We start from the raw sequence: 57,427 nt of genomic DNA, 5'->3' as shown, positions 1-57,427 counted from the left end.
ACCTTTACTGCCTTTTATATTATAGACAGTGCCATAACGTGTGAATAGACGAATGCGCCAACCACCTACGAAACCATAGTCGATCACTCTGGCAGAAGTTATTTCTCGCCAGCTGTGGTCTTTCTTTACGAAAGGAAAAAAGCGATAGTGGACCCCGCTATCATCCACCCTGGTGATGAGTCTCATGGACAAAAAGAGCAGGCTAATTGCTACGAGAATAATGGGTCCTAAATTGGCCTGTATGTAAAAAAGGATCACACCGGCGACAAGCAACGACAGCCATAACCACCACTGCGTAAACTTCTGGACTTCTTTGAAATAGGCCTGGCTCATCAGCTAAAGCTATAAAAAACATTTCCAAATGAAGCTTTTTTACCTCCGCGACTTAATATTTCTTTCGGTTAGCATAGTTGACCAGCGACAACATTACCGGAACCTCTACCAGAACACCTACCACACATACCAGCGCTGCCGGACTTTGCAGGCCGAAAAGACCTATTGCTACCGCGACAGAAAGTTCGAAAAAATTACTAGCGCCTATCATAGCTGCAGGAGCACAGACCTGATGTTGCAGGTTCAGCTTTTTTCCTGAGAACCAGGTGATAAAAAATATAAAATACGTCTGGATAATGAGCGGAATCGCTATAAGAACAATTATAAAAGGATTGTTGAGGATATTTTCTCCCTGGAATGCAAAGAGTAGGATGAGAGTAAGAAGTAAAGCAATTATACTAACCGGCTTGAACTTGGGTAGAAATTCTCCTGTGAACCATTCGCTCCCTCTTGACCTAACAAGAAGTTTACTGGTGAGAATCCCGGCAACCAAAGGAATAACAACATAAATAAGTATGCTGAGGATTAGCGTTTCGTAAGGCACTACAACATCTGTAATTCCCAGCAGCAGCCCTACGATAGGAACAAAGGCAAAAAGGATGATGAGGTCGTTCACCGAGACCTGCATAAGGGTATAATTTGGATCACCATCTGTGAGATAGGACCATACAAAGACCATTGCAGTACAGGGCGCAGCACCAAGAATAATGGCTCCTGCAATATACTCCCCGGCCATGGAAGGATCGATGAAGGCGGCAAATATCTTGGTGAAAAAGATCCATGCAAAAAACGCCATGGTAAAAGGTTTTACCAGCCAGTTCATGACCACGGTGAGGACAATTCCTTTCGGCCTGCGGCCAATTTTCTTTATACTCGTATAATCTATCTGCAGCATCATGGGATAGATCATCATCCAGATGAGGACAGCAATTGGAATGTTGACCTTGTAGATCTCCCAGCTACTCACTATTTGAATAGCATCTCCGGCAAGATTTCCAATTAAAATTCCGGCGGCTATACATAGAATAACCCAAAGACTCAGGTATTTTTCAAAAAACGCGATTCGTTTCTGTTCGGGCATGAGAACTAGTTTTAAATTTCAATTACTTTCCGCTTCGGAGGTTAGCGGCGTAGGCATTGGGCAGCCGACTCTCCTCTACAGCTTTTGCAGCTTTTTCAATGTCGTATTCAAATCGGATAAATTCAGTATGGATTCCGTTTTTATCTCCCATTGTGGATGTCTTATTTATTTCCAGGATCACATAACACCCTCGCGGATCACCGTCCTTAGGCTTTCCTATAGAACCAAGATTAATTGCGTGCCGGTAATGAGGCTCCTGTTCAGTTCCTGAATTCAGGATGCGGTGATAAGGTTTATGAGTATGCCCAAAGCACAAGATATCGGCATCGGCATCTTCCAATATTCGTAGCAGGCTTTTTTCCGCCCTATCTTCAAATAGATATTCATTGACCCTTCGGGGACTACCGTGGACCATCAGGAGATTGATTTTCTCATCATTAAGCTGAAGATCTACTTTGAAATGTGCCGGAAGATTTCTGAGATAGGCGCGATTGTCTTCGGAAATAAGATCATTGGTGAGGGAGATAGAAACTGCACCATTGGCTTTTTCTTCTTCAGTTTTATAAGCGCAGCCACATTCGTTGCTGTTTCTTCCAATCCCGAAGTCATAATTGCCGGCAATGGTAGGGATTCTTCTTTTCCTGATCTGTTCTACGACCTCATTAGGCCAGATATTATAACCTACCAGGTCTCCAAGGCAGTAAACTGCATCTACTTCTCTGCTATCCAGATCTTCAAAAAAGGCTTCCAGCGCAGGTAAGTTGGAGTGTATATCACTGAAAAGAGCTATGGTCATGATAAATTGTATAGCATTAGCAACATTCTGACTTCAACTCAATATCCTGATCGAGAAAAGAGATCAAAAGTTTCTTTAAGGAGGCCCATTTCTTCTGGTCAATACAATAGCACACACTGGTTCCTTCCACATTACCTTTTATAAGCCCGATGCTTTTTAGCTCTTTAAGGTGCTGAGATATGGTGGGTTGTGCCAATCCTATTTTATCGACCAGGTCTCCACAAATACAAGTTTGACTGTCAATTATGTGCTGTAGAATAGAAATCCTGGCAGGATGTCCCAGCACCTTGGCCAAAGCCGCTATGCTGTTCTCTTTTTCAGAAAAGATCTCTGATTTTGTAATTCCCATAAAGTTGCTATTTATTCAATGCAATATTACAATAAAAGGTGTGGCTGGTCAAGTGTTTTATTGAAGGAGGAGGGTATTAATTTTTTCTTAGAAAATTTTCTTTTTTTGGCTTTAGTAGTACCTTCAGCTACTTAACCAACTTTATTATGGAAATTTTTCTTGAAGTAGATACCTGGGTCGCGCTGCTTACCTTAACCTTCATGGAGATCGTGCTGGGGATCGACAACATTATCTTCATCTCTATTGTAGCAGGTAAACTCCCTAAAGAACAACAAAACAAGGCCCGTCTTGGGGGACTTGGTCTTGCACTAATCATGAGGATTGCACTGTTGTTCAGTATTACCTGGCTCATTGGACTTACCGAACCTGTTTTTTCTATGTTTGGGTTTGACTTTAGCTGGAGAGATATTATTCTGGCAGCCGGAGGGATTTTTCTTCTCTTGAAGTCCATAATGGAGATCCACTCCAAAGTAGAAGGGGACGAGCATGAACACGAGCTTAAGAAAATAACCTCTTTTGGATATGCTATTTTTCAAATAGTGATGCTGGATATCATCTTCTCCTTTGATTCTATACTTACAGCAATAGGATTAACTGACGAACTTTTACTTATGATCATAGCCGTAATAGTTTCGATTATAGTCATGATGATCTTTGCTAAAGCCATTGGTGAGTTTGTGAATAAATATCCAACTATTCAAATATTGGCACTATCCTTCCTTATCCTTATCGGTTTTATGTTGGTGATGGAAGCTCTGCAATACCACGTTCCTAAAGGGTATATTTATTTTGCTGTTTTCTTCTCCTTGAGTATTGAAATGCTAAACATAAGGTTTAGAAGCAAGCAGAAAAAAGTAGGCGTTTAAGCCATTAATCGGACGCCATTGTTTTTTATCGATTTTATAGTTGGATATGCTTTAAACCTTTGTTAACTTGGATCTTGAAATAAAATGTAATTTTTACATTCATACCTGGAAAAGTCACCCCCTACAAATGAAGTTTAGAATTAATAAAGCTGTAGTTTTCGCAGTGTTACTTTTTGTATTGATTGCTGTAGTTTACCTGAACTATCTACTCTCAAGTCTATAATTCGATTTTTAAGTGTTAATAATGAGAAGTCCGGAATAATTTCCGGATTTTTCTGTTTTGCTTAGGCTGTTCTTTAGTGCCAGAAAAATTTTCTACTCCAGTATTTCGTAATGTATGGGCTTAAAACTGCCATTATTACTGTCTTCTGCAGAGCAGGCGGTGAGGGCAATAATAAGGTCCATTTCGGCTTCAAAAAGCACATAATCCCCTGCCTTACTCAGCGGCGGATCTACACTTAATTTTCCCTCTTCATCAAATTGCACATTCATAAATATGTTGAAGGCGGTGGGAACGTCATCGGGTTCAATTCCAAAGGGAGCTAAATTGGTGTAGAGATTCTCAAAGCAGCTGGGGTGATAGTCCGGATTGTTATACATAATTCTGAAAGTTTCGGGGCTGCAGGGGGCAAGAAGGAAATCATTCCTTCCATTGGTATCTTCCAGGATCTTCATCATCTTATTGCTGCGGTTGCTCCACAACCAGTCGCCTTTGGTAATGAGGATGCTTTCTTCAAAGTCCAAAGTTTTTCCCGAAGAGATCTTTTCCCGGGGATCTTCGGCATTGAATAAGACCATGTCACTTACCTGTTCTCCCTGCGGATCAATGACCTTTAATTTTTGCCCTTTTTGAAGCCTGAACGCAGCTCCTGTTTGTCTTTCAATGATCTGTACCATGTTCTCTTTTAATATTTTTGCTGAGCTCTGAAGATAACGGATCTTCTCTTTGCTCCAAATGTGAAGTTACCGAACGAATATCATGCTGCTCAAAACCCTGGTGGAGCTTAGCTATAGCCTGTACTTTTAAAGGTTCACACCAAAACCCCGTAATAAGTGGGAGATGATCTTCTACCATATCCTTCGGAAGATCTTTATAATGTACGGGACATTTCTGATCTTTTTCAAATCTCGAGATCAACTTTTGAAGGCTATCCTCCAGTTCTTTTCTCGTCTGAAGTTTCAGTTTTACATTGACATGTACTGCCGAATAATCCCAGGTGCTAATGTTGATGTCTTTGTACCAGGAAGAGGAGACGTAACCGTGAGCCCCGTGGAAAATTAAGAGAGCTTCAAGTCCGTCCTTAAGGAATTTATACTGTTCGTTGGCTTCAGCTATATGCCCGTATAGCTGAAATCTCTCTGGTGTGCCTTCAATGAGAATAGGGATATGCGAAGCCAAAAGCTCCTCACCCTGCAGCACGAAGGTGGCGAAGGGATGATTCTCTATAAAATCATAAATGTACTGGGGATCCTTTTTGAGATATTTTTTCTGCCGAAACATGATTACTTTTTGTGGTTAAGAAAAGGACATTTCCATTCTTCTCCAACATTTCTACCACTATATTGTCTTGCTTCGCTGCGCTCTCCAAAATCCTCAAGCATTGGATTAATACCTCCTTGTAGAGCAATATCTCTATCACGAATTTTATTTCGCACTGTATGGTAGGTATTCATCTCTCTTAACTTTTCAAACTGCCAGTGGAGGTTGAATGCTATGGCAGGATAGGGTGCCTGCCGTGCTTTTCGGGAACTATTTGGATGCAGCCCCACAATATAGAAGGCTTTGCCACCCAGGCTAAAACTAAAATTCTTATGCTCGGGATCTGCGTTAACAGCTTCATCCCAGGGAGTGTCATCTACTTCGTGCAAATGCTGTAGTTGATCCCAAAGCGTACTTTCAAATTCCTCTTCGGTATACTGCTGTTTTCCTTTAAAGGCAGCTAAAAAAGTAAGAAACTCATTAGATTCAAAATCATAGGCCGCAATGTATTTCTTCAAGTCAGCCAAAATTGCTCTGGCAGTTTCCCTGCTTCCGAAGTCTTCATATTCATGAAAATCAACTTTATCCATGCTAAAAACGGTTTGTGCCATAAGACATGGATGGTCTTTAGCAATAATGAAATCTTTAAATTCAGCTTTGGAGGAGGAAGTATCCACCTGGGACATTGGAATACGCGACATAAATTGAGTTTGCATAAAAATAATAGCTGAAGCCTTTATCCTCAAGAGGTTTAAGATTCTCTTAGTGGAGTTTTAAGTAAGATTAACAGCCAGGCAAATACTTCTATTTTTCGCGGTACCTGAAAATAAGGAAGATCATAAAGCTGTTCAGTAAAAAAGCCAGCCCATTGGTTGCCATAATGGGAATATCCTTTTGAATTACTCCATAAATGATCCACAACCCCAATCCTGTAATGAGAACAAAGAACATCCCGGGGGAGACATCGTCCACCTCTTTGGTTCTCCAGGCCTTCCAAATTTGGGGCACAACTGCAGCAGTTGTAAAGGCACCAGCTGCAAGACCAAGGATTTCTGTCCAGCCCAGCATTAGCGTAATACATCTTTAAGGAGCCAGTCTTCCAGAACCTCCTGCTCATCATTGCTGTGAAGTACAGAAATATCACCCGTAGTTTCAAAAACGACCGCGCGCACCTGTGATAAATTCAGCACATTGGCTTCTCTTAATTTAGATCGTAGATCACCTTCGGTCACTCTAGCTTTTATTAAATTTTCCTTCAGGATAATTTCACCGTCCATGAGCATGAGTGGAGAATTATCCACTATTTTGGTCACTGCCTTGTATTTCCTGAGCGTGGCGACAGCAATTTGTAATCCATAGATAAGTGCCAGTCCTATAACTCCGGTTACAAGACCAACAGATCCAGACAGGATTGTCGATGCGATAATGGACCCTATGGCGACAGTCATGGCAAAATCGAAGCTCGACATTTTTGAAAAACTGCGTTTTCCCGTGAGCCTGGTAAAGATTATAATGGCCAGGTAGATCCCAATGGCATTCACAGATAAAACAATAACAGACTCCCAGCTTATGCTAAACCATTCTTTCATAATTTTTGAATTAATGCGGTGAGAGACAAGTTAAGAAGAACGGTGTTATCAAGCACCTACTACTTCACCGCCATTCACATGGATGACCTGCCCGGTAACGTAACTGGCATCTTGACTAGCTAAAAAAACATAAGCCGGCCCTACCTCGCTAGGCTGTCCTGCTCTTCCCAGAGGCACCTTTTTTCCGAATTCAGCTACATGTTCGGCATCAAAAGAGGCAGGGATAAGCGGAGTCCAGATAGGTCCCGGTGCCACTCCATTCACCCGAATATTACTTTCGGCCAGCATTTTGGAGAGGGATCGGGTATAGGCGGTGATCGCTCCTTTGGTGCTCGAATAATCCAGCAGGTGTTCGCTGCCACGGTATGCGGTAACCGATGTGGTGTTGATGATACTATCGCCATCCTTAAGGTGCTTAAGCGCCTCATTTACGGTGAAGAAATAAGGATAAATATTGGTCTCAAAGGTCTTTCTTACCTGTGCCGAACCGACGTCCTCTGGTTTTTCCTCAGGAAATTGCATAGCTGCATTATTCACCAGAATATTGAGTCCGCCGAATTTATCTACCGTCTTTTGAACAACTTCCCTGCAAAATTTTTCTTCCGTGAGATCTCCTTTTAAAGCCAGGCCCTCAGAACCTGCTTTCTCGATCATTTTTACAGTTTCTTCGGCGTCTTTATCTTCAGAAAGGTAGACAATGGCCACTTTTGCACCTTCTTTGGCAAAATGAACCGCCACGCTCTGTCCAATTCCGCTGTCGCCACCTGTGATCAGAGCGACCTTACCCTTCAGTTTTTCACTGCCTTTGTAGTCTTTGCGAATTACTTCCGGCTCGGGATGCATTTTTTGCTGTTCTCCGGGCTGCTTGTCCTGCTCTTGCTTCGGAAGGTCTTTAGGTTTGCTCATTTTTCTAACATTTTGAGATTTAAAGTTATAGAACCGCGGGGCAGGTTGCCGAAGGTTTAAGAAAGATTTAGCGCAGGCTTTAACAAAGAATAACGTCTATCAAAAATAGATACCTTTGTGGCTGAAAAATAACATTTTTGGAACCTCTTTCTTTTGATATTGTAATTATTGGTGGCGGGGCTGCCGGATTTTTCACCGCGATCAATGCTGCTGAAATGGCTCCGGAAGCAAGGATCTGTATTCTCGAGCGGGGAAAAGATGTGCTGAACAAGGTGCGCATCTCGGGCGGCGGAAGGTGCAACGTAACTCACGCCGAATTCCTTCCGACGGAACTTACGCGGAATTACCCCAGAGGAGAAAAGGAACTCCGCGGGCCCTTCCATAACTTCATGACGGGTGATACTATTGAGTGGTTCGAAAAGAGAGGCGTACGGCTGAAAATAGAGGAGGACGGCAGAATGTTTCCTGAATCCAACACTTCTGAAACCATTATTGATCTTTTTCTTGAGGAGTCAAAAAGGTTAAAAATCGAGCTTCTTAACAAAAGGGCAGTGCAGCAACTGCAGCAGAAAAATGGACTTTGGGAAATATCAACTTCACAGGAGAATTTTACTGCTAAAAAAGTACTGGTAGCCACCGGAAGCAATCCAAAAATGTGGAATTTGCTTCAGGATCTTGGCCATACAATCGTACCTGGGGTTCCTTCTCTGTTCACTTTCAATATTACTGATAAGCGCATCAAAGATCTCCCCGGAGTAGCTACAAATGCCGTGGTGAAGCTCAAGAAAGATAAACTGCAAACTTCAGGACCCTTGTTGATCACCCACTGGGGCATGAGCGGACCGGCTATTCTGAAGCTTTCGGCCTGGGGTGCAAGAGAACTCAGCGATATAAAGAATTTTGAGATCGAAGTGAATTGGCTTCCTGAAGTTTTTTCTGAAGATGTGGAAGAAGAACTAAGGCTTCAAAAAGGGGAAAAAGCTAAGCAATTTGTCCACAAGCGAGCCCTTTTTGAACTTCCGAAGCGTTTATGGCAAAGTCTGCTGCAGGCATCGGGCATTGAACCTGAAGTTCGCTGGGCCGATCTCAACAGGCAGCAGCTGGAATCTCTTACGGAGGAACTCACCTGTGGCACTTTTCAGGTGCACGGAAAGAGCACCTTTAAGGAAGAATTCGTCACAGCAGGAGGCGTGGAGCTTAAAGAAGTGAACTTCAAGACCTTTGAAAGCAAGATCTGCAAAAATCTTTTCCTGGCGGGGGAAGTGCTGAATATTGATGCCATCACCGGTGGCTTCAATTTCCAAAATGCCTGGACCGGCGGATTCCTGGCGGCACAGGCTATGACTTCCGCTTCTGCTGTTTAAATAAAATCTTATTGAACCAGGAGGTGGGCAGGATCTTTCTTGCCAGCAGTACTGCGCTTGCACCTTTTCCGGTGGGATAGCGAAGTTTTTTACTAGCGTCAGTCGCTGCCTTGAAAACAGTTTCTGCAACCACTTCGGGCCCGGGTGCCTTGTTATTCCTGCTCCGCATTCCGCTAAGAATTGCTTTCTCCATCTTTTCATAACCTTTGACCGATTCATTGTCAAATACTTTTAGAGACCTTCCGTGGAAATCGGTTTTGATGGCTGCAGGTTCTATCAATTTCACCTTAATGTTGAACTGGCGGAGCTCAAATTGTAAAGCTTCAGTAAAACCTTCGAGCGCCCATTTGCTGGAGCAATAAAGGCTGTAAAGCGGAATCGTAAATCGACCAACCACAGATGAGGTGTTAATGATCATTCCTTCTCCTTTCATTCGGAAGTAAGGAATAAATTCCCGACAAAGATCCATCACTCCAAAAACATTGACCTGAAATTGCTGCAGCACATCCTCTTCCGAAGATTTTTCAAATGCGCCCACTGCGCCATAGCCGGCATTGTTGAACAAGACGTCGATCAAAGGAAAATCGGCTTCCACTTCAGGAATGATCTTTTGCAGGTGTTCTTTTTTAGTTACGTCCAGCTCATAAAATTTAAGATTGGGAAGTTCCTTCAACTCTGATTCTTCTTGGGGAGAGCGCATGGTGGCGGCAACATTCCAGCCTTTTTCAGCAAAAAGTTTAGCTGTTGCCCTGCCAATTCCGCTGGAGGCGCCGGTGATAAGAATGGTCTTGCGCATAGATCTGATTTTTATTTCCTGCCTAAAATAGCTTTTTTGGATGGCTTTGGCTTTAACAGGAAAATCTATCTTTGCGTTATGACCGAAAAAGATTTTATTCCAAATCCATATTCCGCAACAGTGGAGCAGGGGGAAGTTACCTGGCAAAGTCCCAGCAACATTGCCCTGGTGAAATACTGGGGGAAACTGGAGCATCAAATTCCGGCAAATCCTTCCATAAGTTTTACGCTGGATTCCTGTAGAACGACCACTACTTTGAAATTCAGAAAAAAGGAACAGATCTCAGATGATTTTGATTTTGAACTAGAATTTGAGGGGGAGAAGAAAGATTCATTCCGGCCAAAAATTCAGAAGTTCCTGGAAAGAGTAGAGCAGTATTTGCCATTTTTGAAGGATTATAAATTTAGCATTGATACTTCCAATTCTTTCCCACACAGCAGCGGAATAGCATCTTCAGCCAGCGGGATGAGCGCGCTTGCACTTTGCCTTATGAGCCTGGAAAAGCAACTGAATCCTGAAATGAGTGAGAAATATTTCACCCGAAAAAGCTCATTTTTGGCAAGACTGGGATCGGGTAGTGCCTGTCGCAGTATTGAAGGTGGACTGGTTGTTTGGGGGCTACAGAATAATATTTACCAAAGCAGTGATCTTTACGGAGTGAGATTTAGAGATGAGGTACATGAAAATTTCAGGAATTACAGAGATACGATTTTGCTGGTCGATAAAGGAGAAAAGCAGGTGAGCAGTACTGTTGGTCACGAATTGATGAATGGTCATCCTTATGCCGAAAGACGTTTCAAACAGGCTCACGATAATCTCGATCGACTTAAAAAGATCTTCCGCAGCGGGGATCTTTCAGAATTTATAAAAGTGGTAGAGAGTGAAGCCCTAACGCTTCATGCAATGATGATGACCAGCGAGCCTTTTTTCCTACTCATGAAGCCAAATACACTTGCGATCATCAATAAGATTTTCGAGTTCAGGGAAGAGACCGGGCTGCATCTTTGTTTTACCCTGGATGCCGGTGCGAACGTGCATTTACTTTATCCGGAAAAGGAGGAAGAACTAACGCTGGAATTTATAGAAGTAGAGCTGAAGCAATACTGCCAGAATGGTCAATATATCAACGATAGAGTGGGAAGCGGAGCTAAAAAATTGGCCTGAAAATTGACCTCTATCATAAACTGTAAGAGATTACTTCTCAGTTAAATGTATATCTTTGCAGGGCTAAAGAAGTTAAATGCCAACTGTACATCTTGAAAAAGGCTTCAGGTTCTTTTTTTATTCAAACGAACATTTGCCGAAGCATATTCATGTTGCAGGTAAAGGAGGTGAATTAAAAGTTGATTTGGAATCACTAACTTTGATGTACAGTTATAATGTTAAGAAACAGGATTTGAATGCGATACTAGAAATAGTAGAACAAAATCGCTTTTATTTTCTTCGGAAATGGGATGAATTTCACGTGAATGAAAACAGTTAAGACTGACATAAAAATTAAAGAGGTTCTCTTCAGAGATGAGAAAGTTTTCTTTTCTTTAGAGGATGGTCGTGAAATTGGTGCTCCCTTGAAATGGTATCCCAAACTTGATAATGCTACTGAGGAAGAATTATTGGATTACACAATTTCCCCCGGAGGTTATGGAGTTCACTGGAACAGGGTAGACGAAGATCTTTCTGCCTACGGCATGTTAACTCTTGACCAGAAAACAAATACGCAGTCACTATGAAAGGACCTTTATTTTATTCAAAGATTCTCCTTTTTGGAGAGTATGGGATCATCAAAGATTCCAAAGGTTTATCTATTCCCTATAATTTTTACAACGGGGCGCTAAAGGTGGACGAGGATCCTTCGGAAGCTGCTCAAAAATCAAATCTGAGTCTTAAGAGATTTGCCGATTATCTTGAGAACCTTCAGCAGGAGAAGCCTGAACTTGTTCAGTTCAACCTGAAGGAGCTAAAAGAAGATATTGAAAAAGGAATGTATTTCGATTCCAGTATTCCACAGGGATATGGAGTAGGAAGTAGCGGTGCCTTAGTAGCTGCTATTTACGATGAATATGCCGTTGACAAAATTACTGTTCTTGAAAACCTGACTCGTGAAAAGCTTTTAAAGCTGAAAAAGATCTTTGGAGAAATGGAATCCTTTTTCCACGGAAAATCTTCGGGTCTTGATCCATTGAACTCTTATTTGAGCATTCCAATCCTTATCAATTCCAAAGATAATATCGAGCCTGCCGGCATTCCGTCACAGACAGTGAATGGAAAAGGTGCTGTTTTCCTTTTGGACAGTGGTTCTGTTGGGGAAACTGCTCCCATGGTGAATATTTTCATGGAGAATATGAAGCAGGAGCCTTTCAGAAAAATGCTGAAAGATCAGTTCGTAAAACATACCGATGCCTGTGTGGATGATTTCCTGAACGGAGATGTAAAATCCCTTTTTGGAAACATTAAAAAATTATCTCACGTCGTTTTGGACAACTTCAAACCTATGATCCCTGCACAATTCCACAAGCTTTGGAAGCACGGGATTGAGACAAACGACTATTACCTGAAGCTTTGTGGCTCTGGTGGTGGGGGTTATATTCTCGGGTTTACAGAAGATATTGAAAAGGCAAGAAAAGCGTTGAAGGATTATCGTTTGGAAGTGGTCTACAACTTCTAAACCAGATCGATGCTTTCCATCTCCAAAAAGCGGCTTCTTCTTAAGATTCTCAGCTTTATTTCGGTCGTTAGAGGCTACAATATTCTGGTGCTCGTCATTGCGCAGTACCTGACCTCAATGTTCATACTCGCGCCCGACCTACCTCTCAGAAATGTCCTTTTTGATGACAATTTATTTTTTATAGTTCTCGCTACAGCTTCTATAGTGGCAGCTGGATATATCATTAATAATTTTTACGACAGCGAAAAAGATCTTATAAATCGGCCGCAAAAAACGATGCTCGATAGATTTGTGAGTCAGCGGACAAAGCTATCGGTTTATTTTCTGCTCAACCTTGCCGGGATCTTCTTTGCCAGTTATGTTTCCTTTAGAGCGGTAGTATTTTTCTCGATCTACACTTTTGCTATCTGGTTCTACTCTCACCGGCTTAAAAAGATCCTGTTTTTGAACAATTTGATCGCTTCGGTCATCACTATCACTCCATTCTTCGCAATTTTCCTGTATTACAAAAATTTTGATCTGGTGATCCTGGTGCATGCCGCCTTTCTGTACCTCATTATACTAATGCGGGAAATGGTCAAGGATCTGGAAAACATGAAAGGAGACTTGGTGCAGGGTTATCGTACCATTCCTATTGTATATGGAGAAAGTCTAAGTAAGGTGCTATTGACCGTCCTTGCTTTATTGACGCTCATCCCTATGTACTTCCTTATTTTTAGGTTTGAAATAGGAAAAATGGACTACTTCTTTTATGGAGCAGCGGCTTTACTTTTTCTGTTCCTGCTTATTCTTTATTTCAGCCGGGCTAAATGGCAATATTTACTACTGCACAACCTTTTAAAGTTCATCATTGTCGCGGGGGTATTCAGTATTCTTTTGATAGATATCGACGCCTTGTTGAGCAGAGTTTTTTAGATTTCATATTGAATATTTGATATTTTATATTAGGTTTTGATCCTGAAATTAAACACTCTTTAGTCTTGGGTCCAGGCTCTTGGTTCTTGACTCTTCTTTTGAGTTATTGTTAAACAATCCAGTATCTTTGTGCAAAATTATTTATCATGAGTAGAAATGAAAGGCCGTCGGGCAGCAGGGGAGATCGCTCTTCGGGCAAATCCAGTAGCGGAAGACAAGGTGGTGCGGGAAGAAGTAAATCCCATTCCCGCGGAAATGCCCCGATAGGCCGAGATGAAAAGGATCCAAAAAATATGTCACGGGGCAATGCGCCGGTGAAAAGAAAAGAGGGAGGTGCAGATCTTATGCGTCTCAACAAATATGTTGCAAATTCGGGCGTTTGCTCGCGAAGGGATGCCGATATTTACATAGCGGCAGGAAACGTGACTGTAAACGGAAAGGTAGTAACCGAAATGGGCTATAAGGTGAAAGTTACCGATGAGGTGAAATTCGACGGCCGTCGCATCAATCCCGAAAAACCGGAATATGTTCTCCTGAATAAACCTAAAGGGTTCTATGTGACCGGAAGTCTGGAGAAAAAGAACCGGACTGTCCAGGATCTTATAGCGAATGCTTCCAAATCAAAACTGGATCCTGTGGGGAAATTGGACACGCAGGCTTCAGGCTTGATTCTATTTACCAATGATGGTGCTCTTGCAAAAAAGCTGAATAATTCCAGGAACGGAATAAGGCAGATCTACCACGTGGAGCTGGATAAGGATCTTGATTATGAAGATCTTCAGAAAATAAAAGAAGGAATTACTTTGGAGGATGGGGTAGCCAATGTAACTGAAATAAGTTATGTTGAGAATAAACCTAAGCGGGAAATTGGCCTCGAGATCAAAAGCACTAAACCACACATTGTGCAGCGTATCTTTAAAAGCCAGGGCTATGAGATAGTAAAACTCGACAGAGTCGTTTTTGGCGGCCTCACGAAAAAAGATCTGGGAAGAGGACACTGGAGAGTGCTTACAAAACAGGAAATCATCAATTTGACAAATAGCTAACTCCTCTCAAGTTGAGCAATAAATTTGAGCCGGAAAGAAGTCTTGGGAGAATTTTAAAAAAATCCCGCAGCTTTCCGGCTTTTTAATACATTTGCTTTTTATAAGCACAACAATGAAAGAATTGCCGCGGACTTTTTCCGTTTGGTTTTCATACTCTTCCACCTTAGGCTGCTGCAGCCTTAACAAAGATTTATCACCTTATTTTTTCAGCATTGGCTTATAATTTCTACTTTTTAACTTTAATCCTTATTACGTAAAAATTGAATACGAAGTACAGCGATCTCATCGACCAAACTTACTATTTCCCCCAGGAAGAATTTACAGTAGAAGGTAGTGAACTGCATTTTCATGGAATTGATCTCATGGAACTGGTAAAAGAGTATGGAGCTCCCTTAAAGTTCACTTATCTCCCCAAGATCTCAGAAAATATAAATAAAGCCAAGACCTGGTTTGCCGATGCTCTTAAAAAGCATGATTATCCCGGTACTTATAACTATTGTTACTGCACAAAAAGTTCTCATTTTGAGCATGTGCTTAATGAGGCTTTAAAGAATGACATCCATATTGAGACTTCTGCTTCGGTAGACATCAATATTGTCGAGAACCTGAAGAAAAAAGGAAAGATCAATAATGATACTTATGTGATCTGTAACGGCTTTAAGAGGAATGGTTATATCAGCAATATTGCGAATCTTATTAACAACGGCCATTATAACTGCATTCCCATCATCGACAATTATGAAGAGATCGATCTGCTTTCAGAAGCAATAGATGGCAAATACAAGATTGGGATAAGGATAGCTTCAGAAGAGGAGCCTAAATTCGAATTCTATACTTCCAGATTGGGAATAGGATATAAGAACATAGTTCCTTTTTTTAATAAACAAATCAAGGATAACGACCAGGTGGAGCTTAAGATGCTGCACTTCTTTATTAATACAGGAATTAGAGATACTGCCTATTACTGGAACGAATTACTGAAATGTCTCAAGGTATACATTAATTTGAAGCGCATTTGTCCAAGTCTTGATAGCCTGAACATCGGTGGAGGATTTCCGGTGAAGAACTCCCTTCATTTTGAATATGACTATAAGTATATGGTGGAGGAAATCGTTAACCAGATTAAGATCGCCTGTGACGAAGCCGAAGTTGAACCACCTCATATTTTCACTGAATTTGGTTCTTTTACAGTAGGTGAAAGTGGCGGGGCTATTTATGAGATCCTTTACCAGAAACAGCAGAACGACAGGGAAAAATGGAATATGATAAATTCATCTTTCATTACCACCTTGCCAGATACCTGGGCAATAAGTAAAAAGTTCGTAATGCTGGCGGTGAACCGCTGGAACGATGAATATGAACGGGTATTACTCGGCGGACTGACCTGTGATAGCGATGACTATTACAATTCCGAGCAGAATACCAACGCAATTTATCTACCCAAGTACAAGAAAGAAAAACCACTTTATATTGGCTTTTTTAATACAGGAGCCTATCAGGATACCATAGGTGGTTTTGGCGGATTACAGCACTGTCTCATTCCACAGCCAAAACAGATCCTTATCAATAAAGACAAAGACGGAAATTTGGAGACCAGGTTATTTAGCGAGCAGCAGGAGCCTCAGGATTTTCTCAAAATTCTCGGATACGAGAAATAGTAGCGAATTTTTTATTTTTAATTATATATAATTGAAGCAATTAGAACACAACAATCGCTAACAAAATGAATAAAAAGAATTACGCCGGCATTCCGGACAAGTATGCACGTTTAGATGACGCAAAAGTAGTTTTGATCCCGGTTCCCTATGATGGAACGAGTACCTGGGGTAAGGGTGCCGATAAAGGCCCCGATGCTTTTCTGGAAGCTTCAGAAAATATGGAGCTGTTCGATATCGAAACCCGTACAGAAGTCTACAAAAAAGGAGTCTATCTTGCTCCGCCGGTGACCGAAAATTCCTCGCCAGAGAAAATGGTAGAAGCGGTACATAAAACCGTCAAAAATTATATAAAGCAGGAGAAATTCGTTACGATTTTTGGAGGCGAACATTCTATTTCTATTGGAACGATCAGGGCTTTCAATGAAAGCTTTGAAGATCTTACCGTAGTGCAAATCGATGCCCACGCCGATCTTCGCCCGGAATATGATGGCACTACCTGCAATCACGCCTGTGCAGTGCACGAAGCGAGTAAGAAGACTAACCTTATTCAGGTTGGGATTCGTTCTATGGATGTTTCAGAACTAGATCATATGGATGAGAATCAGGTTTACTGGGCTCATGATCTATATGAGGACTGGATGGACGATGCTATTGGCCAAATGACACCAAACGTGTTCATCACGATCGATCTTGATGCATTTGATCCTTCTATCCTGCCATCTACAGGTACCCCGGAGCCGGGAGGAATGTTCTGGTATGAAACTCTGGAATTCCTGAAGTTGATGTTCAAAAAGAAAAACGTAGTAGGATTTGATATTGTAGAGCTTAATCCAAATGAGAATGAAAGGTCATCAGACTTTTTAGCCGCTAAGCTTTATTATAAGATGTTGAGCTACAAATTCAAATATTTAAATAATACTGAAGACGAAGACGATGAGTAAAGGAGCAATTACAGAATTCCTCGAAAGACATTTTAAACATTTTAATGCTGCAGCCCTTGTGGATGCTGCAAAAGGATACCGGGAGCAGCTGGACAAGGGAAACAAGATGATGGTTACCATGGCCGGCGCTATGAGTACTGCAGAGATCGGGAAGATCTTCGCAGAGATGATTCGGCAGGATAAAGTGCAATTCATCTCCTGTACCGGTGCCAATCTCGAAGAGGATATCATGAATCTTGTTGCTCATACTCATTACGAACGCGTGCCTCACTACCGGGATCTAACACCTCAGGACGAGTGGGACCTACTGGAGCGCGGACTCAACCGGGTGACTGATACCTGTATTCCTGAAGAAGAGGCTTTCCGAAGAATTCAGAAGCACATTGTGAAGATCTGGAAGGATGCTGAAGCTGCAGGGGAAAGATATTTTCCGCATGAATACATGTACAAGCTGTTGCTTAGCGGAGTGATGGAAGAATATTACGAGATCGACCTGAAGGATTCGTGGATGTATGCCGCAGCCGAAAAGAACCTGCCAATGGTAGTGCCCGGATGGGAAGACAGTACCATGGGTAACATCTTTGCCTCTTATGTGATGAAAGGAGAGCTGAAGGCGAGTACCATGAAATCCGGTATTGAATATATGGGCTTTATTGCCGACTGGTATATGAAGAACACAGATAATGGAGTTGGTTTCTTCCAGATTGGTGGAGGTATAGCCGGCGATTTTCCAATTTGTGTGGTGCCTATGTTGTACCAGGATATGGAGATGCATGATATTCCATTCTGGAGCTATTTCTGCCAGATCTCTGATTCCACAACTAGCTATGGATCTTATTCAGGGGCTGTGCCAAATGAAAAGATCACCTGGGGAAAACTAGATAAAGACACTCCAAAATTTGTGATAGAAAGTGATGCGACAATTGTGGCGCCATTGATCTTTGCTCACATTCTGGATATGTAAAGAAATTTCTGAAACGATTTATCAGAATCCCGGAGGCACAGCCTCTGGGATTTTTGCTTTTTTGGGACCTCTTGTCCCTCAAGCTTTCCAACTTACTATTTATTCTTAAATTGTGACTAAAATAGTTCTCGTGGCTCGTAAAGTCACTATTTATGCGGAAATGACATACAGGTGACACTTAAATGTCACCCAAAAAACAGCCTTTTTGAGGTAGTTTTGTTTCAAACATTAAATGATATGGACGATAAAAACAAACTTGCTGAAAATCTCGTTTATCAGAGAAAATTAAAAGGGCTGACTCAAAAAGACCTTTCAGATAGAACCAATGTAACAGTACGCACAATTCAAAGAATCGAAAAAGGAGAAACCGATCCGCACCTACAAACCATTAAGTTAATAGCTGCTGCTTTAGAAGTGGAAGTAGATGAGCTTATCGTCCTTGAAGATCCAAAGGAGGAGAGCATTCAGAAGAAATGGTTACTGCTAATGCACGCAACTCCCTTTATAGGTTTTGTGGTGCCTTTAGCTAATATATTTATTCCGCTGTTCTTGTGGATACATAAGCGCGAGGATAGCAAGATCTATGATGAACACGGAAGAAAAGTGGTGAATTTTCATCTTTCAATGGTCAGCCTATTTCTGCTGTTGGCTTTAATTGGGATACTTATTAGTCGGATATTTGTCAACTGGGGTTCTCTACTAACCCTCATGTTATTAATTATTCCTTACGCTGTAGTAGTAATGCTCGTCAATATCTTTACGGCCTTGAATAACATGAAAAGTTATTACCCACTCTCGATTCCTTTTTTAAGGAAGAAGAGGAAAAGCAAAGCTTCTAATAAAGCCGCAGCCGCTGCGATTATTTTCTTCTTTTGCTTTTCGGGATCCGGTTTTGCACAGGAGATAGAAAGACTGGATGGTTCAACAATATCTGCTGACTCTCTCACAAAACATGTGAAGTATCTTATGGAAGAAGCCAATGTTCCCGGACTGGCACTATCTGTTTATAACGAAAATCAGCCGGCGTATTCAGAAGTTTTTGGATACGCGAATAATAACGACGGCAGGAAGCTTCACAGGACGACCAATATGTATGGAGCTTCTTTGAGTAAGGCTGTATTCGCGGTTATTGCGATGAAGTTAGTAGAGGATGGCGTGATTGATCTCGACACCCCTTTGGAGTCTTACCTTCCGAAGAAAATTTATGACTACGAGCCTAAAGCTGACTGGCATGATGATTATTCTGATCTTAAACATGATTCTCTGTATCACAAGATCACGGCCCGAATGGCCCTGGCGCATACTTCCGGTTTTCCAAACTGGCGATTTTTTGAACCTGACAAGAAACTGCGGGTAAAACAGGAGCCGGGGAGTGGATACATATATTCGGGTGAAGGAATGGTTTACCTGCAGGTAGTCCTGGAAAAGATCACCGGAAAACCTTTCGAGGAACTGGCTCAGAAACTTGTTTTCAAACCTTTAGGTATGGAAAACTCCAGCTACGAGTGGCAACCGGAGTTTGAACAGGATTACGCCCACGGTCATAATAAAAAAAGCCAGGCCTATAAAAAGGATAAGGATAATGAACCTCGTTCGCCCAGTACGATGGAAACCACATTTGAAGATTATAATACTTTCTTAATAGCTGTTTTAAATCGGGAGCTTCTCAGTAATGAATCATGGAATGAGATCTTTAGTCCGCAGATAAGAATTCGCACTTTGAGGCAATTTGGGCCTTTGGCTCAGGAAGAAGGCGACCTCAATGATGATATAGAATTATCCTGTGGCCTTGGTTCCGAAGTATTCAAAACCCCTTATGGATGGGGAGTATCCAAAGGTGGTCACGGCAGCGGCTTTCAACATTATTCCGTGGTCTTTCCTGAAGCCGGAAAAGGAATTCTCATTATGACCAATAGCGAGAACGGGGAAAGTATCTACAAAGAACTCCTGGACGTAGCTCTCAAAGATATTTACACTCCCTGGAAATGGAAGAATCATATACCTTATGATCAGGAGGGGATTGTAGCGAAGGAATAGATAAATCCATTTCTCTAGTCTTTATCAGCCACTGATGCACGGATAAATCAGTGATAAGTTAAGATTCCTTCCCCCTGTCCATTTTTCTTAGTGGTCTTCTTTGACCTTATTTTGCTTCGTGTGAAATCTTCAGATCCTTCTTTGCGTCCTCTGCAGAAAACCTTTGCGGTCTTTGCGAAAAAATTTCGAAGAACATTACTCCCAACACAATAACATACTCCATGGCAACGAGCCACAAATTCTCAGCATAATCCGGTTGAGAATAAGCGAAATAACTCAGCACAACTATCAAACTCCATACCTGTACAAATTTGTATTTGGTGAACACCGATAGTAGTATCGGTGTAGCCAAATACCATGGATGCACGGTGGTGGCCAGGAAGAGATAGATGACGGAGGCAAACATCATGCTTGTTAGAAGATCTCTTATTTCTGAATTTCTTCGGAAGAGGGATAAGAACAGAACTAAAAAAAAGACTACAGCGGCCAATACCGGACCTGCATATTCTATGATGTTGTAACCTTCAATCTTATATCCTATCCACCGGATGACGTAATAAAAGCTGGCATTGAACTCGAATTTTTGGAACCACAGATTTATGCTGCTGAAGAAATTCTCCGCAAATGCGCCTGAAAGGAACGGGAGAAAGAACAGCAATAGCAAAACTCCTGTAACTGAATAATATGAAATTGCTTTTTTCCACTTCAGCCTTCTAAAAAGTAATGGAAGGAACATTAACGGAATTAGCTTTACAGCAACAGAACAGGAAAATAAAAGAGCGCTAAAAAGCCGTTTTTGACGCTGCAGTAAATACAAGGCTGAGATAAGAAAGAACAGCATTACTCCTTCAAAATGCAGGTTTCCGGCGAGTTCTACTACGATCAGCGGATTCAGGAGATAAAGGAAGATGTTGCTCTCTGGCAGGTTGAGGTTCTTAAGAATTTTCCTTCCGAAGTAGAAGATCCCTATATCGGCGGCTATGATGAAGATCCGCAGCCAGATTACCGAGGCCAGAATACTTTTTTCGCCGAGAAGTGCAGCAAGTGCAAAGTAGAGCTGGTGGAGCGGCGGATAATTAGTGGGATTTCCGGCACTAAGGTTACCCATGCCTTCGTAGAGCTCCTGCGCTCCTTCGATTGGCAGATTTCCGGAAGCAAAATATTCCGCAGGGGTAAACAGATAAGGATTAATACCTTCTAGTAATAACCTGCCGTCCCAGATGAAGCGGTAGAAATCCTGGGAGAGGTTAGGTGTTGCAAACAGAAAGAGCAGACGGAAAATTACAGCAGCAACTAAAAGAACTTTCAGGTTGTGACGTTGCATTTGAAAGAACTTCCAGCTCAGAAAGAAAAGTCCGCCGTAGAGGGTCAAAAGTTTGAAAAAACCTGTTCTTTCCAGGTCGTAGGCAAAGGCCAGGTAAAAAGCGCAGCAGCTAAGAAAGATGAGGAGCGGAATCTTGTGGAAGTTGAGAAATTTCTTCATACTACACAAGACCTCACAGGTTTTCAAAACCTGTGAGGTCTGATTTTTTACCGGAAAAGATTTCAATATTCAAAGAAGATAAAACCACATATGAGAAGCCGAAAAACATCATGAGATGAAATGGAAGGAGGCTATAGGTGCCGATTTTAAATGCAGAAAAAATCCCGAAGGCGAAAAGAAGCATCAACAGTATTTCAAGGATCAATTGAAAATTCCATTTCACGCCGGTCTTCTTAAACAATTCTTGCTTGCTGCCAAGATTGAATTTCGGAGTTCTTATGAACTCACTTTTTTTTCCAAAATGTCCTTCTAAAATTGCAATTGAATTGTGAAGGGACAGCCCCATGGCAATGGAAAAGAAGGTGACGAAAAGGCCGAGAAATTTTAGAAAAGAAAGTTGGTCATTTTTATGAAGCTCCTTATAAGCCGAATAATATGTTATAAAAAATATCAGGGGACTCAGCACAAAAACTGTCATCGCGGTAAACAAGTTGCTGTAGGCAGGATCATCCAGAAGGAAGAGCACCGGAATACTTACTATGCCCATTAAAAGGACAACGAAAAAGAAGCTGCTGTTGAGCAAGTGAAAAAAGCTATGAATACGGGTGCTCAGGCTTAGCCCTTCATGCTTTAGAACCTGTTTGTAGTTCTTCTGAAAGTTTTCCGCTGCTCCTTTATTCCAGCGGAATTGCTGGGAGCGTGCGGCTGCTATAGTTATTGGCAGTTCGGCAGGAGTTACAACTTCTTCCAGGTACTTGAACTCCCAACCTTTAAGTTGGGCGCGGTAGCTAAGATCGAGATCTTCCGTAAGCGTATCTCCTTCCCAGTTGCCAGCATCCAGAATACAGGTTTTTCGCCACACTCCGGCGGTCCCGTTGAAATTGATGAAGTTCTTTCCAAAGTTACGGCCGGTTTGTTCCAGCACAAAGTGGTAATCGAGCAGAAATGCCTGCAGCTTTGTTAGCAAAGAGTAATCTTCATTTAAATGGCCCCAGCGGGTCTGCACCACACCAAGCCGGGCGTTTTTAAAGTGCCGAATCGTCTTTTTTAACCAATCGGGTCGAGGTAAAAAATCGGAGTCAAAAATGGCAACAAATTCACCTTTTGCAATTTCGAGTCCGGCTTTAAGTGCTCCGGCCTTAAAGCCTTTCCTGTTGTTTCGGGTAATATGTGAAATGGGAAATCCTTCAGCTTTTAGTTCGGAAATAATTTTAGATGAAAGAGCTTTGGAATCATCTGTGGAATCATCCAGCACCTGTACTTCCAGCTTGTCGAGTGGGTAATCTATTCGGGCAATATTCCGAAGCAGGCGTTCAACTACGGGTTTATCGTTGTAAAGCGGCAGCTGAATAGTGACAAAGGGAATTTGGGAAGGGTCTGAAAAATCCCATTTTTGAGAGGTATCTTTTTTTCTCCGGCTTTTTCGGAAGTTGATCAGCAGATGTAGCAGAGACAGGCTGTAAAGGAATACCGCCAACATCAACAGGGAAAATATGATCAACACTGCTATCTCCATTATTTGAAACTGTATTTAAAGATCCAGGTCAGGATCTTTACTCCTGCCATAAAAGCTCCCTTTACAGTACCCGAAACTTTTGATACTCCAATCCGGTTGCGGTAGTGCACAGGTACTTCTTCGTAGCTGTACTTCTTTTTTAGCGCCTTTAGCTGCATCTCCACTGTCCAGCCATAGGTTTTGTCTTCCATTTTGAGAGCGAGCAGCTTATCATACTTTATTGCTCTGAAGGGCCCAAGATCTGTAAATCTCGCATTGAAAAACAACTTCATGAGACTTGTTGCCAGCCAATTCCCAAAGATCTGCGGAAAGGTCATTGCCCCTTTTTCCCGCCAGCGTTTTACTCTGGCGCCAATCACGAGGTCTTTATCCCGCTTCAGGATTGGCTCCACGATCTTTTTCAATTCCTCCGGATAATCGCTGTAATCTCCATCTAAAAATACGATAATTTCAGGCTTTTCCGGTTGCTGGGCCACGTAATCTATTCCCTTGAGACAGGCGTAGCCATAACCTTTCCTGGATTCCTGTAGCACCGTAGCTCCTGCTTGTGCGGCGGTTTGTTCAGTATTATCTGTGGAATTGTTGCTCACCACGATCACCTCATCCACAAATTCAGGTACATCTTTTACCACAAGACCAATCGAATCGGCTTCGTTGTAGGCAGGAATTATAACTTTTATGAGGGGAAACGGCATTATTTTTTGTTGCTGAAAGGTGAGGAATGAGGATCACGGGTAGCTACTTTCTGTTGTTTGATCAGGTCCAGAAGATCCACGTCGTTTCCTAACAAGACTGCATCTGAATTGATCCTGCCATCGAGACTGCCATTCTCAAGTTTCAAAACCCCACGCGGACAAACTGCACTACAAATTCCGCAGCCAACACAACTGGAACGCACGATATTTTCGCCTTTTTGCGCATATGCCCGTACATCAATTCCCATTTCACAGTAAGTGGAGCAATTACCACAGGAAATGCATTGTCCTCCATTTGTCGTAATGCGGAACTTGGAAAACAGCCGCTGCTGCATTCCCAGCACTGCAGCCATAGGGCAGCCAAAGCGGCACCAAACGCGGTTTCCAAAAATCGGATAAAAACCTACTCCTATTACTCCCGAAAAAGCTGCACCAATTAGAAAACCGTACCACTGCCTAAGCAGGTAACCATATGTCATGCCGCTGAAATAGAATACAGCAATGATGGCCAGAACAATGCTCAGAGAAATAACAGCTCCTCTTTTTGCATCCCGTGCCAGCCTATGCCTTTTGAAAATAAAAATGAGCCCAAACAGCAGCACGAGAAATGCTGCCGACCCCAGGAGGAATATGTTTTTATCCAGCCAGAACTGGCCGGGATTTTCATTCAAAAATGAATAAACTACAGCAATGGTCATTATCACTACAAGGACCAATACAGTGTGTATGATATATCTCTCAAATTTCCATGCAGAGCGGCTTTTGTCAGATAAATGCCGGTATGGATCGCCGGCAGTTTCTGCGAGTCCGCCGCAGCCGCAAACCCAGGAGCAGTACCATCTTTTTCCGTAGAAGTAGGTAAGGATTGGAGTAATTACAAAAATAGAAGCGATTCCGAAGAAGAGCATGAGCAGCCCGATGTTTCCGGCAGAAAAGAACTCCGATAACTTATAGCCGGCAAAAAGGTCGTAGTTCAGCGGCCATATATTCACCGGATTGAAATACGGCTGATTAAGCCGCATAAGGATCTCCGGAATTAGGAACGCAAATCCCAGCTGGAAAAACATCACCGAATAGGTTCGGAGGACTTCGTATTTGTTATGCCGGTATTTGAGCAGGAACTTATATCCGAATGCCAGGATGGCAAGAGTGTATAAAGTTCCGTAAACAAACCACTGACTTGCAGGATGACCACTAATCAATCTGCTGAGAGGATCAAAGAGGGCTACTAAGCCGGTATTGGCACCGTCAGGATTATATCCCAGGTATTGCGGAAACCAGTAGAGGACTATGTAAAATAAGGTGAGGAGGATACCGGTACCCCAGGCCAGTATTCCCCTTGAGGAAATGTCTTTGAACCAGACTCCGTCATTCTTCACGCCGGCCGATTTTCCTATGTAAAGGTCGTTTGCAAAGATGACTACTCCCACAGCAATTAGGATAAGCGCACCCCAAAGAAAAATATTCGACAACTGAAGATTAAAAAGCGCGAGGATGAATATAAAGATACCGGTCCAGCCAATCCCTGTTGCCACCTTTTGAGTGGTAGAAAGTTTTGCGGGTGGTTCTCCTGTGAGAGACATGTTATTGTGTGGTGTAGACATCGTAGGGAGTTAAAAACCGTTAGGTCTGTCTTACTAAATTCTTTTTAAAACTACTAAAAATCTCCTTTTCGTGCCGGGCGTAGAATTCCGGGTCAAAGTTCGCCTGGCGTAAATTTTTTAGAACGAATTCCAGGTCCCGTTCTTCAGTTAGCCAGCTGTCAAAAACCTCATGGCGCATTCTTACTCCATAACTGTTGACACCAAGAAACTTGTATGATCCTGGATCAAAAGCAATAGTTAATGCTTTGTCCCTCTTTTTACTTTCCCAATGAAAATGCTGCTCGCCCTCTTCAGGATTAGCAGATACATTTCCGTAGGTTTGATACTCAATATCAAAGAATTTTGCGCTGTTAAACCAGTGACCGGGTTTATACGCGAAAGGGTTTTCACAAATAGTCTGTGCCACTGTTTCTCCCATCATTCGGGCGGTATACCACACTGCTTCAATCGATTTGCGGCCACTTGCCGGTTCCCGGTGCTGTGCGCAGTCTCCTATGGCATAAACATCCTGCACACTGGTCTGCAAATAACGATCTACAAGTATTCCCTGATCAGTTTCTAATCCTGAACCTTCCAAAAAAGCAATATTTGGCTGCACTCCCACAGAGAGGCCCAGTACATGGCATTCAATATTTTCTCCGTATGAAGTTTCTACTGAAGAAACCCATCCATCTTTACCATTGATCTTTTTCAGTTCCGTTTCATGTTTTAGAACAATGCCGTGACTTTCGATATGTCGCGAGATAAATTTTGCATCCTGAAGAGGCAGAGCGTTTTGCCAAAACGCTTTCTCCCGAATGAGCATGGTCACAGAAATGTTTCGGGTGTGAAGCATTTCAGCCAGTTCCACACCAATCAATCCTCCGCCAACGATCACCGCAGCTTGGGAATTGCGGGTATTCTCTTCCAGCAATTCCAGGTCCTGCTTGGAAACCAACCCCTGAACTCCTTTTAGATCTTCTCCTTCCCAACCTAAAAAACGAGGAACCGACCCTGTAGCAAGGATAAGCTTGTCAAAAGTCATTGTTTCGCCACCTCTCAAAAAGAGCTTTTTTGAGGCAGGTTCTATTTTTTCTACAAAAGCCTTCTTCAGTTCAATTTGATTCTCCTCCCAAAACCAGTCTTCGTAAGGCTTCAAGTGCTCCCACTTCATATGACCCATGTAGACATACATCAAGGCAGTGCGGGAAAAGAAGTAGTCACTTTCCGCAGAAATAACGGTGATCTTTTTGTCAGAAATGCGGCGAATATGACGCGCGGCAGTGATTCCCGCCACGCCGTTACCAATAATTACCACATGTTTGGGGGAAGACATTTATTCCGCAGGTTTGAGTTCAATGCGCTTGATTAATTCTCTAAAGAGCGTAATCATTTTGGGTTCTGCTTTCCCTGCCGTTTCAATGATATCCTGAATATCGACTGGTTTAAGGTCATCTGGATTACCTTCATCTGTCAAGACAGAGACTGCGGCAACGGGTATTTTCAAATGATTGGCAACTATAACTTCGGGAACTGTGCTCATCCCAACCGCATCTGCTCCTATGGTGCGTAAAAAGCGATATTCTGCCCTGGTTTCCAGTTGAGGTCCAACAACCGCCGCATAGACTCCTTTGTGCAGCGGAAAGCCATTTTCCTTCGCGATCTCCTGCATTATCCGGCCGCTTTGCTGGTCATAGGGTGCGCTCATATCTGTAAATCTCGTTCCCAGCTGCTCTACGCCTCTAAAGGCTAAAGGGGAACCTCCCTGCAGATTGATATGATCATCGATAAGCATGATCTCTCCTTTCTTGAATTCAGAATTTAGCGATCCGGCGGCATTAGAAATAAGAAGTTTCTTGATCCCAAGACGCTTCATTACGCGAACAGGAAAAGTCACGTCCCAAAGGGAATAACCCTCGTAAATGTGAAAGCGCCCCTGCATCACCACCACTTTCTTATCGTCAAGTTTTCCGTAGATCAATTTTCCTTTATGGAACTCCACCGTGGCAGTAGGAAAGCCGGGAATGTGATTATAACTTACCTCTGAGATAACTTCTATTTCATCTATCAATTTCCCAAGGCCGGTGCCCAGGATAATTCCAATTTCAGGGTCTTCAAAACCTCTTGCCTGTAGGAATTCTGTTGTGTCTTGTAATGACTTCAGCATTAAATTATTTTTTAAATATCCATTTGTTTAAAATCGAGCGCAAGCGAATTAAGGCAATGTCGCTCTTCTGTTGGAACTCCTTCATAAGGGAAAATGTGGCCCAGGTGGGAATCGCATTGAGCACAAACAACTTCCACCCGCTCCATTCCGTAGCGGCGATCCATTTTTCTCTTTACAAGTTTTGGATCTATTGGAGCATAGAAACTTGGCCAGCCGGTGCCGGAATCAAACTTCGTATTGGAACTGTACAACGGCAATCCGCAGCCACCGCAGTAGTAAATTCCTTCTTTTTTGTTGTCGTAATATTCATTTCGAAAAGCGGGTTCTGTGCCTGCTTCCCGCAAAATATGATATTCTTGGGGCCCAAGTTTCTGCTTCCATTCCTCTTTGCTCATAGAAACATTGTTCACCTCAATAGTATCAGCTCTAACAGAATCGTAACTATGAGTCTGTACCGGCACTGCCTCGGCCTTGGTCATCACATTACCGCCTTCCATGTTTTTCTCTTCGTCCTTGCAGCCAGTGATCAGCGTCGTGATCAGTAAAGCTGTCAAAAAAGCCATCTTCTTCATAATTTCTCTCTTTTTTCTATTAATTCCATTAACTGCACATGCGGCCGCATATCTTCAAAAGTATCAATATCATTGCGCACCGGCAACAGTTTTACTTTTTCCTGTTTCAGGTCCCCAAGGGTTTGCTTAAACACCTTTTCTGTGCTCCAGTCTTTGTTGGAGAACAGCTGCGGAGTTTCCTTCTTCATCCCAAGCAGGTAATACCCTCCATCCTGAGCCGGTCCCAAAACATAGTCGTGATCATCAAGTGCCAAAAATGACATTTTCAGGTCCTCTTCTGTGATGTCATATAAGTCGCTTCCAATGATCACCACCTTTTGAAAACCATGATTAAATGCTTCGGAAAATGCTTTCTCCATTCGCTCCCCAAGATCTTTTCCCTGCTGAAGTTTTTTGCTGAAGGCTTCTTTTTTCCAGATATCCTCTTCCGGAATTTCTTCGGAATAACAGACCCACTTTTCCACCTGAAGCGTCTCTGTAACGTCAACAGTATGCTTCAGTAAATATTTATAGATCTCTAAAGCCGATTCATCACCTATACCTGCAGCCAACCTTTTTTTGACTTTTCCCAATTTGGGATTTCTGGTAAAGATCAACAGTAGTTCTTCTGAATGATTTTCTTTTTTCATTACGTCACACTTCCCTGGCAACTACTTCCGGCACCTGCAGTACAGCCATAGCAATGCTGCGAAATACAGATCTCCCGCTCCTGAAGCAAATCGGGGTCAAAATCTTTTAAATGTTGAACTTCAGAAGCCACTTTAAGTCCCAGCATCTGGTTGAAATCGCAATCATACAACCAGCCATCCCAACTCACCGAAAGCGTGTTGGTGCACATAACATTTTCAACTGCGGAAGGATTATAAGCTTCCACTAAGGTCGTCATGTAATCTTCATAGTTTTCTGAAGCTATAAGGTATTCCAAAAACCTGCTTATAGGCAGGTTGGTAATGCAAAACAGCTCATTAAAATCTATGTCAAAATCCTCTTTTAGAGCCTTTTTAAAATCCCTTTCCAATGCCTGTTGGTCTGCAGGTAAAAATGCTCCTGCAGGATTGTAGACCAAATCGAGTTTGAGTCCGCTGCCTTCCCGGCCGTAACCCACTGCATTTAGCATTTTCAGAGCCTGAATTGATTTGTCAAAGACTCCGCTGCCACGCTGCCTATCTGTTTTCTCTCTTTTGTAAAACGGAAGGGAGGAAACCACATGCACATTGTGCTTCTTAAAAAACTCAGGTAAATCGTAATATTTTTTATTAGCAACAATGATGGTAAGGTTTGAGCGAACAATAAAGTCCTGAATTCCGGCTTTGGAAGCTTCCTCTACGAACCACCGGAAGTCCGGGTTCATCTCAGGTGCACCGCCGGTAAGGTCGAGCGTATGTGCACCCGACTTCCTTATCACTTCAAGGCAGAGTTGCATAGTTTCCCGCGTCATAATCTCCTTGCGATCGGGTCCCGCATCCACATGGCAATGAGCACAAACCTGGTTGCACATATAGCCAAGGTTGAGCTGCAGGATCTCCAGCTTTTTTGGCCTTAACGGAAATGCTTGAGTCTCTGCCACCTTTTCCTTAAACAAGGGAAGTTCCCCATTTCCAAAAATGCCATTGCTAAGGTATTTTAGCTGTTCGGCAGGATTGGAGAGGTTGCTTTTTCGGGCTTGTAGGGATTTTGTGGGCATGGATTATCTTATTGCGTTTTAGAGGCTGTAGAGTCTGTCCAGTCTCGGAATCTTTCTGAGCCGTTGCCTACAACGGCTTTACCTGGTATCCCTCCTTCGTTGGGAAGAGCGACTCCTTCGTCAGCACTTCGTGCTTCCTGGGATCTGCTCACATTGACAATTTGTTGTACTTATTCATCATCTGGACTCCGTGCACAAGGGTTGCACCACCTTTTATTGCGGCTCCCACGTGGACGGCTTCCATCATTTCTTCTTTTTCTATTCCGCGTTCCAGGCCGTCTTTAGTGTATGCATCTATGCAATAAGGGCATTGCACAACATGTGAAACTGCTAGTGCAATAAGGGATTTTTCCCGTGCGGTCAAAGCTCCTTCTTCAAAAACACTGTTATAGTAATCAAAGAATTTGCTGCCCAGTTCTTCATCCCACTCAGAAATTTTTCCAAACTTCTTTAGATCGGCAGGGTCGTAATATGTTTTAGACATAGAATTATTTTTTGAGGCCCTAAGATAAGAAGTGTGTCAGGAACATTTTGGCTTCAAAAAATAAAACCTTTCAAAACTGACATTTTTGGGACCTTTTATGCAAAGACGTCCGAGAAGAATAGCAATCCAAGCACTACAATTGCAATAATTACTATAATTGCGATCATCCCCAGGTTGCCGCCTGTTTTTTCTTCGGTAGACTGGTTGACGTGGTATTTTTTATCAGTCTTTTTGTTCTCTACGGGGGTAGATTTTTTGTTTTCGGTTCTGTCGTTCATTTCCATAGTACTGACTTTAAAACTAAAAGGTACAAAAATGGCAGTAGAAATGGCTTTTTGTCGTCTCTCTCTGCTGCAGAATTATGAAAAGTTTAAAACTGAAGGACTAATAAAGCTCTTGCCAATTGATCTTTTGCAGAATTTTCTGAAGCTCCTCCTTCGGAATATCCTGCGGAATGGCAGGAAGTTTATCGCCCTCTCCGGGAGTAAGGGGATAGCCAAAAATGCGCATTAAAGCCCCTGCTTTAACTGAAGCTTTTTCAATTTGATCAAGAGACAATTTTTCAACCCATTTGCGGCTCTTTCCTTTTTGCAAGTGCCGTGGACTTTCCTCCTTCAGGCTGGAAAAGCTAACTTCTTCTTCAATCTCCTTTTTTTCCTCTTTACTCAGTTCAATCTCAAGATACTTCAGTAAAGAATCATATTCCTTCGAAAAAGACTTCAGCAGGTTCTCATAAAAAACAAAATGCAGATCAAGTTTGGCTGAATGCAACAGGTAATTTCCGTAGAACCAAACCCATTGGTCAAGAAGTCGCTCAAATTCACCTTCGAGGAAATCTTCAGCGGAAGTGTAGGACGTGGGATAATGCTGCTTCATATAAGAGGTGAAAGCAAATTTCGCCGCTGAAAGTGCCGTATCGCGTGGATCACGAACTATGCAGATTTTCCTGTCAAAAAGAGTAAAAACTTCAGCTGTTTTGCTGCACCAGGTAGAATGGGTCCAGGCGAGAGTGGCTTCTTGAGCATACTTTTGCAGGTCGGGAACGGGTTTCTTCAGTAAGGAACTTACGCGGTAAAATGTGCCTTGGTCTTCAATGTCCAGCATATCTGTGCCGGCTTGTCCCTTGAAACTAAGTTTTTTCTGTTTCAGATCCTCATATTCCGGTTGCTGCTTTATGAAATAGGAGATTTCCTGGCCTTTCTTTACAAGAGTCTTCTTTAAAATGGTGTTGAGCCAGTAGCTTCCGGATTTTGGAGCACTAATCTGTAGAATATTCATTTTCTGCTTTTCCGAAGAAATTATAAAATTCTCTCTAAAGAAAATCCTATTTCCATGTTAGCAGCGTCCTAAAGTTTGTGCGGCCTGCATAAAGTATAGTTAAATAATTTTCCTTAAATCCTGCTTTGTTTACTTTTAAATGACAGTAAATCAGGTAGATGAGGGTTATCTCTTAGCTGCTTCGCTATTTTTAAAAGAAAAACTTACCAGTATGTTAGCAATGAATTATCGCGGTCCCTTCAGGATTCGTGCAGACCGTGACCGTCCTTTCCCGGAGATTGAACATCCCGAAGATGCTATTGTAAAAGTTATAAGATCCTGTATCTGTGGGTCTGATCTCCACCTGTACCACGGCCTGGTGCCCGATACCCGCGTGGGATCAACTTTTGGACATGAATTTATTGGCGAAATAGTTGATGTTGGATCATCGGTAACCGAAGTGAAGGTGGGTGATAAAGTGATGGTGCCTTTCAATATTGCCTGCGGAAAATGTGCTTTTTGTAAGCAGGAAATGTATGGGATGTGCCACGAGGCCAATCCACAGTCAACGGCTGCCGGAGGGATTTTTGGATACTCCCATACCACCGGAGGTTATCATGGCGGGCAAGCAGAATATGTAAGGGTGCCTTACGCCAATGTGGGACCTACAGTAATTCCCGACTGGATGGATCCAGATGATGCTGTACTGCTAACTGATGTGGTGCCAACAGGCTACCAGGCTGCTGAAATGGGGGGAATTCAGGAAGGAGATACTGTAGTTATTTTTGGTGCCGGTCCTATAGGAATAATGGCAGCCAAGAGTGCCTGGCTTTTTGGAGCAGGCAGGGTAATTGTTATTGATAAGCTGGATTACCGCCTGGAATTTGTCAAGGAATTCGCTCAATGTGAGGTCTACAACTTTACAGCCTTGGAAGATCCTGTAGTATTCATCAAGAAAATTACCGATTCTTTGGGAGCCGATGTATGTATAGATGCTGTGGGAGCCGAAGCAGCGGGAGACACTATGAACACCATGTTGGGCAGGAAAATGCTGATGCAGGGAGGTTCTACAACTGCGCTGCATTGGGCAATCAATTCGGTCAAGAAAGGCGGAATTGTTTCAATAGTTGGAGTCTACGGACCCATTGATGCCCTGGTGCCGATTGGAAATGTTGTGAACAAAGGAATTACTATTAGAGCTGGTCAGTGTTCGGTCAAAAGGTTACTTCCGAAGATGATTGAGCATGTGAAATCCGGAAACATTAAACCTAAGGAGATGATCACTCACAGAATTCCGCTGGAAGAGGTGGCAGAAGGTTATCACATCTTCAGTAAAAAGCTGGACAACTGTATTAAAACAGTTCTTATTCCGCCAACAGCGTAAGAGAAGAAATAAAAATTAAAAAAAAAGTAAATATGATCGGAGATCAAACCAAACCCGAAGATTTCAGAAATGAAAGAGGGGGCGACCACAGCCATATCAAAGGATGGGGAGTAGACCGGGACCCGGAGAACGATCCTACTTATCCCATGAAGAACCGAACAGATGAAGAAATTAGAGGATACTCCTGGGAGCGACCCGAACAACAGCCCGTTAATATTGAGGTGCTACGTTCTGTAGAACGACCAAATATTCCGGCAGTTTTTGGTAGCACACTCCCACCAGAAGGATTGAGTGGAGCACTGCGCAGATTTGCTTTTAAATACAGTGAATCCAGCTATGGTCGATGGCTTCCGCTTGTAATGGCCGATAGGGTTGGGGAAATCGAGGGAATTATTGATGACCTGAAAAGCGGGCATGTACCAAATCTTTTTGCTGAACACGGGTTGCAATCGGAATGGAAGTATAACCGGAAAAATTTTGTGCTTAAGTCGGCTGTAACAGCAGCTGCCCTGGCAGGAGTTCTGCTATTTTTGACCCGTGATAGGAGGGATTAGGCTATAAGCCAGCGATGGCTTATTCTTCTAATTCACATTTTACTTCTAACAGAGGAACGAGAATTTCGATTGAACCTTCTTTTTCTTTTATTGAAATATTCTCACTTGATAAGTACCTGTACCTCTCTCTAATGTTCTCTAAACTATTGTTCAGTCCATCGCGGTCATACTTGTCAAGACCTTCACATGTAAGGTAAAGTTGGTTCTCGTTTGAAGATATTTTAATCTTGAGTGGATATTCCTCATTCAGCTCTTTTGTCCTTACTGTACTTTCAATGAGTACCTGGAGGGAACCCGGAGGTAAGAAAAGAGAAAGGCTTTGAGGCGTCAGGTTTATTTCAAAACTTGTACCATCTCCAAACTGCATTTTGAGAAGGGACATATAAGCTTCAGCCAATTCCATTTCTTTTTCCAGTGGTACCAGCTGTTCCTGTTCATTGAGAAACGAACGATAAATGTTTGAGAGATGTCCTACGAACTTAACAGCTTTGTCGGGGTCTTTTTCAATTAATAAATCCAGACTATTAAGACTGCCGAAGAGAAAATCGGGATTAACTTTACTTTTTAGCTTTTCCAGCTGATTTTTAAATTCTTCTCTCTGTAGCTGTGCAAGTCGCAGGTGTTCGGCCTGTATCTTCTTCTTCAATCTTTCTCTTTCTACATAATAATAAAAGAACAATCCAAGGAAAGCATGAACAATTGAGCTTTGACGGATCGCCTCAAAATCGAATTTTCCATTGAAGTCGTCCAGTAAGAAATTCAGAATGAGAAGCATGATCCACAGGGGAAAGATCTTTGTAAGAGCTGTTAAAATCAGAGTGCTTACCACAACCAAAAATCCTTCAATTAAGTTCACGACATTACTGGAAAGCTTTTTAACTTTTCGTGAATGAATAACACTGGAAATTTTTGGATATAACCAAAAGAGCGATAGGAAATAAAGGGATGTAAAGGTGAACTCTAAAAATGAGGCAAGGGAGAAAACATCGTCAAAATTGCCGTATTTGACGTAAATCAAGATCAACTGAATGACGACGCCGATGAGAACTGCAATCGCAATTTTTTTCAGCCAGACGTTTAGAGAGGAATTTTTAGTATAGATGATCCCGAATTTTCTCATAGTATATCTTTACAGATCAAGCCATTCTTTAAAAGCTGAAGCTTTGCTGCTGCTAATAATTTGCTCCCCGGCAACTTCTCCCTTAAGAACCAGGTGAAGCCGACCTTTAAAATATGGGCTTACTTCTTTTACTGCATTTATATTTACAATCAGCTGACGGTTAGCTCGAAAGAAAAGTTGCTTATTTAGCATTTCTTCAAGTTGATCCAGAGTATAATTAACGACGTATCTTTTGTCTGAAAAAGTCGTTAGTAGTACCACTCCTTCTTCAGCTAGAAAAAAAGCTACGTCTTCGCTGGAAATCGACTTTATTGTCTGACCCGATTTCACCATAAAACGGGATTTCTTTCCTGCAGGTGAGTTTTCCTGAAGTGAACTTTTTAGAAGATTTTGCAGGTTTTGAAAATCATCACTCAAGTTGTTTCCTTTTAGATCTTCGTATTTTTTAATAGCTTCTGCTAATTCTTCCTTTACCACCGGTTTAAGTAAATAATCTATACTATTGACCTTAAATGCTTCAATGGCATATTCATCGTAAGCAGTGGTGAAAATTACCGGACTTTTTATTTCTCTTGCTTTAAAAATTTCAAAGCTATTACCATCGCTGAGGTGGATGTCGCAAAAAATGAGATCTGGAGAAGTATTAAGACTAAACCATTCTACCGCTTCCTCAATAGATTCGATCTTGTCGAGGATCTGGGTCTCCGGTCTAAGCTCAAGAATTAGGGATTCCAATGCACTCGCGGCAAAAGCTTCGTCTTCAATTATTAAGATCTTCATAGGATTATTTTTCTAGTAGTGGTAAAAGAACACAAAACTCTTTTTCCGTAGGTTTTAATTCTATCTCTCTGGCCGACAGTAATTCATACCTCCTGCGAATATTCTGCAGGCCTGTTTTGGTAGATTCAATACTATCTAGTCGGGGTTGAAGATTATTTTTTATAACTAATGATTTATTCTTTGAGATAATGCTTATCGATAAAGGATTCTTTCGGGTAGATCCATTATGTTTTACAGCATTTTCAATAAGCATTTGTAAAGATCCCGGAGGGAGGAGTAGATCTAGATGCTCTTTTTCTATGTCAATATCAAATCGAAGATTAGGTCCAAAGCGGGTATTAAGTAGATAGATATAAGCTTCTGTCAATTTCATTTCCTGTTCAAGACTAACCAGTTTTTTCTCACTGTGTACCAACAGGGAGCGGTAAACTGTAGAAAGCCTTGTCACAAATTCCTTTGCTTGTGCTTTATTGTAAGTAATTAAAGATCTAAGAACATTAAGGCTATTAAATAAAAAGTGAGGATTTATCTGGTTTTTTAGTCCTTCCAGTTGTGCCTGGAATGTTTCCTTCTGGAGACGGGTGGAGAGTAAGATCTTCTCCTGCAGATTTCTTTTACTACGTTCTCGCTCAACAAAGTAATAAAAGAACAGGGAAAGAATGGCCATAAAAGCAATATTAAATCGGTGACGCTCAGGCAACACTTCTATTTCAGGGAAAGCGAGCAGGAAAGGCACAAGAATAAACAGGAACAAAAGAATAGTAGAGTTAATTACGACGAGGATTGCCTCTACCAGCTTTCTTATTATAGAACTATCCTGGAAAAGATTTCTATTATTTAAAAAATTTGATATTCCTCTATGGGAAATAAAGGTGAAGAGTATAAAAATAAAGGTAAAGAAGAGTTCAAAAGCAACTACCTCATTTAATAAAGATATGCCACTTACAAAAAAGAAAGAAGCACCTTGATGATAATATATAATTGTAAAAAAGATGAGGAAACTGATGATAAAGGCTTTCAGGATCAATCCTCCCAGCCAGTTGTGATGAGGTCTTTTTACTGCAATATTTTCTTTGGCAGCAAGTCTGCTATGATCCTTTTGAGTTTTGATAAGCCGTAAAATTTCTTTACACCGGTAAATGTAAAGAATAAAAATTTTTTTAAAGTTTGTCATTGCCCGTCCAAAATTATCTCTGTTCCAGTCTCATACGAATATCAGAGTATCCCGAAAAACATCAGTCCATTTCATTTGATGCATATCCCGATTCACCTTAAAAATATCCCACTTCATCTTAATTAGGTTTCTAAGGAGCTCTAAGCATCACATATTTGTGGTGTTAGCTAACAAAAATGTCTAACCAAAAACACAAAATGATGAAGTTGTATAGAACATTAACAGTCGTGCTTTTTAGCCTTTTTGGAACCTTAAGTGTAAATGCTCAGGAGGGAGGTTTTCTTATCGGGAGCCTTGAAGACCAGAAGGAAGAAACTATTCCATTTGCTACCGTTGCAGTGATGAAATTACCCGATTCTACTATAGTTACAGGAACTACTACCGATATGGAGGGAAGATTTGAACTTGATGCCCCCGAAAAAGGGGATTATCTGTTACGCTTTAGTGCCATAGGATTCAAATCAACTTTTACTAAATCCTTTGAGGTTAACTCTCCTGCTTACCAGAAGAATTTTGGAAAGGTCGTACTTCCTGCAGAAGTCACCATGCTCAACGAAGTTATGGTACAGGCCTGGAGGCCCAGAATTCAAATGGAGGCAGACAAGATGGTAGTGAAGATCGAAGGTACTGCAATGGCCGCAGGAACTTCGGCTTTTGAGATCATTTCAAAATCTCCCGGAATCTCGGCAGACCAAAATGGAAATCTAAGCCTTAACGGAAAAAATGGAGTGAGGATCATGATCAATGGACGCTTTACCTATCTTTCAGCAGAGCAGTTAAAAACCATGCTGGAATCCATGCCGGCAGAAAACATAAAGAATTTCGAATTGATCCACAATCCACCGGCAAAGTATGATGCCGAAGGTACTGCAGGGATCATCAACATCGAGCTTAGAAAAAATGTTGCTCTTGGCTTCAATGGTAGTGTTTATGGCGGGGTTGAATTCAACAAGGAGAACTGGTATAACATGGGAACCACTCTTAACTACAGCGTAGGTAGATGGAATACATTTTTTAGTGCCGACCTCTCTAAAAGAGGATTTGTAAGGACACAAGAGATAGCAAGAGATTATACTTATGATTTTGAGTACGATTATTTCCGTCAGGAAGGGGAACAGATCGAGACTAAGTGGATCCCGTCATTCCAGGCCGGAGCAGATTACAGACTAAATGAAAACCACACTATAGGTTTTATCGGGAATTACTCATTTTATGAAGAGACCGGGAACTGGAACACCGAGACTGCCCTCGGAGAATTTGGTGAGGGAGATCTACAGACAATATCAGCAAGAAATAGAATGATCGAGGATTACGGAAATGGAAGACTGAATGTGCACTATGACGGAAAACTAGATACCATCGGCACAAAAATTTCTGTCAACCTGGATTATATAAAGCTTTCAAAAGACCTTAATTCCAATTTTACGAATAACTATTTCTTTGTTGCCGATGGAGAATCAGAGCTGGAAGAACTTTACAACCAAAGCATTTCAGATTATGAGATCTTTGCAGCTCAGACAGACCTTGATCTTCCGCTGAACAAAAGATCTAAGTTCAGCATAGGAGTTAAGGGGAGTAAGGTGATTTCAGAAAGTGATCTTAGTTTCTATATTGGTGAAAATTCTCAGGGAGAGCTGGATACCGGTCGAAGCAACAGCTTTACATACGAAGAAGAGATTTATGCTGCTTATGCTACTTACACCAACAAATTGAGCAACACCTGGAATCTTCAACTGGGATTGAGAGCTGAACAAACTGTGGGTAAAGGAATTTCTCCCACTATGAACGAGATTAACGAAAGGGAATACCTGGATCTTTTCCCGAATGTACAGTTGAGCCAAGCCGTTAATGAAAACTATCAAATACACTACTCCTACAGTAAAAGGATCAACAGACCCAATTACAGTACACTGAATCCTTTTCTGTTCTACCTTGATCCATATACCTACATAGTTGGGAATCCCGACCTGGAGCCGGAGATTACTTCTTCTTATGGAATTAATCAAACCCTCTTCGGAAGATATATGCTCATGCTGAATTACAGTAGAACTGAAGGCGCTACTGCCGAATATCCTCGTACCAACATGGAAACCGGTCAGGCGGTATTGACTACGGCCAATACAGATCACATGGAATCCTTTTCGGCTACCCTGGTTGTGCCGGTAGAGCTGGCTTCCTTCTGGAATGTTGAAAATACGGTGATCTTGAATCAAACGAATTTTGATATTCCTTACGAAGAAGGGATCGTTGAAAATGACAATTTGTTCTATTCTTTCCAGTCCAATCACAGGATTAGACTCCCCTGGAATATGGACCTGGAGGTAAATGGAAACTATATGGGACCCGTGGCTTATGGAGTGGCAACTATAGGAGATCGTTGGTTCCTTGATGCGGGCCTAAAAAAGTCATTTTTGAATGATCGACTTGATCTTACACTAAGGGCTACGGATATCTTTAGAGGAATGGAGATAGATGTGGAATCTGAATATCCGGGAAGTACTTTTGAGCTTAACCAGTACTTCTATAACAGGGGCTTTAGTATAAATCTGCGTTATAACTTTAATAACGGAAAGTCCCAGAAAGAGATCCGTCAGAACAAACTGGAAGAATTGAACAGGGCAGGAGGATAATAGGGTTCAATGTTCTACAACTTCATCAGAGATCCCAAAGGCAACTTTGGGATCTTTTTTTTCTCAGTTGGCCCAAAAATAAGACCAATGACCCAGAGTGTCAAAAATGTCGAAAATGCACTGAATTTTTCATTATCAAAATATCCCGATTCAGCCTGGAAATATCCTCCTTCATCTTTTTCAGGTTTTGAAGATGAGCTAAGTGCTTCATATTTGTCCCGTTAGCTAGCCAGACACATTTTACTAACCACAAAATTTAAATGATGAAGTCGCATAAAATTCTAATAACAGCTTTTTTAAGTTTACTAATAACCTATTCTGTTCAAGCTCAAAGTGGAGCTTTGAGCGGAAGTCTAATGGATCAAAATGAAGAATCTATTCCTTTTGCCACTGTAGCGGTTATAAAAATGCCGGACTCCACTGTAGTTACAGGATCTACAACAGAAATGGATGGGAGCTTTAACCTGAAATCCCCTGAAAATGGAAAATATGTACTTCGATTCAGTGCCATTGGTTTTGAATCTACATTCACCCCATTGTTTGAAATAGCCGATTCAGATTTTAGGAAGGATTTCGGGTTGGTTACCATGCGGGAAGAATTGACAATGCTTAATGAGGTGATGATCCAAACCTGGAGACCGCGTGTAAAGGTGGAAAATGGGAAAATGGTAATGAAGGTCCAGGGTACAGCCGTTGCTGCCGGGAGAACAGCTTATGAAATGCTTTCAAGAGCACCGGGTGTTTCGGTAGGACAGGGTGGAGAATTCATGATAAACGGAAGGGAAGGCGTAACAGTAATGTTGGACGGCCGCATGACCTACCTTTCGGCTAAAGAGCTTCAGACCTTACTGGAAAGTATGCCTGCTGAAAATATTGAGGAGATCGAAGTGATCCATAATCCTTCAGCAAAATATGACGCAGAAGGTACAGCCGGAATTCTGAATATAAGCCTTAAGAAAAATGCTGAAACAGGTCTTGCAGGAAGTATTTACGGAGGTTACAGAGTTAATCACCAGAATCTGTTCAACGGTGGAGTAAATCTTAATCACAATGCCGGAAAATTCAATTCCTACGCAAACCTTGATCTATCGGAAAGAGGTAGGTACAGGCCTCAATATGTCACCAGATCCTTTCCCGGGAATGAGAATTTCACAACCTATGAGCAATCTGGCATAGACATTAAAGAAGAGTTTGTTCCCTCTCTTCGTTTAGGAACAGACTATGATCTAAGTAAAGGACATAGTGTGGGGGCAATGGCGAACTTTATCTATAAAGATGTAGTTGCGAACTGGAACACCTTTAGTACCCTCTCGCATCCCCAGAATGGAGACTATTTGAACGTAGACGCCTTAAATGAAAGGGATGAAAAGTTTTACAATGGGCAGTTCAATGTTCATTATACCGGCGAATTGGATACTATTGGAACAACTCTTTCCGCGGATCTGGACTACGTAAGGCTTGAGAATGAAGAGAATTTCAACTTTGCGAATACTTACACTTATTTAGCCGATGGTTCTGAAGAGTTGGAGCTGTTGGAAAATGTGAGTCTTTCAGATTACAGTATCTATGCGGCTCAGGTTGATTTTACAACGCCACTTTCAGCTACTTCAAACCTTGGATTAGGATTGAAGGCAAGCAAAGTGGTTTCTGATAGTGATCTGAAATATTTTGTGATTGAAGATAATGACCGCTTCCTGGATCCTGCGATTAGTGACAGGTTCAAATATGAAGAAGAGATCTATGCAGTTTACGTGAGCTATAGTAACAGGTTTAACGAGACGTGGAATCTACAGGCAGGACTAAGGGCAGAACAAACCTATGGAGAGGGAAGATCATTTACTATGAAAGAAACAAATGAAAGAGATTATCTGGATTTTTTCCCAAATGTAATACTGGAGCAAAATGTAAGTGAGAATTATAAACTGAACTATTCTTATAGCCGCAGGATACAAAGACCTGATTATAGCAGTTTTAATCCTTCTATCTTTTATCTTGATCCTTACACCTACACAGAAGGAAACCCGGATCTACAGGCTCAGATCACTGATTCCTATAAATTAACTAATACTTTTCTCAAGAAATTTACGCTGTTATTGAGCTATGACAGTACCAAAAATTATTTCATAGAAGTGCCTGCCGCTGATGCAGAAACAGGTAGAACTTCCTTTACAACACGTAACCTGGATAATTTTAGCACATATGGTGCAACAATCATCGCACCTGTTGAACTTGCCAGCTTTTGGAATGTGAATAATACGCTGGTATTTAATCAACAGGAATATGATCTAACCATAGACGGATCTTCTGTCGAAAACGATAATTTTTTCTACATGATCCAAACTAATCATCAGGTGAATTTTCCCTGGGAGATAAAATTTGAAGTGAACGGAACATATAGAGGTCCAATGGCCTATGGCGTTTACGATATAGAAAGACAAATGTGGATAGATGCCGGTCTAAAAAAGTCATTTTTTAATGACAGGCTGGATGTGACCCTGAATGCTACAGACATCTTTCGAGGAAAAGAAATGAATGTTGCTGCAGATTACCTTGGTAATACAATCAATATAGACCAGTACTTTGATGACAGGTCTGTAAGTTTGAATTTGAGGTATACATTTAAGCCCTCCAAAGCTAAAAGCAATTCCCGCCAAAAAAGTCTGGAAGAATTGAACAGGGCGGGAGGTTAGGCCGTTCATTCTTCTGCAACTTCATCAGGAAACCCGGCATAGCCGGGTTTCTTCTTTTTAATAGGCTCTGGTGACGTTAACTAGCTTTTCTACCACCTTAATGAAAGCCATGAAGTGGAAAGGATCTGGAAAGAATAAGATTACTAAGTAAATATTAATTAAGTTTTTCGAAAGGCTATTTAATAAAGCCTTAACGAGGATTCTCTATTGTTCTGGGTACTTTCAAACCAAATTAAAAAAACAGCTATTATGAAATTAAAAAAGTTTTACCTTTTAATGTTACCAATGATTTTATTTTTAGGCCTGGTGGCATGTAGTGATGATGACGATGACGTAATTGATCCCGGAATTCCTCCCACAGGTAGTATCGTAGTTGATGACGAGGTAATGTTGGAAAACGGAACATTAACTATTAATTCTGTAAGTATGAGTAACCCGGGATGGGTTGTTCTGCACCGGGATAATAATGGTTCTCCTATGGTGCCTGAAATCATTTCTGTACCCAAAAGAGTAGAGTCGGGACCTACCCAAAATGTAACTATTGAACTTGCCGCTGGTGAAGAAGTAACCGATGGTGAGACGCTGTGGGTGATGCTTCACACAGACGGTGGAATTTTAGGTACATATGAATTTGAAACAGTGAATGATGTAGATGCCCCCATTACAGATGCACAAGGAAATATTGTGGCAGAATCTTTCATGGTTTCTGTTGAAGGTGAGGCAGTCAGTTCTTTTACTGCAAATGATCAGGACCTTGTAAATGGAGTAGTGTATGTAGAATCTATAACTATGGAACAAGACGGTTATGTGGTTATCCATGCATCCAACGAAGCGGGTGACGGACCGATGGTACCTGAAATAATCTCTGAACCTGTTTATCTTGAGGCCGGAACTTATTCAAATGTTGGTGTTCCGTTAACAGATGACGCTAACGTGGAAGCCGGCGATACTTTGTGGATCATGTTACATGAAGATACCGGTGAAGAAGGAGTATATGAATTCGATGGTGAAAATGGCTTGGATCTTCCAATCATGGATGGTGATAATGTCGTAGTATCTCCAATAACCATCAATAACGTTTCTACTACTGCAATGAGTGGTTCAATCACTGTTAGCGATCAGGCACTTGTTGATAATACTATTACCGTGGAAAACATCAACATGGACATGGAAGGATGGGTTGTAGTCCACGCTTCTAATGAAGCAGGAGACGGACCAATGGTTCCGGAAATTATTTCTATTCCTGTTTATCTTGACGCTGGGGATAACTCCTCTGTAGAGATCACTTTTGTCAATGATGTAAGTTTAGCTGCAGGAGATACGGTGTGGGTGATGTTGCATAATGATACCGGAATTGAAGGGGTCTACGAATTCAATGGTCTAAATGGCCTTGACTTACCACTTACAGATGAAAATGGAGATGTAGTTGTCACTCCTGTAACTCTGCAGTAATAATAGATCTAATAATCTTTAAAGTAAAAAGGCTGCCTTGTAAGGGCGGCCTTTTTACTTTTAATGGGGTAAATTGCAGGTGATACTTTGCCTAATCCACAACTTTTGTTCTTGATCCGTTACAATCCACGAAATCAAAACCATAAAATAAAAAAAGCCCCCAAATTTGCATTTGAGGGCTTCTGCTTTGCTTGTGGTGCCTCCAGGAATCGAACCAGGGACACAAGGATTTTCAGTCCTTTGCTCTACCAACTGAGCTAAGGCACCAGTGCTTAAAGCGGCTTACCTTGTAGTAAGCGGGTGCAAATATAGATTCAAATTTATTATCTCCCAAAGGAAAATGAAAAAAAATGCTTTTGTATTTTAGCTTTTTCAACCACCCGCTCATGAATCTCATTATTGATATTGGTAATAGCATTGCTAAACTCGCTGTTTTTCAACAAGATGATCTTAGGTATAAAACCATTGTTGATAAAGCTGAGGTTTCTGCAATAGCATCAGATTTTTTTAAACAGTATCCTGGGATCCTCCATCTCGTAATATCGAATGTTTCTTCGGCCCGGCTGGAGTTGCAGGAAGAGGTTTTAAAAAAAGTAAATATCCTTCAACTTTCGCCCTCCACACCTGTGCCCTTTAAAAATCTATATGCTACCCCTCAAACTTTAGGAAATGATCGTAAGGCGTTGGTGGCTGCCGCTGTAAAACAATATCCCGGAGAGAACGTTCTGGTAATTGACACCGGTACTTGTATTACTTATGACTTTAAAAATGCTTCAGAAGAATATTTGGGCGGCGGAATTTCTCCCGGCTTAAAAATGCGTTTTCTGGCCCTAAATACTTTCACTGCAAATCTCCCGTTGATAGAAGTAGGAGAAGAACATCCGCTTATTGGAGATTCAACAGCTGCTTCAATAACTTCGGGTGTCGTAAATGGGGTGCTAATGGAAATTGAGGGGACAATTAATAGGTATAAAGAAAAATATTCAAATTTACACTGTATTATTACAGGTGGAGACGCAACTTTCTTGTCTGGAAACTTAAAAAATGGCATATTTGCCAACTCCAATTTCTTGTTGGAGGGCTTAAATTTTATTCTCGAATCTAATATCGATCAATGACAAAACGATTTTTTATAATCGTATTCATTTTATTTTCAGTGATTACGACCGCTCAAGAGCGAACCTCTTCACCTTATTCTTTCTACGGGATAGGGTTGAATACTTTTAGAGGGACCGTGGAAAATAAATCAATGGGTGGTCTCGGCATATATTCAGATAGCATACACGTAAATCTGCAGAATCCTGCTGCTCTAGGCAGGCTTAGACTTACTACCTACACGGTGGGGGTGAGCAACACAACCGTCAATATGAAATCTGATGCCGAAAGTTCGACTATTAGTACTTCTTCCCTGGATTATCTCGCGGTGGGAATTCCTACGGGAAAATTGGGATTTGCTTTTGGTCTTGTGCCTTATTCTTCTGTGGGTTACAATATTACCGATCTTGATGAAGATGGTGGAGTGGCTAGTCGGTTTTCTGGAAAGGGAGGTCTTAACAGCGTATTTCTTTCTGCGGGATATGCGTTTACATCAAACTTAAGTCTTGGAGCTGAAGCCAGTTATAACTTCGGGAATATTCAAAACAAAAGTATCTTCCTTCAGGATGACGTACAGTTTGGATCGAGAGAGATCAATCGTAGTGATCTGAGTGGATTTACCTTTAAGATTGGTCTTGATTATGAAAGAATGCTGGGGGAGGATTTGCAATTCAAACTGGGAACTCACTACACCCCGGGAGCTGATCTTAAGGCCGAAAACAACATGGAGCTGGCAACGCTACTGTTAGGAGCCGAAGGTCAGGAATTAACAGTAGATACTCGTGATGTTGCAGTGTCAAATTCAGATTTTTCACTTCCTTCAAGTCTTAGTGTAGGTGCAGGAATAGGAAAGCCTAAAAAGTGGTTTTTAGGCGCCGAATTCGTAACTTCAGAAGCAGGAGACTATAGTAACAGAGCTTTTGCAATTGAAGGAGCGTCTTTTGAGCAGGCTTCGAAATATAGAGTTGGAGGCTATTATATCCCTAATTACAATTCACTCACAAGTTATTTTAATCGTATCGTTTACCGTGGGGGACTGCGAATGGAAGAGACAGGGCTCCACCTCAATGGGGAATCAATTAATGAGTTTGGCATAGCTTTTGGATTAGGACTACCAGCAGGAAGAATGTTGACCAATATTAACCTCGGGTTTGAGTATGGACAGCGCGGTACAACAAGTTCAGGACTAATTCAGGAAAACTTTTTCAATGCTATGATAAGCCTCTCTTTAAATGACAGATGGTTTATAAAAAGAAGATTTGAATAATCACAACTATTAATCAGGAATAAAACTTATACTATGAAAACCAAGGTAATACTTTTTCTTTCGGGGGTCCTCCTGGGTACAGGAGCCTTGCAGGCACAAGCGAACCAGGAGTGTGCCACCACTGCGGCCCTGGCCTACAGTGATGCAAAAGCCAAGAACTATGATGCTGCTTGGACAAGGATTGAGACCCTAAGAAAAGATTGTCCCTCATATCATATAGCTACTTATCAATACGGAGAAAGAATTTTAAAAGATCGTCTTGAAAAGGCAGCAGAGGGTGAAAAAGCAATAATAGCAAAAGAATTGATCTCTTTATATAAAGAGCGTCTACAGCATTTTCCTTCTAAGACAGATGCCGGAGATGTGAATGCAGACATTGCGCAGTTAATGTATGATGTCAAGATGGGAACCGCAGAGGAGCAGTTTGAAGCTTTTGATAAAGCCTTTAAACAAGACCCTAACAGTCTTAATGCAAAATCCCTATATACTTACTTCTACTTATTAGTGGAATTACAGGATGCAGGTAAAAAAGATCTTCAGCAAGTTTTTGACATGTATGATGTCGTAATTGCAAAGCTTGAAGAGCAGGAGAATGAGACAGCAGAATCTTTGGCAAAACTTATTGAAAAGCAAGAAGCAGGTGAAGAGCTTTCAAGTAAAGAGAAGACAAGGCTAAATGCATATGAAAAGAACCTTGTGGCTTACAGTGCCGTTAAGGGAAGTATTAATGCTAAGCTAGGTCAGCGTGCAGACTGTGATAACCTTATCCCGTTGTACAGCAAAGACTTTGAAGCTAAAAAATCGGATACAGAGTGGTTGAAGCGTGTGAATAGCAGGTTGTCGGCTAAAGATTGTACAGAAGATCCACTTTTTGTAAAGGTATCTGAAGCATTGCACAAGCTGGAGCCGTCTGCAAGTTCTGCTTATTCTTTAGGTCAGTTGGCTGAGGCTAACGGGAATATGTCTAAGGCTATGGAGTATTACAACCAGGCAGCCGAATTGCAGAAAGATCCTTCTGTGAGAGCGAACATCTACTATAGAATCGCCAATAACATGAAAGAAAAAGGACAATTTGGACAGGCGAGAAACATGTATAGAAAAGCTATTAGTTCAAAGCCTTCTCTAGGTAGAGCTTATCTTCAGATTGCTAATATGATCGCACAAAGTGCAAACAACTGTGGTGAGACGGCTTTTGATAAAAGAGCGGTTTACTGGAAAGCTGCCGAGTATGCTGAAAGAGCTGCAAGAGTAGATCCTTCAATAAGCAGTACTGCTAATGAAACTGCAGCAGCGTATAGAGGTCGTGCTCCACAGAGAAGTGATATCTTCCAGAACGACATGCAGGGTAAAACTATCAATATTGGGTGTTGGATAGGAGAGAGCGTAAGAGTACCTAATTTGTAATATGAATTCCACATATAGGAAAATTTCTAAAAGCATTGTCACGACCCTTGTTTTGACAATGCTTTTTTCATGTGAAGGCAATTTAAAAGGTGTTCAGCAAATGGATATACCGGAAGACGCCCCGCAATCTATTGGCACGGGTATTCATTTAAAGTATATTGATTCCGGCCTGGTGGTAGCTACTTTGAAAAGTGAGACCATGAGAGACTTCTCTAATAAAGAGTTCCCCTACCGTGAATTTCCCGACGGGCTTATGGTCGAATTTTTTGATGAGGAGCGAAAAAAGAATACTGTCACCGCTGAATACGGCGTGGTCTATAACGATACTGGCCTAATTGATCTTCAGGGAAACGTGGTGGTGGTTACCAGTGATAGCACGAAATTAATGGCAGATCAGCTTTACTGGGACCAAAGAAGGAACTGGGTATTTACAGATCGTCCCAATATCATTCGATTTAAGAATGGCGCACTTAACGAAGGCCAGGGTTTTGATAGTAATCAGGAATTCAGTAATTTCCGTTCAAGGTCTAACATTGGTGTTCAAATTTTAGAAGAAGACAAAAAATGATGAAATTTTCGAAATTCTTTGAATTTGCCTATTTGGCAGCAGCTGCTTTCTTTCTTTATGAGGCTATTGTCATTTGGGATGAACAGCGCAATCAGGCTTATCTTTTTCTTTTCTTTGTTGTAATTGGTGTTTTTATGTTCTTCTTTAGGAGGCACTTCAGGCATAAATATGGAAACCGTAAGAAATAGGTTCTATGGCCTTTGAAATTGTAATCATCCTCTGTTCCCTCGTCCTTTCAGCATTCTTTTCGGGGATGGAGATCGCTTACGTATCTGCCAATAAGATACATGTAGAAATCGAGAAAAAGCAGAACGATTTTCTTGCCAGGATCTTAACACGCTTAACACGTAAGCCTTCCAAGTTCATTGCCACCATGCTTGTTGGAAATAATATTGCACTGGTGATCTACGGGTTTTTTATGGGTGATCTCTTAATGGAGCTGCTCGCACCTGGAAATTTCACTAATGAAATTGTCGTATACCTGCTAACGGACCTTAGTTTGGTTACCCAGACCATTATTTCCACACTTATCATATTATTGACAGCAGAGTTTCTTCCTAAAGTATTCTTTCAGATCTATGCGAATTTCCTGCTTAAGTTCTTCGCTGTTCCCGCTTATCTTTTTTACCTGCTATTTAGCTTCATTTCCTCGTTTGTTATATGGATTTCCGATCTCGTCTTAAAGCGGTTCTTTAAAACTCAGGGGGATGAGGTACAGCTGGCATTCACAAAGGTTGAACTTGGGAATTACATTTCAGAGCAAATGGAGAAAGTGGAACACGACCAGGAGGTAGATTCCGAGATTCAGATCTTTCAGAATGCCCTGGAATTTTCTGAAGTAAAATCGAGGGAGGTAATGATCCCGCGCACCGAGATCGTGGCCGTTGATATTACCACAGATCCCAGGGAGCTGGTGGAAACCTTTACCGCAACTGGGCTATCAAAGATCCTTGTTTACAAAGAGAACATTGATGACATCATTGGTTATATTCACTCTTTTGAACTTTTTAAAAAGCCATCGACCATCAAATCTATTTTGTTGCCGGTAGTTTTTGTTCCTGAAACTATGTTAGTGAAAGATGTGCTTAATATTCTTATAAAAAAAAGAAAGAGTATTGCAGTGGTGATTGATGAATACGGAGGCACGAGTGGGATGATGACGGTAGAGGATATTGTGGAAGAGTTGTTTGGGGAAATTGAGGATGAGCATGATCCGGTTATTTTAATCGAAGAAAAGCTGGAGGAAAATAAATTTTTATTCGCTGCAAGACTTGAGGTTGATTATCTCAATGAGACCTATAAGCTGGACATACCAATTGGAGAGAATTATGAGACCTTGGGAGGCTATATACTAGATCATACCGAAGAAATCCCTCCTAAAGATGGTGTGGTCGAAATTGACAATTTTATCTTTCATATTAAAGAGGTTGCCAACACCAGGATCGAGCTTGTAGAGGTCATTGTGAATCCTGAAGATTAATTTCCATCATTTCCTTACATTTTGAAGATTTATAGTTTTTTTAATAAAGCTAAAAACGTTATTTTCGCCCCCTATATTTTTAGAATTAACAACTTAGATAATGGCAGTATTAAATTCAATAAGGCAACGTTCGGTCTTCCTGATCGTTATCATTGCTTTGGCACTTTTCTCTTTCGTTTTGGCCGATGTAATTAGGAACGGAGGGATGGTTTCCCAAAAATCACAAAATACAATTGCTACCATCAATGGCGAAGATATTGAGAGAGAGCAGTTCGCCAGGCAGGTAGAGGCTTTCCAACGCAATATGGGACCAAATGCGTCTACTGCTCAGGCAGTGAACCGGGTTTGGGAAATGAACGTAAGACAGGCATTGCTTAAGGAGCAATTTGAAGAGCTTGGGATACGTGTTGAAGAAGCACAGGTGAAGGAAATGATAAGAAAAGAACTTGGTGGTAATCCAGATTTCACGAATGAAGCCGGAGTATTTGATGAGGCAAGACTTAGAGAATATGTTGCGACATTGAAATCTACTTCTCCACAAGCTTACCAGCAGTGGCTTGACTATGAAACCAGTCTTGCCGAAGCAGCCAGAGAGCAAATCTATCTTAACCTGGTAAGGGCCGGAGTTGGAGCTACGCTTTTAGAAGGAGAGCAGGCTTACAAATTTGCTAATGAAAGTGTAGATATGGAGTTTGTACAGATTCCTTACACTTCTGTAGATGATGCTGAAGTTGAAGTTTCTAAAGCTGAGATAAGAGATTATATTAAAGCTCATCCAGGTAGGTTTAAAACCGAGGCCACCCGTGATATCCAGTATGTTCTTTACGAAGAGTCAGCATCTCCCGAAGATGAAGCTGAAGTTAAAACTGAGCTACTTGGCCTTCTAAACAACAGAGTTGAATTTAATGCCGCTACAAATTCTAATGATACTGTGGAAGGTTTTGCAACTACACGTGAATGGGAAACCCTTGTCAATGAAAGATCTGATGACAAATTTCAGGATAGATTCATTTTCAAGAATCAGTTGCCGGCTGAACATGCCGATTCTCTTTTCAATCTTAATGAAGGAGAAGTTTATGGTCCTTTCAAGTTCAATGGTTCATGGAGAATTTCCAGGGTAGTTGAAACTGCACAAATTCCCGATTCTGCACAGGCAAGACATATTCTTGTAGCTTGGCAAGGTTCTCCGGTAGGAGGACAGGTTAGCAGGAGCAAGCAAGAGGCACAACAGTTAGCCGATAGTCTTGCTAATGTGGTAAGAAACAACAACGATAAGTTTGCCGAAATGGCTTCTCAATTCTCTGCCGATGCTTCTAATAAAGAGGATGCAGGGGAACTAGGATGGTTTACTCCTGGAGCAATGGTGCCGGCATTTAATGATTTTGTATTCAACAACAATGAAGGAACCATTGGAGTAGTTGAGACTCAATTTGGTTACCACGTGATACACATACAGGAGCAGACAGATAGGGAAAGAGCGGTAAAACTTGCTACGATCTCAAGAGCTATTGAACCTTCAGAAAAGACATCCAATGAACTTTTTGCTGAAGTTACAAGGTTTGAATTGGCTGCAAAAGATGGAAACTTTAGTGATCTCGCGAAAGAAGGAGGAAAAGAAGTGAGGCCGGTCAAAGAAATTCAGCAACTCGAAGAGAATATCCCGGGAATTGGAGCTCAGAGAAGAATTGTTCAGTGGGCTTTTGAAGAAGACGTAGAAGTTGGAGACATTAGAAGATTTGAAGTACCTTCAGGTTATGTGGTTGCTCAGGTAACTGCAGTTAATAAAGGCGGACTTAAATCTGCTGAAGCTGCTTCTTCAACTGTTATTCCTATTCTTCAGAAAGAGAAAAAAGCTGAGATTATTAAAGGGCGTATTAACGGCAGCACACTTGAAGCCATTGCACAGAACCAGAATGTACAGGTGAATACTGCCAATGCAGTTAACCGTAACAGCCCCACTCTTCCCGGAGTAGGAAGTGAACCAAAAGTTGTTGGTTACGCTTTTGGTCTTGAGACCGGTAAGGTAAGCAGCCCTGTTGCAGGTGAAAAGGGAGTATTTGTTATTAAAGTACTTCAAAAGAACGATGCGCCTCAAATGGAATCTTACAGGCCGTATGCAGCAAGAGAAGCTACTGCACGTAGAACAACTGTAAATACTGAAGTTTTTGAAGCTCTTGAAGAAGCTGCAGAGATCGAGGATAACCGCGCAAGGTTCTACTAGAAAAGTATATCAATAATAAAAAAATGCCCTCAAATTTATTTGAGGGCATTTTTTTTGATCCTTATCTACCAGATTTAAGTCAGAATCATGTCGTCATAGGTGAGGATGGTGTTAAAACCTTTTCTTCTGAAGTAATCCATATCCTGAGAATTTCCGGAAACCAGAACAAAATCTCCGCCCCATCCGCCAAGGCTTTTAATTGCTCCGGGATACTCTGAAAAAAGTCGGGTTTTGACCTTTTGAATACCCAGAAGCTGCGAAATGAGATTTTCATGTATCTCTACAAGAAGTTCGAATTCCCTAAGGTCTTTGCAGGTGATCATGCTATGGGTGATCGCAGAGGTCTTTTCAATTGCTCTTTTAAGAGAAGATTTTTCCTGCCGGCGATAGTGTTCTATAGCTTTCCTGCTATCCTGTTTTTGGTTAAGGTGAACAAAGAACAGGTGATCTTTAAAGGGAGGATCAAAAGAGGTCTTTAAAATGCTATTTTCAAGACCCTGCTTTGCGAATGTTAGAGGGGTGCCATACATTCCAAGCGCCACATCATAACCACTACCTCCAAAAGTGCTGTCAAGCAGCTTAAATGGATTTACCTGCAGCCATTTTGCAAGATTTGCAATAAGTGTGGAGGAGGTGCCAAGACCCCAGGTTCTGGGAAAATCAACTTCTGTAATCACTTCGAACCCTGTGCCTTCCTTTAGAATTTCTGAGTTCATGCTTCCGGCTGCATGTAGTGCCAAAAATAGCATTTTTGACACCTCATTATTTTCATTTGCTTTTGAGAATTGGAGATCGAAAATATCTTCGGTTTGAAATTCGTCTTCAAACCACACAGTACCGTCATTTTCCAGGCTTCTCCACTTTATCAGCGGTTTCTCGATCTCCTTTACCTTTAATGTCTGCCCAAATTTGGTGGGAAGAGCGAGAGCTGTGGCTCCGTCGAGGACCACATATTCCCCGCTTATCAATAACTTGCCATAGCTGTGGAACTTCTGCATTAACTTCTCAGTTTTTCAAGTTGTTCTTCCACTGCACTGTGGGAGACATTGTGGGTCTTGAAATGTTTCACTAAAATCTCTTTTTCGGCAGGGGTAGCTTGAAGTTGGTTTAGAATGTTCATGAGGTGCATCTTCATATGTCCCTGCTGAATTCCAGTGGTGATCAAGGATTTTACGGCAGCAAAATTCTGAGCAAGCCCGGTGACCGCCACGATCTTCATTAGGTCTTCGGCTGAAGGTTTTTGCAGGATCTCCAGAGCAATCTTCGAAAGCGGATGTAATCCTGTCAATCCTCCTACTGTTCCCAGTGCCAAAGGTATTTCCATCCAGAACCTAAAAACTCCATTCTGAACATCGGCGTGAGAAAGACTTGTGTATTTTCCCTCTTTTGAGGCATAAGCGTGAATACCTGCTTCCACTGCTCTAAAGTCATTCCCTGTAGCCAGAACCACGGCGTCAATCCCATTCATGATCCCTTTGTTGTGGGTCACTGCACGATAAGGTTCGGCTTCAGCTATTTTTATGGCCCTTACAAACTTCGAAGCAAAGTCTTCTCCCGTCATCCCGTGATCTTCCAGTTCTTCGACGGGACAGGAAACTTCTGCCCTCACAATACAATCGGGGACATAATTGGATAGTATGCTCATCACGATCTCAATGTCTTTTTCAGAAGCATCAAAAGAATCATAAGCTTTTGCTTCAGCTTGAAAAGTTTCAGCAAAACGTTCCAGGCAGGAGTTAATGAAATTCGCCCCCATAGAATCTTTGGTCTCGAAGGTGCAGTGGAGTTGATAATAACCGTTCAAGAGATGTGTTTTGTCCCGTAACTCCACATTCACCACACCGCCGCCTCTTTTTTCCATGTTTTTGGTTAGCGGAGCAACGGCTTCTAAAAGCTTTGGTTTTGTGTTATTGAAAAATTCCTGAAGTTTATGATCTTCTCCTCTATAGATGAAATGCACCTGACCTATTTTTTGGGTGCCCAGCACTTCAGCTTTAAACCCCCCACGCTTGCCCCAAAATTTCGCAGCCTTACTGGCTGCTGCAATGACCGAGCTCTCCTCTATTGCCATTGGTATAGCAAATAGGCGGTCATTTATCAGGAAATTAGGAGCCAGGCCAAAAGGGAGATAGTAGTTGGAAAGGGTGTTTTCGGTAAATTCCTCGTGTAATTGCTGCAGGCTGGAATCGGGATTCCAGTACTGCTTCAATATCTTCTTTGCTTCTTTATTCCCGGCCAGATAGGTCTTGCTAAGCCATTCAATTTTTTCCTCTTTTGAAAGCCTGGAAAAGCCGGTAATTGGGTCAACCATTGTATAAATTTTGAAAGTTTAAAGATACAACTACTGAAGAAAATACGGCAGCCAGAGGAAAATTGTGAGGAGGTGTGAAGAGTTTTCTCCAGAATAAGAGTTTACGACTCTTTTTCTTTAACATCTCCTTATGATTTAACAGCAGAAAATCTGTTTTTTAGCCGAATTTTTATTAAACTTGGCATGCAAATTTTTTAATCTTGAATATGAAGTTGACCACCGGGCTTTTAGCCTTTTTTCTTTCAGCTGCTTCGGTACTTACCGCACAGAAGAAAGAGATAACACTTGAAGATATTTGGGGAGGTACTTTTCGCCAGGAAAGAATGGAATCCCTTCAATCACTCAACAACGGAAAAGAATACGTAGTACTTAATTTTGACCGCAACACCGGAAATTCCAGCATTGATGCTTTCTCTTACAAAACCGGTGAATTGACCCGCACGATCCTTAATAGTAGTGAACTTGAGGATATTAGGTATTTTTCGGGTTACGAATTCAGCAATAATGAAGAAAAATTGATCCTGGGAACAGAGATCGAGCCCATTTACCGTCACTCTACCCGCGGAATCTTCTACATTTACGACCTCAACAGCAAAGAACTGACAAAAATTTCAGAAGAAAAGATCAAGGAACCTACGCTCTCTCCAAATGGAGATAAAATTGCTTATGTCTTTGAAAATAACATCTATGTGAAGGATTTTGCTTCCGGAAAAGTTACCCAGGTAACTACAGACGGGGAGTGGAATAAGATCATCAATGGAGTAGCCGACTGGGTCTATGAAGAGGAGTTTTCATTTGTTCGAGCTTTCCAGTGGAATGAAACCGGTGAAAAAATCGCCTTTTTGAAGTTTGATGAAACCGAAGTGCCTGAGTTTTCCATGGATGTTTATGGGCAGGATCTTTACCCGTCAAAAACCACTTTTAAGTATCCTAAAGCCGGAGAAAAGAATTCTGAGGTAAGTCTGCACATTTACGACCTTAAGAAGAATCAACTTTCTAATGTTAATCTGGGAGACTACGATGATTTTTACATTCCGAGGATCAAATGGACTAATGATGCTAAAATTCTTAGTGCACAGGTTCTTAATCGCCACCAGAATCTTCTTGACCTGATCTTCGTAAATGCTGAAACTAATCAGGCGAAAATAGTTCTTACCGAAACCGATGATGCTTATGTAGATGTCACCGATAATCTGACATTTTTGGAAGATAACAGTTTCATCTGGACCAGTGAAAAGGACGGCTGGAACCATATTTACCTTTACGACAATACGGGAAAACTGAAGAATCAGGTGACCAGAGGGAATTGGGAAGTGACTAACTACTATGGGCTCGATCCTAAAACCAAAACAATCTTCTACCAAAGTACCGAGAACGGAAGTATCAACCGGGATGTGTTTTCAGTAAAGACAAACGGAAAGAACAAAAAACAACTTACAGAGAAAGTAGGGCAGAACAGTGCAGACTTTAGTGCAGATTACACCTACTTTATCAATAGCTATAACAGCGCAACTACCCCTTACGAGTTCACTCTTCATCTTGCCAAAAATGGAAAGCTGGTAAGGGAGATTGTTAATAATGAAGAGCTTTTAAAGAAAATGGCCGAGTACCAGATCGTGCCAAAGGAGTTCTCTACTCTTGAAGTAAATGGCGAAGAACTCAACATGTGGATGATCAAGCCTCCAAATTTTAAGGAAAGCAATGAATATCCATTGTTTGTGGCTCAATATTCCGGGCCTGGTTCTCAGGAAGTGGGGAACCGTTTTAACAGCACGAATGATTATTGGTATCAAATGCTTGCCGGCAAAGGTTATATCGTAGTAGGAATTGATCCTCGCGGTACGGGTTATAAAGGTGCTGCTTTTAAAAAGGTTACTCAAAAGGAGCTTGGAAAATATGAAGTTGAAGATGTTATCGAAGCAGCCAGAATTCTTGGAGCGAGAGATTACATAGATGAAGAGAATATGGGAATTTGGGGCTGGAGCTATGGTGGCTTTATGTCATCAAATGCGATTTTAAAAGGGAATGATGTTTACAAAATGGCTATCGCAGTTGCTCCTGTGACCAGCTGGAGGTTCTATGACACAATTTATACCGAAAGGTATATGACTACTCCGCAGGAGAATCCTTCAGGATACGATGAGAATTCTCCTATTAACCATGTTGAAAAGCTGAAAGGAGATTACCTGCTTATTCATGGATCTGGCGATGACAATGTGCACGTTCAAAATACTATGAGGATGATAGAAGCTCTTGTACAGGCGAACAAGCAATTTGACTGGGCTATTTATCCCGATAGGAACCATGGAATATATGGAGGAAATACCCGTCTGCATCTTTACACGCTCATGACAAATTTTATTGAAGAAAATCTAAAAGTTAATCCTAATATTAAATCAACCCTATAATGGCAGTAACAACAGCACCGCAGGACCGTGAATTATTCGGTCATCCGATAGGTCTTTATGTTTTATTTTTCACCGAAATGTGGGAGCGTTTTTCCTACTATGGAATGCGCGCCATTCTGGTACTTTACCTTGTAAGTGCCACCCAGGGCGGTAATGCCGGGCTTGGCTGGACTAATGCCGAAGCTTTAGCTCTTTACGGCTGGTATACCATGCTGGTTTATGTAGCTTCCATTCCGGGAGGGATCATAGCTGACAAACTTCTGGGGCAGAAAAAAGCTGTACTGTGGGGTGGAATTATCCTGGTTGCAGGACACGGTATCTTGGCAGTAGAAGAAATGTGGGCCTTTTACACCGGTCTTGGATTAATCATCGCCGGAGTTGGAATGTTGAAGCCAAATATCTCTACCATGGTTGGAGGTCTCTACAAAGAAGGTGACATTCGCCGTGATAAAGGATTTACCATTTTTTACATTGGGATCAACCTGGGAGCCTTCCTTTCCAGTTTGATCGTAGGATATGTAGGAGAAAATATTGGATGGCACTGGGGCTTCGGTCTTGCAGGTATCGCCATGGCATTTGGCCTTCTTGTTTACCTATGGGGCCAGAAGTATCTTAGAGAAGTAGGGAATCTTCTTTCTAAAGCTGAAAGAGATTCAGGAGCATCCTTTGGAGGAATGTTCAAAGGACTGTTCAAGTCTCCTTTGCAGTTGGCCATCTCAGGTCTTCTTATGGCTTTTTCTATCTATTGGTTGGCTGTAGAAGACGTAGCTTATGGTTTCCTGTTTATATTCCTCACGTTGGTTACTGCCATGATGCTCATGGTTTATAAGGACCTGACTACTCAGGTGATGAAAGATCGCTACGTAGTAATGCTTCTTTCATTTATACTTGTGATCGTTTTTTGGGGTGCTTTTGAACAAGCCGGGGGATTAATGAATATCTATGCTCTTGAAAAAACAGACAGATCTTTACCTTTCAGTTTACCGCTAATTGGCAGCGAAGTACCTGCTTCATGGTTCCAGTCTTTGAATGCGCTGTTTATTATCATTTTTGGTGTTATTGTAGCGAACTTCTGGGCTAAACGAAAACTCAAAAGCAAAGAAGCATCATCCATCTTCAAAATGGCAATTGGTGTGATCATCATGGGACTTGGATTTGTCTTCATGGTGTTCGCTTCCATGGAATTCCAGAATGACGGGGCTTCAGCAATGTACTGGTTGGTACTTGCATATCTTTTCCACACCATTGGGGAATTGAGTTCCTCACCGGTGGCACTATCTTTTATTACAAAACTGGCACCTGTAAAATATGCTTCCTTAATGATGGGAGTGTACTTTGCAGCAACCGGACTGGGAAATAAAGTGGCAGGGATTGTAGGAGAGTTTTCTTCGGAAGCAGGAGATGGTAGCATCTTCCTTGGTATCACGATCTTTACTGTTTCCTTTGCGGTTCTTGTACTGCTTATGCTTAAACCGTTGAAGCGTCTTACGCATGGGGTTGAAGATGAAGAGAGAGAGCTGCCTCAACAGGAAAAGTGGGAACTTGGTGATGAAGATCTTGTAGAAAAAGAAGAAAACAAAAGAAAAAGATAATGGCAGCAACCGTTCCTGCGGAAGAGAATGATTTCTTTAAATCCAAAGTCTTAGGCCATCCCGCCGGCCT

General features: G+C 41.6%; 56 protein-coding genes and 1 tRNA gene (2 of these 57 only partly in view). 28 read left to right on the top strand and 29 right to left on the bottom strand.

Annotated features, from left to right (window positions below; genetic code table 11):
* The 4 genes in view from ACXYMT_RS00490 to ACXYMT_RS00475 are tightly spaced (at most 52 nt apart) and all read right to left on the bottom strand, a layout consistent with a single transcriptional unit that may run on beyond the window.
* A protein-coding gene (locus tag ACXYMT_RS00490) for a hypothetical protein (RefSeq protein WP_459057137.1) crosses the window boundary here: on the bottom strand, positions 1–333 show its 5' portion. 99 nt of this gene lie to the left of the window's left edge; the window shows 333 of its 432 coding nt (coding positions 1–333); it begins with the start codon at positions 331–333; its stop codon lies off the left edge, out of view.
* A 52-nt stretch (positions 334–385) separates the two neighbouring features.
* Positions 386–1,414: an ACR3 family arsenite efflux transporter gene (gene arsB / locus ACXYMT_RS00485; protein WP_459057136.1), complete on the bottom strand. Its 1,029-nt coding sequence runs from the start codon at positions 1,412–1,414 to the stop codon at positions 386–388.
* Positions 1,415–1,436: 22 nt separating this feature from the next.
* Positions 1,437–2,210, bottom strand: coding sequence for a metallophosphoesterase family protein (locus ACXYMT_RS00480; RefSeq protein ID WP_459057135.1), 774 nt, complete (start codon positions 2,208–2,210; stop codon positions 1,437–1,439).
* Between the two features lie 16 nt (positions 2,211–2,226).
* Positions 2,227–2,559, bottom strand: a complete 333-nt coding sequence (locus ACXYMT_RS00475; protein WP_459057134.1) for an ArsR/SmtB family transcription factor — start codon at positions 2,557–2,559, stop codon at positions 2,227–2,229.
* 146 nt (positions 2,560–2,705) lie between these two features.
* On the opposite strand from ACXYMT_RS00475, the gene ACXYMT_RS00470 reads away from it, so the two are divergent.
* The gene (locus ACXYMT_RS00470; protein ID WP_459057133.1) at positions 2,706–3,425 is read left to right on the top strand and encodes a TerC family protein; all 720 of its coding nucleotides are present in this window, start codon (positions 2,706–2,708) and stop codon (positions 3,423–3,425) included.
* A gap of 315 nt (positions 3,426–3,740) precedes the next feature.
* Here ACXYMT_RS00470 and ACXYMT_RS00465 read toward each other — a convergent pair whose 3' ends face one another.
* The 6 genes from ACXYMT_RS00465 to ACXYMT_RS00440 form a co-directional block, all read right to left on the bottom strand.
* Entirely contained in the window at positions 3,741–4,322 is a 582-nt protein-coding gene (locus ACXYMT_RS00465) for a DUF1989 domain-containing protein (RefSeq protein ID WP_459057132.1), read from the bottom strand.
* Positions 4,306–4,926, bottom strand: a complete 621-nt coding sequence (locus ACXYMT_RS00460) for an FMN-binding negative transcriptional regulator (RefSeq protein WP_459057131.1) — start codon at positions 4,924–4,926, stop codon at positions 4,306–4,308. The genes ACXYMT_RS00465 and ACXYMT_RS00460 overlap by 17 nt, the downstream gene beginning before the upstream one ends.
* Before the next feature lie 2 nt (positions 4,927–4,928).
* Positions 4,929–5,606, bottom strand: coding sequence for a guanitoxin biosynthesis heme-dependent pre-guanitoxin N-hydroxylase GntA (gene gntA, locus ACXYMT_RS00455; RefSeq protein WP_459057130.1), 678 nt, complete (start codon positions 5,604–5,606; stop codon positions 4,929–4,931).
* Between the two features lie 103 nt (positions 5,607–5,709).
* Entirely contained in the window at positions 5,710–5,973 is a 264-nt protein-coding gene (locus ACXYMT_RS00450; RefSeq protein ID WP_459057129.1) for a SemiSWEET family sugar transporter, read from the bottom strand.
* Positions 5,973–6,494 carry a DUF421 domain-containing protein gene (locus ACXYMT_RS00445; protein ID WP_459057128.1) on the bottom strand — a complete coding sequence of 174 codons (522 nt, stop codon included), beginning with the start codon at positions 6,492–6,494 and terminating at the stop codon, positions 5,973–5,975. The genes ACXYMT_RS00450 and ACXYMT_RS00445 overlap by 1 nt, the downstream gene beginning before the upstream one ends.
* Before the next feature lie 48 nt (positions 6,495–6,542).
* Entirely contained in the window at positions 6,543–7,400 is an 858-nt protein-coding gene (locus ACXYMT_RS00440; protein ID WP_459057127.1) for an SDR family oxidoreductase, read from the bottom strand.
* 137 nt (positions 7,401–7,537) lie between these two features.
* Between ACXYMT_RS00440 and ACXYMT_RS00435 the strand changes: the two genes are divergently transcribed.
* Positions 7,538–8,764 (top strand): BaiN/RdsA family NAD(P)/FAD-dependent oxidoreductase, encoded by a 1,227-nt coding sequence (locus ACXYMT_RS00435; protein ID WP_459057126.1) that lies wholly within the window; start codon positions 7,538–7,540, stop codon positions 8,762–8,764.
* On the opposite strand, the gene ACXYMT_RS00430 is transcribed toward ACXYMT_RS00435, so the two are convergent.
* Positions 8,739–9,560, bottom strand: a complete 822-nt coding sequence (locus tag ACXYMT_RS00430) for an SDR family oxidoreductase (protein WP_459057125.1) — start codon at positions 9,558–9,560, stop codon at positions 8,739–8,741. The two genes, ACXYMT_RS00435 and ACXYMT_RS00430, sit on opposite strands and share 26 nt — an antisense overlap.
* 78 nt (positions 9,561–9,638) lie before the next feature.
* Between ACXYMT_RS00430 and ACXYMT_RS00425 the strand changes: the two genes are divergently transcribed.
* The 10 genes from ACXYMT_RS00425 (at position 9,639) to ACXYMT_RS00380 (ending at position 19,786) form a co-directional block, all read left to right on the top strand.
* The gene (locus ACXYMT_RS00425) at positions 9,639–10,724 is read left to right on the top strand and encodes a diphosphomevalonate decarboxylase (RefSeq protein ID WP_459057124.1); all 1,086 of its coding nucleotides are present in this window, start codon (positions 9,639–9,641) and stop codon (positions 10,722–10,724) included.
* Positions 10,725–10,800: 76 nt separating this feature from the next.
* Positions 10,801–11,043: a DUF4160 domain-containing protein gene (locus tag ACXYMT_RS00420; protein ID WP_459057123.1), complete on the top strand. Its 243-nt coding sequence runs from the start codon at positions 10,801–10,803 to the stop codon at positions 11,041–11,043.
* Entirely contained in the window at positions 11,030–11,290 is a 261-nt protein-coding gene (locus ACXYMT_RS00415; protein WP_459057122.1) for a DUF2442 domain-containing protein, read from the top strand. Before ACXYMT_RS00420 ends, ACXYMT_RS00415 begins: the two co-directional genes overlap by 14 nt.
* Entirely contained in the window at positions 11,287–12,225 is a 939-nt protein-coding gene (locus tag ACXYMT_RS00410; RefSeq protein WP_459057121.1) for a mevalonate kinase family protein, read from the top strand. Before ACXYMT_RS00415 ends, ACXYMT_RS00410 begins: the two co-directional genes overlap by 4 nt.
* A gap of 9 nt (positions 12,226–12,234) precedes the next feature.
* Positions 12,235–13,140, top strand: coding sequence for a geranylgeranylglycerol-phosphate geranylgeranyltransferase (locus ACXYMT_RS00405; RefSeq protein ID WP_459057120.1), 906 nt, complete (start codon positions 12,235–12,237; stop codon positions 13,138–13,140).
* 146 nt (positions 13,141–13,286) lie between these two features.
* The gene (locus tag ACXYMT_RS00400) at positions 13,287–14,186 is read left to right on the top strand and encodes a pseudouridine synthase (protein ID WP_459057119.1); all 900 of its coding nucleotides are present in this window, start codon (positions 13,287–13,289) and stop codon (positions 14,184–14,186) included.
* A gap of 260 nt (positions 14,187–14,446) precedes the next feature.
* The gene (locus ACXYMT_RS00395; RefSeq protein ID WP_459057118.1) at positions 14,447–15,844 is read left to right on the top strand and encodes a type III PLP-dependent enzyme domain-containing protein; all 1,398 of its coding nucleotides are present in this window, start codon (positions 14,447–14,449) and stop codon (positions 15,842–15,844) included.
* Positions 15,845–15,909: 65 nt separating this feature from the next.
* Positions 15,910–16,785, top strand: coding sequence for an agmatinase (gene speB / locus ACXYMT_RS00390; RefSeq protein ID WP_459057117.1), 876 nt, complete (start codon positions 15,910–15,912; stop codon positions 16,783–16,785).
* A complete protein-coding gene (locus tag ACXYMT_RS00385) occupies positions 16,778–17,749 on the top strand; it encodes a deoxyhypusine synthase family protein (RefSeq protein WP_168138197.1) in 972 nt (323 codons plus the stop codon). The genes speB and ACXYMT_RS00385 overlap by 8 nt, the downstream gene beginning before the upstream one ends.
* A 237-nt stretch (positions 17,750–17,986) precedes the next feature.
* Positions 17,987–19,786: a serine hydrolase gene (locus ACXYMT_RS00380; protein ID WP_459057116.1), complete on the top strand. Its 1,800-nt coding sequence runs from the start codon at positions 17,987–17,989 to the stop codon at positions 19,784–19,786.
* Positions 19,787–19,892: 106 nt separating this feature from the next.
* Here the strand turns inward: ACXYMT_RS00380 and ACXYMT_RS00375 are convergent, their stop codons facing one another.
* From ACXYMT_RS00375 to ACXYMT_RS00320, 12 genes are all read right to left on the bottom strand, one after another.
* Entirely contained in the window at positions 19,893–21,269 is a 1,377-nt protein-coding gene (locus ACXYMT_RS00375; RefSeq protein ID WP_459057115.1) for a glycosyltransferase 87 family protein, read from the bottom strand.
* A 13-nt stretch (positions 21,270–21,282) separates the two neighbouring features.
* The gene (locus ACXYMT_RS00370; RefSeq protein ID WP_459057114.1) at positions 21,283–22,785 is read right to left on the bottom strand and encodes a cellulose synthase family protein; all 1,503 of its coding nucleotides are present in this window, start codon (positions 22,783–22,785) and stop codon (positions 21,283–21,285) included.
* On the bottom strand, positions 22,785–23,480 hold the full coding sequence (locus ACXYMT_RS00365) for a glycosyltransferase family 2 protein (protein WP_459057113.1): 696 nt from the start codon (positions 23,478–23,480) through the stop codon (positions 22,785–22,787). Before ACXYMT_RS00365 ends, ACXYMT_RS00370 begins: the two co-directional genes overlap by 1 nt.
* On the bottom strand, positions 23,480–25,084 hold the full coding sequence (locus ACXYMT_RS00360) for a 4Fe-4S binding protein (protein ID WP_459057112.1): 1,605 nt from the start codon (positions 25,082–25,084) through the stop codon (positions 23,480–23,482). Before ACXYMT_RS00360 ends, ACXYMT_RS00365 begins: the two co-directional genes overlap by 1 nt.
* A gap of 19 nt (positions 25,085–25,103) precedes the next feature.
* Positions 25,104–26,399, bottom strand: a complete 1,296-nt coding sequence (locus ACXYMT_RS00355) for an NAD(P)/FAD-dependent oxidoreductase (protein WP_459057111.1) — start codon at positions 26,397–26,399, stop codon at positions 25,104–25,106.
* A complete protein-coding gene (locus ACXYMT_RS00350; protein WP_459057110.1) occupies positions 26,400–27,230 on the bottom strand; it encodes a purine-nucleoside phosphorylase in 831 nt (276 codons plus the stop codon). It abuts the gene before it with no gap.
* Positions 27,231–27,241: 11 nt separating this feature from the next.
* On the bottom strand, positions 27,242–27,802 hold the full coding sequence (msrB, locus tag ACXYMT_RS00345) for a peptide-methionine (R)-S-oxide reductase MsrB (protein ID WP_459057109.1): 561 nt from the start codon (positions 27,800–27,802) through the stop codon (positions 27,242–27,244).
* Positions 27,799–28,431: a TIGR04282 family arsenosugar biosynthesis glycosyltransferase gene (locus tag ACXYMT_RS00340; protein WP_459057108.1), complete on the bottom strand. Its 633-nt coding sequence runs from the start codon at positions 28,429–28,431 to the stop codon at positions 27,799–27,801. The genes msrB and ACXYMT_RS00340 overlap by 4 nt, the downstream gene beginning before the upstream one ends.
* Positions 28,431–29,486, bottom strand: a complete 1,056-nt coding sequence (arsS, locus tag ACXYMT_RS00335; protein ID WP_459057107.1) for an arsenosugar biosynthesis radical SAM (seleno)protein ArsS — start codon at positions 29,484–29,486, stop codon at positions 28,431–28,433. Before arsS ends, ACXYMT_RS00340 begins: the two co-directional genes overlap by 1 nt.
* A gap of 148 nt (positions 29,487–29,634) precedes the next feature.
* Positions 29,635–29,970, bottom strand: coding sequence for an arsenosugar biosynthesis-associated peroxidase-like protein (locus tag ACXYMT_RS00330; protein WP_459057106.1), 336 nt, complete (start codon positions 29,968–29,970; stop codon positions 29,635–29,637).
* 95 nt (positions 29,971–30,065) lie between these two features.
* Positions 30,066–30,254 carry a hypothetical protein gene (locus tag ACXYMT_RS00325; protein ID WP_459057105.1) on the bottom strand — a complete coding sequence of 63 codons (189 nt, stop codon included), beginning with the start codon at positions 30,252–30,254 and terminating at the stop codon, positions 30,066–30,068.
* 100 nt (positions 30,255–30,354) lie between these two features.
* A complete protein-coding gene (locus ACXYMT_RS00320) occupies positions 30,355–31,248 on the bottom strand; it encodes a sulfotransferase domain-containing protein (protein ID WP_459057104.1) in 894 nt (297 codons plus the stop codon).
* Positions 31,249–31,387: 139 nt separating this feature from the next.
* Between ACXYMT_RS00320 and ACXYMT_RS00315 the strand changes: the two genes are divergently transcribed.
* Together ACXYMT_RS00315 and ACXYMT_RS00310 are read left to right on the top strand one after the other, a co-directional pair.
* Entirely contained in the window at positions 31,388–32,611 is a 1,224-nt protein-coding gene (locus ACXYMT_RS00315) for a zinc-dependent alcohol dehydrogenase (RefSeq protein ID WP_459057103.1), read from the top strand.
* Between the two features lie 32 nt (positions 32,612–32,643).
* Positions 32,644–33,165 carry a hypothetical protein gene (locus ACXYMT_RS00310; RefSeq protein WP_459057102.1) on the top strand — a complete coding sequence of 174 codons (522 nt, stop codon included), beginning with the start codon at positions 32,644–32,646 and terminating at the stop codon, positions 33,163–33,165.
* 19 nt (positions 33,166–33,184) lie between these two features.
* Here ACXYMT_RS00310 and ACXYMT_RS00305 read toward each other — a convergent pair whose 3' ends face one another.
* Genes ACXYMT_RS00305 through ACXYMT_RS00295 form a run of 3 tightly spaced genes read right to left on the bottom strand, consistent with a single transcriptional unit; the run spans position 33,185 to position 36,239 of the window.
* Positions 33,185–34,285, bottom strand: a complete 1,101-nt coding sequence (locus ACXYMT_RS00305) for a sensor histidine kinase (protein ID WP_459057101.1) — start codon at positions 34,283–34,285, stop codon at positions 33,185–33,187.
* A 9-nt stretch (positions 34,286–34,294) separates the two neighbouring features.
* Entirely contained in the window at positions 34,295–35,065 is a 771-nt protein-coding gene (locus ACXYMT_RS00300; protein ID WP_459057100.1) for a LytR/AlgR family response regulator transcription factor, read from the bottom strand.
* Positions 35,066–35,069: 4 nt separating this feature from the next.
* Positions 35,070–36,239, bottom strand: a complete 1,170-nt coding sequence (locus ACXYMT_RS00295) for a sensor histidine kinase (protein WP_459057099.1) — start codon at positions 36,237–36,239, stop codon at positions 35,070–35,072.
* 197 nt (positions 36,240–36,436) lie between these two features.
* On the opposite strand from ACXYMT_RS00295, the gene ACXYMT_RS00290 reads away from it, so the two are divergent.
* From ACXYMT_RS00290 to ACXYMT_RS00275, 4 genes are all read left to right on the top strand, one after another.
* A complete protein-coding gene (locus tag ACXYMT_RS00290) occupies positions 36,437–38,869 on the top strand; it encodes a TonB-dependent receptor (protein ID WP_459057098.1) in 2,433 nt (810 codons plus the stop codon).
* Positions 38,870–38,878: 9 nt separating this feature from the next.
* Positions 38,879–39,094, top strand: a complete 216-nt coding sequence (locus ACXYMT_RS00285; protein ID WP_459057097.1) for a hypothetical protein — start codon at positions 38,879–38,881, stop codon at positions 39,092–39,094.
* 35 nt (positions 39,095–39,129) lie between these two features.
* Positions 39,130–41,559: a TonB-dependent receptor gene (locus tag ACXYMT_RS00280; protein WP_459057096.1), complete on the top strand. Its 2,430-nt coding sequence runs from the start codon at positions 39,130–39,132 to the stop codon at positions 41,557–41,559.
* Positions 41,560–41,808: 249 nt separating this feature from the next.
* Positions 41,809–43,011: a DUF7282 domain-containing protein gene (locus ACXYMT_RS00275; protein ID WP_459057095.1), complete on the top strand. Its 1,203-nt coding sequence runs from the start codon at positions 41,809–41,811 to the stop codon at positions 43,009–43,011.
* A 194-nt stretch (positions 43,012–43,205) separates the two neighbouring features.
* On the opposite strand, the gene ACXYMT_RS00270 is transcribed toward ACXYMT_RS00275, so the two are convergent.
* Positions 43,206–43,278 (bottom strand) — tRNA-Phe (locus ACXYMT_RS00270).
* 119 nt (positions 43,279–43,397) lie between these two features.
* Here ACXYMT_RS00270 and ACXYMT_RS00265 point away from each other — a divergent pair.
* The 7 genes from ACXYMT_RS00265 (at position 43,398) to ACXYMT_RS00235 (ending at position 51,046) form a co-directional block, all read left to right on the top strand.
* The gene (locus ACXYMT_RS00265) at positions 43,398–44,129 is read left to right on the top strand and encodes a type III pantothenate kinase (RefSeq protein WP_459057094.1); all 732 of its coding nucleotides are present in this window, start codon (positions 43,398–43,400) and stop codon (positions 44,127–44,129) included.
* Positions 44,126–45,373, top strand: coding sequence for a hypothetical protein (locus ACXYMT_RS00260; protein ID WP_459057093.1), 1,248 nt, complete (start codon positions 44,126–44,128; stop codon positions 45,371–45,373). The genes ACXYMT_RS00265 and ACXYMT_RS00260 overlap by 4 nt, the downstream gene beginning before the upstream one ends.
* Before the next feature lie 33 nt (positions 45,374–45,406).
* On the top strand, positions 45,407–46,777 hold the full coding sequence (locus tag ACXYMT_RS00255) for a hypothetical protein (protein WP_459057092.1): 1,371 nt from the start codon (positions 45,407–45,409) through the stop codon (positions 46,775–46,777).
* 1 nt (position 46,778) lies between these two features.
* Complete coding sequence (lptC, locus tag ACXYMT_RS00250; RefSeq protein WP_459057091.1) at positions 46,779–47,345, top strand: LPS export ABC transporter periplasmic protein LptC; 567 nt, start codon at positions 46,779–46,781, stop codon at positions 47,343–47,345.
* The gene (locus ACXYMT_RS00245; protein WP_459057090.1) at positions 47,342–47,533 is read left to right on the top strand and encodes a hypothetical protein; all 192 of its coding nucleotides are present in this window, start codon (positions 47,342–47,344) and stop codon (positions 47,531–47,533) included. Before lptC ends, ACXYMT_RS00245 begins: the two co-directional genes overlap by 4 nt.
* A gap of 5 nt (positions 47,534–47,538) precedes the next feature.
* Positions 47,539–48,825, top strand: coding sequence for a hemolysin family protein (locus tag ACXYMT_RS00240; RefSeq protein ID WP_459057089.1), 1,287 nt, complete (start codon positions 47,539–47,541; stop codon positions 48,823–48,825).
* Between the two features lie 100 nt (positions 48,826–48,925).
* Positions 48,926–51,046, top strand: a complete 2,121-nt coding sequence (locus tag ACXYMT_RS00235) for a peptidylprolyl isomerase (RefSeq protein WP_459057088.1) — start codon at positions 48,926–48,928, stop codon at positions 51,044–51,046.
* Between the two features lie 74 nt (positions 51,047–51,120).
* On the opposite strand, the gene ACXYMT_RS00230 is transcribed toward ACXYMT_RS00235, so the two are convergent.
* Positions 51,121–52,044 (bottom strand): GYDIA family GHMP kinase, encoded by a 924-nt coding sequence (locus ACXYMT_RS00230; protein ID WP_459057087.1) that lies wholly within the window; start codon positions 52,042–52,044, stop codon positions 51,121–51,123.
* On the bottom strand, positions 52,044–53,357 hold the full coding sequence (locus tag ACXYMT_RS00225) for a hydroxymethylglutaryl-CoA reductase, degradative (protein ID WP_459057086.1): 1,314 nt from the start codon (positions 53,355–53,357) through the stop codon (positions 52,044–52,046). The genes ACXYMT_RS00230 and ACXYMT_RS00225 overlap by 1 nt, the downstream gene beginning before the upstream one ends.
* 206 nt (positions 53,358–53,563) lie before the next feature.
* On the opposite strand from ACXYMT_RS00225, the gene ACXYMT_RS00220 reads away from it, so the two are divergent.
* The 3 genes in view from ACXYMT_RS00220 to ACXYMT_RS00210 are tightly spaced (each overlapping or abutting the next) and all read left to right on the top strand, a layout consistent with a single transcriptional unit that may run on beyond the window.
* The gene (locus ACXYMT_RS00220) at positions 53,564–55,765 is read left to right on the top strand and encodes a S9 family peptidase (protein WP_459057085.1); all 2,202 of its coding nucleotides are present in this window, start codon (positions 53,564–53,566) and stop codon (positions 55,763–55,765) included.
* Entirely contained in the window at positions 55,765–57,357 is a 1,593-nt protein-coding gene (locus ACXYMT_RS00215; RefSeq protein WP_459057084.1) for a peptide MFS transporter, read from the top strand. Before ACXYMT_RS00220 ends, ACXYMT_RS00215 begins: the two co-directional genes overlap by 1 nt.
* Positions 57,357–57,427: the beginning of a peptide MFS transporter gene (locus ACXYMT_RS00210; RefSeq protein WP_459057083.1), read on the top strand. 1,717 nt of this gene lie beyond the right edge of the window; the window shows 71 of its 1,788 coding nt (coding positions 1–71); the start codon lies at positions 57,357–57,359; its stop codon lies off the right edge, out of view. Before ACXYMT_RS00215 ends, ACXYMT_RS00210 begins: the two co-directional genes overlap by 1 nt.

It is taken from the genome of Salinimicrobium sp. CAU 1759, from assembly GCF_054482715.1.
Note: the sequence above shows the minus strand (reverse complement) of the source record. Positions and strands in the feature narration are given on the sequence as shown.

Coding starts and splice junctions, on each gene's coding strand:
- arsB (WP_459057136.1), bottom strand. CDS start 1,414: ATGCCCGAACAGAAACGAATCGCGTTTTTTGAAAAATACCTGAGTCTT.
- ACXYMT_RS00480 (WP_459057135.1), bottom strand. CDS start 2,210: ATGACCATAGCTCTTTTCAGTGATATACACTCCAACTTACCTGCGCTG.
- ACXYMT_RS00475 (WP_459057134.1), bottom strand. CDS start 2,559: ATGGGAATTACAAAATCAGAGATCTTTTCTGAAAAAGAGAACAGCATA.
- ACXYMT_RS00470 (WP_459057133.1), top strand. CDS start 2,706: ATGGAAATTTTTCTTGAAGTAGATACCTGGGTCGCGCTGCTTACCTTA.
- ACXYMT_RS00465 (WP_459057132.1), bottom strand. CDS start 4,322: ATGGTACAGATCATTGAAAGACAAACAGGAGCTGCGTTCAGGCTTCAA.
- ACXYMT_RS00460 (WP_459057131.1), bottom strand. CDS start 4,926: ATGTTTCGGCAGAAAAAATATCTCAAAAAGGATCCCCAGTACATTTAT.
- gntA (WP_459057130.1), bottom strand. CDS start 5,606: ATGTCGCGTATTCCAATGTCCCAGGTGGATACTTCCTCCTCCAAAGCT.
- ACXYMT_RS00450 (WP_459057129.1), bottom strand. CDS start 5,973: ATGCTGGGCTGGACAGAAATCCTTGGTCTTGCAGCTGGTGCCTTTACA.
- ACXYMT_RS00445 (WP_459057128.1), bottom strand. CDS start 6,494: ATGAAAGAATGGTTTAGCATAAGCTGGGAGTCTGTTATTGTTTTATCT.
- ACXYMT_RS00440 (WP_459057127.1), bottom strand. CDS start 7,400: ATGAGCAAACCTAAAGACCTTCCGAAGCAAGAGCAGGACAAGCAGCCC.
- ACXYMT_RS00430 (WP_459057125.1), bottom strand. CDS start 9,560: ATGCGCAAGACCATTCTTATCACCGGCGCCTCCAGCGGAATTGGCAGG.
- ACXYMT_RS00425 (WP_459057124.1), top strand. CDS start 9,639: ATGACCGAAAAAGATTTTATTCCAAATCCATATTCCGCAACAGTGGAG.
- ACXYMT_RS00420 (WP_459057123.1), top strand. CDS start 10,801: ATGCCAACTGTACATCTTGAAAAAGGCTTCAGGTTCTTTTTTTATTCA.
- ACXYMT_RS00415 (WP_459057122.1), top strand. CDS start 11,030: ATGAAAACAGTTAAGACTGACATAAAAATTAAAGAGGTTCTCTTCAGA.
- ACXYMT_RS00410 (WP_459057121.1), top strand. CDS start 11,287: ATGAAAGGACCTTTATTTTATTCAAAGATTCTCCTTTTTGGAGAGTAT.
- ACXYMT_RS00405 (WP_459057120.1), top strand. CDS start 12,235: ATGCTTTCCATCTCCAAAAAGCGGCTTCTTCTTAAGATTCTCAGCTTT.
- ACXYMT_RS00400 (WP_459057119.1), top strand. CDS start 13,287: ATGAGTAGAAATGAAAGGCCGTCGGGCAGCAGGGGAGATCGCTCTTCG.
- speB (WP_459057117.1), top strand. CDS start 15,910: ATGAATAAAAAGAATTACGCCGGCATTCCGGACAAGTATGCACGTTTA.
- ACXYMT_RS00385 (WP_168138197.1), top strand. CDS start 16,778: ATGAGTAAAGGAGCAATTACAGAATTCCTCGAAAGACATTTTAAACAT.
- ACXYMT_RS00380 (WP_459057116.1), top strand. CDS start 17,987: ATGGACGATAAAAACAAACTTGCTGAAAATCTCGTTTATCAGAGAAAA.
- ACXYMT_RS00375 (WP_459057115.1), bottom strand. CDS start 21,269: ATGAAGAAATTTCTCAACTTCCACAAGATTCCGCTCCTCATCTTTCTT.
- ACXYMT_RS00370 (WP_459057114.1), bottom strand. CDS start 22,785: ATGGAGATAGCAGTGTTGATCATATTTTCCCTGTTGATGTTGGCGGTA.
- ACXYMT_RS00365 (WP_459057113.1), bottom strand. CDS start 23,480: ATGCCGTTTCCCCTCATAAAAGTTATAATTCCTGCCTACAACGAAGCC.
- ACXYMT_RS00360 (WP_459057112.1), bottom strand. CDS start 25,084: ATGTCTACACCACACAATAACATGTCTCTCACAGGAGAACCACCCGCA.
- ACXYMT_RS00355 (WP_459057111.1), bottom strand. CDS start 26,399: ATGTCTTCCCCCAAACATGTGGTAATTATTGGTAACGGCGTGGCGGGA.
- ACXYMT_RS00350 (WP_459057110.1), bottom strand. CDS start 27,230: ATGCTGAAGTCATTACAAGACACAACAGAATTCCTACAGGCAAGAGGT.
- msrB (WP_459057109.1), bottom strand. CDS start 27,802: ATGAAGAAGATGGCTTTTTTGACAGCTTTACTGATCACGACGCTGATC.
- ACXYMT_RS00340 (WP_459057108.1), bottom strand. CDS start 28,431: ATGAAAAAAGAAAATCATTCAGAAGAACTACTGTTGATCTTTACCAGA.
- arsS (WP_459057107.1), bottom strand. CDS start 29,486: ATGCCCACAAAATCCCTACAAGCCCGAAAAAGCAACCTCTCCAATCCT.
- ACXYMT_RS00330 (WP_459057106.1), bottom strand. CDS start 29,970: ATGTCTAAAACATATTACGACCCTGCCGATCTAAAGAAGTTTGGAAAA.
- ACXYMT_RS00325 (WP_459057105.1), bottom strand. CDS start 30,254: ATGGAAATGAACGACAGAACCGAAAACAAAAAATCTACCCCCGTAGAG.
- ACXYMT_RS00320 (WP_459057104.1), bottom strand. CDS start 31,248: ATGAATATTCTACAGATTAGTGCTCCAAAATCCGGAAGCTACTGGCTC.
- ACXYMT_RS00315 (WP_459057103.1), top strand. CDS start 31,388: ATGACAGTAAATCAGGTAGATGAGGGTTATCTCTTAGCTGCTTCGCTA.
- ACXYMT_RS00310 (WP_459057102.1), top strand. CDS start 32,644: ATGATCGGAGATCAAACCAAACCCGAAGATTTCAGAAATGAAAGAGGG.
- ACXYMT_RS00305 (WP_459057101.1), bottom strand. CDS start 34,285: ATGAGAAAATTCGGGATCATCTATACTAAAAATTCCTCTCTAAACGTC.
- ACXYMT_RS00300 (WP_459057100.1), bottom strand. CDS start 35,065: ATGAAGATCTTAATAATTGAAGACGAAGCTTTTGCCGCGAGTGCATTG.
- ACXYMT_RS00295 (WP_459057099.1), bottom strand. CDS start 36,239: ATGACAAACTTTAAAAAAATTTTTATTCTTTACATTTACCGGTGTAAA.
- ACXYMT_RS00290 (WP_459057098.1), top strand. CDS start 36,437: ATGATGAAGTTGTATAGAACATTAACAGTCGTGCTTTTTAGCCTTTTT.
- ACXYMT_RS00285 (WP_459057097.1), top strand. CDS start 38,879: ATGTTCTACAACTTCATCAGAGATCCCAAAGGCAACTTTGGGATCTTT.
- ACXYMT_RS00280 (WP_459057096.1), top strand. CDS start 39,130: ATGATGAAGTCGCATAAAATTCTAATAACAGCTTTTTTAAGTTTACTA.
- ACXYMT_RS00275 (WP_459057095.1), top strand. CDS start 41,809: ATGAAATTAAAAAAGTTTTACCTTTTAATGTTACCAATGATTTTATTT.
- ACXYMT_RS00265 (WP_459057094.1), top strand. CDS start 43,398: ATGAATCTCATTATTGATATTGGTAATAGCATTGCTAAACTCGCTGTT.
- ACXYMT_RS00260 (WP_459057093.1), top strand. CDS start 44,126: ATGACAAAACGATTTTTTATAATCGTATTCATTTTATTTTCAGTGATT.
- ACXYMT_RS00255 (WP_459057092.1), top strand. CDS start 45,407: ATGAAAACCAAGGTAATACTTTTTCTTTCGGGGGTCCTCCTGGGTACA.
- lptC (WP_459057091.1), top strand. CDS start 46,779: ATGAATTCCACATATAGGAAAATTTCTAAAAGCATTGTCACGACCCTT.
- ACXYMT_RS00245 (WP_459057090.1), top strand. CDS start 47,342: ATGATGAAATTTTCGAAATTCTTTGAATTTGCCTATTTGGCAGCAGCT.
- ACXYMT_RS00240 (WP_459057089.1), top strand. CDS start 47,539: ATGGCCTTTGAAATTGTAATCATCCTCTGTTCCCTCGTCCTTTCAGCA.
- ACXYMT_RS00235 (WP_459057088.1), top strand. CDS start 48,926: ATGGCAGTATTAAATTCAATAAGGCAACGTTCGGTCTTCCTGATCGTT.
- ACXYMT_RS00230 (WP_459057087.1), bottom strand. CDS start 52,044: ATGCAGAAGTTCCACAGCTATGGCAAGTTATTGATAAGCGGGGAATAT.
- ACXYMT_RS00225 (WP_459057086.1), bottom strand. CDS start 53,357: ATGGTTGACCCAATTACCGGCTTTTCCAGGCTTTCAAAAGAGGAAAAA.
- ACXYMT_RS00220 (WP_459057085.1), top strand. CDS start 53,564: ATGAAGTTGACCACCGGGCTTTTAGCCTTTTTTCTTTCAGCTGCTTCG.
- ACXYMT_RS00215 (WP_459057084.1), top strand. CDS start 55,765: ATGGCAGTAACAACAGCACCGCAGGACCGTGAATTATTCGGTCATCCG.